This is a genomic window from Pseudomonas sp. RIT-PI-a, from assembly GCF_001187875.1.
GTDB classification, from domain to species: Bacteria; Pseudomonadota; Gammaproteobacteria; order Pseudomonadales; family Pseudomonadaceae; genus Aquipseudomonas; species Aquipseudomonas coleopterorum.
In genome coordinates, this window is the sequence record NZ_LGIR01000023.1 from 1 (window position 1) to 57,671 (window position 57,671).

General features: G+C 63.4%; 45 protein-coding genes. 25 read left to right on the forward strand and 20 right to left on the reverse strand.

Features of this window, described 5'->3' with window-relative positions; translation table 11 throughout:
* Nucleotides 1–251 precede the first annotated feature (251 nt).
* From hemE to AC788_RS14935, 3 genes are all read right to left on the reverse strand, one after another.
* Nucleotides 252–1,316: a uroporphyrinogen decarboxylase gene (gene hemE, locus AC788_RS14925; RefSeq protein WP_049861374.1), complete on the reverse strand. Its 1,065-nt coding sequence runs from the start codon at nt 1,314–1,316 to the stop codon at nt 252–254.
* A gap of 112 nt (nt 1,317–1,428) precedes the next feature.
* Nucleotides 1,429–1,722 (reverse strand): cell division protein ZapA, encoded by a 294-nt coding sequence (locus AC788_RS14930; RefSeq protein WP_043192387.1) that lies wholly within the window; start codon nt 1,720–1,722, stop codon nt 1,429–1,431.
* Nucleotides 1,719–1,943 carry a hypothetical protein gene (locus tag AC788_RS14935; RefSeq protein WP_049861375.1) on the reverse strand — a complete coding sequence of 75 codons (225 nt, stop codon included), beginning with the start codon at nt 1,941–1,943 and terminating at the stop codon, nt 1,719–1,721. The genes AC788_RS14930 and AC788_RS14935 overlap by 4 nt, the downstream gene beginning before the upstream one ends.
* A 241-nt stretch (nt 1,944–2,184) precedes the next feature.
* On the opposite strand from AC788_RS14935, the gene AC788_RS14940 reads away from it, so the two are divergent.
* A complete protein-coding gene (locus AC788_RS14940) occupies nt 2,185–3,810 on the forward strand; it encodes a methyl-accepting chemotaxis protein (protein ID WP_049861376.1) in 1,626 nt (541 codons plus the stop codon).
* A gap of 119 nt (nt 3,811–3,929) precedes the next feature.
* On the opposite strand, the gene gbcB is transcribed toward AC788_RS14940, so the two are convergent.
* Nucleotides 3,930–5,030, reverse strand: coding sequence for a glycine-betaine demethylase subunit GbcB (gbcB, locus tag AC788_RS14945; protein ID WP_049861377.1), 1,101 nt, complete (start codon nt 5,028–5,030; stop codon nt 3,930–3,932).
* A gap of 286 nt (nt 5,031–5,316) precedes the next feature.
* Here gbcB and gbcA point away from each other — a divergent pair, with 286 nt between their 5' ends.
* From gbcA to AC788_RS14970, 4 genes are all read left to right on the forward strand, one after another.
* On the forward strand, nt 5,317–6,612 hold the full coding sequence (gene gbcA / locus AC788_RS14950; RefSeq protein ID WP_049861378.1) for a glycine-betaine demethylase subunit GbcA: 1,296 nt from the start codon (nt 5,317–5,319) through the stop codon (nt 6,610–6,612).
* A 213-nt stretch (nt 6,613–6,825) separates the two neighbouring features.
* Nucleotides 6,826–9,750, forward strand: a complete 2,925-nt coding sequence (locus AC788_RS14955; protein WP_082223685.1) for an RHS repeat domain-containing protein — start codon at nt 6,826–6,828, stop codon at nt 9,748–9,750.
* Between the two features lie 181 nt (nt 9,751–9,931).
* Entirely contained in the window at nt 9,932–12,946 is a 3,015-nt protein-coding gene (locus tag AC788_RS14965; protein WP_082223686.1) for an RHS repeat-associated core domain-containing protein, read from the forward strand.
* 119 nt (nt 12,947–13,065) lie between these two features.
* Nucleotides 13,066–15,084: an acyltransferase family protein gene (locus AC788_RS14970; RefSeq protein WP_049861382.1), complete on the forward strand. Its 2,019-nt coding sequence runs from the start codon at nt 13,066–13,068 to the stop codon at nt 15,082–15,084.
* A gap of 234 nt (nt 15,085–15,318) precedes the next feature.
* Here AC788_RS14970 and etfB read toward each other — a convergent pair whose 3' ends face one another.
* The 6 genes from etfB to AC788_RS15000 form a co-directional block, all read right to left on the reverse strand.
* Nucleotides 15,319–16,089, reverse strand: a complete 771-nt coding sequence (gene etfB, locus AC788_RS14975; protein ID WP_049861383.1) for an electron transfer flavoprotein subunit beta — start codon at nt 16,087–16,089, stop codon at nt 15,319–15,321.
* 28 nt (nt 16,090–16,117) lie between these two features.
* Nucleotides 16,118–17,338: an electron transfer flavoprotein subunit alpha gene (gene etfA / locus AC788_RS14980; protein ID WP_049861384.1), complete on the reverse strand. Its 1,221-nt coding sequence runs from the start codon at nt 17,336–17,338 to the stop codon at nt 16,118–16,120.
* Complete coding sequence (dgcB, locus tag AC788_RS14985) at nt 17,338–19,290, reverse strand: dimethylglycine demethylation protein DgcB (protein WP_049861385.1); 1,953 nt, start codon at nt 19,288–19,290, stop codon at nt 17,338–17,340. The genes etfA and dgcB overlap by 1 nt, the downstream gene beginning before the upstream one ends.
* A 165-nt stretch (nt 19,291–19,455) precedes the next feature.
* Nucleotides 19,456–21,516, reverse strand: a complete 2,061-nt coding sequence (dgcA, locus tag AC788_RS14990; protein WP_049861386.1) for a dimethylglycine demethylation protein DgcA — start codon at nt 21,514–21,516, stop codon at nt 19,456–19,458.
* Between the two features lie 18 nt (nt 21,517–21,534).
* Nucleotides 21,535–22,065: a DUF5943 domain-containing protein gene (locus AC788_RS14995; RefSeq protein WP_049861387.1), complete on the reverse strand. Its 531-nt coding sequence runs from the start codon at nt 22,063–22,065 to the stop codon at nt 21,535–21,537.
* Between the two features lie 127 nt (nt 22,066–22,192).
* Nucleotides 22,193–23,170: a dipeptidase gene (locus AC788_RS15000; RefSeq protein WP_049861388.1), complete on the reverse strand. Its 978-nt coding sequence runs from the start codon at nt 23,168–23,170 to the stop codon at nt 22,193–22,195.
* A gap of 262 nt (nt 23,171–23,432) precedes the next feature.
* On the opposite strand from AC788_RS15000, the gene AC788_RS15005 reads away from it, so the two are divergent.
* A complete protein-coding gene (locus AC788_RS15005) occupies nt 23,433–23,834 on the forward strand; it encodes a lysozyme inhibitor LprI family protein (protein WP_049861389.1) in 402 nt (133 codons plus the stop codon).
* 2 nt (nt 23,835–23,836) lie between these two features.
* Complete coding sequence (locus tag AC788_RS15010; protein WP_049861390.1) at nt 23,837–24,253, forward strand: DUF3010 family protein; 417 nt, start codon at nt 23,837–23,839, stop codon at nt 24,251–24,253.
* Between the two features lie 21 nt (nt 24,254–24,274).
* Here the strand turns inward: AC788_RS15010 and AC788_RS15015 are convergent, their stop codons facing one another.
* Both AC788_RS15015 and AC788_RS15020 read right to left on the reverse strand, forming a co-directional pair.
* The gene (locus AC788_RS15015) at nt 24,275–24,532 is read right to left on the reverse strand and encodes a hypothetical protein (protein ID WP_049861391.1); all 258 of its coding nucleotides are present in this window, start codon (nt 24,530–24,532) and stop codon (nt 24,275–24,277) included.
* Nucleotides 24,533–24,612: 80 nt separating this feature from the next.
* Nucleotides 24,613–25,548, reverse strand: coding sequence for a GlxA family transcriptional regulator (locus AC788_RS15020; RefSeq protein WP_049861392.1), 936 nt, complete (start codon nt 25,546–25,548; stop codon nt 24,613–24,615).
* Nucleotides 25,549–25,778: 230 nt separating this feature from the next.
* On the opposite strand from AC788_RS15020, the gene choX reads away from it, so the two are divergent.
* The 4 genes from choX (at nt 25,779) to AC788_RS15040 (ending at nt 29,418) form a co-directional block, all read left to right on the forward strand.
* Nucleotides 25,779–26,699: a choline ABC transporter substrate-binding protein gene (choX, locus tag AC788_RS15025; RefSeq protein ID WP_049861393.1), complete on the forward strand. Its 921-nt coding sequence runs from the start codon at nt 25,779–25,781 to the stop codon at nt 26,697–26,699.
* A gap of 302 nt (nt 26,700–27,001) precedes the next feature.
* Nucleotides 27,002–27,886 (forward strand): 3-keto-5-aminohexanoate cleavage protein, encoded by an 885-nt coding sequence (locus AC788_RS15030; protein WP_049861394.1) that lies wholly within the window; start codon nt 27,002–27,004, stop codon nt 27,884–27,886.
* 117 nt (nt 27,887–28,003) lie between these two features.
* A complete protein-coding gene (locus AC788_RS15035) occupies nt 28,004–28,969 on the forward strand; it encodes an L-carnitine dehydrogenase (RefSeq protein ID WP_049861395.1) in 966 nt (321 codons plus the stop codon).
* Nucleotides 28,966–29,418, forward strand: coding sequence for a thioesterase family protein (locus AC788_RS15040; RefSeq protein WP_049861396.1), 453 nt, complete (start codon nt 28,966–28,968; stop codon nt 29,416–29,418). Before AC788_RS15035 ends, AC788_RS15040 begins: the two co-directional genes overlap by 4 nt.
* 141 nt (nt 29,419–29,559) lie before the next feature.
* Here AC788_RS15040 and AC788_RS15045 read toward each other — a convergent pair whose 3' ends face one another.
* Nucleotides 29,560–30,132, reverse strand: coding sequence for a hypothetical protein (locus AC788_RS15045; protein ID WP_049861397.1), 573 nt, complete (start codon nt 30,130–30,132; stop codon nt 29,560–29,562).
* Nucleotides 30,129–31,361, reverse strand: coding sequence for an AAA family ATPase (locus AC788_RS15050; protein ID WP_049861398.1), 1,233 nt, complete (start codon nt 31,359–31,361; stop codon nt 30,129–30,131). Before AC788_RS15050 ends, AC788_RS15045 begins: the two co-directional genes overlap by 4 nt.
* A 223-nt stretch (nt 31,362–31,584) precedes the next feature.
* Here AC788_RS15050 and AC788_RS15055 point away from each other — a divergent pair, with 223 nt between their 5' ends.
* On the forward strand, nt 31,585–31,842 hold the full coding sequence (locus AC788_RS15055; protein WP_049861399.1) for a hypothetical protein: 258 nt from the start codon (nt 31,585–31,587) through the stop codon (nt 31,840–31,842).
* A 165-nt stretch (nt 31,843–32,007) separates the two neighbouring features.
* Here the strand turns inward: AC788_RS15055 and AC788_RS15060 are convergent, their stop codons facing one another.
* Complete coding sequence (locus AC788_RS15060; RefSeq protein ID WP_049861400.1) at nt 32,008–33,102, reverse strand: GlxA family transcriptional regulator; 1,095 nt, start codon at nt 33,100–33,102, stop codon at nt 32,008–32,010.
* A 651-nt stretch (nt 33,103–33,753) separates the two neighbouring features.
* On the opposite strand from AC788_RS15060, the gene AC788_RS15065 reads away from it, so the two are divergent.
* The 13 genes from AC788_RS15065 (at nt 33,754) to AC788_RS15125 (ending at nt 51,254) form a co-directional block, all read left to right on the forward strand.
* Nucleotides 33,754–34,701, forward strand: a complete 948-nt coding sequence (locus AC788_RS15065; RefSeq protein WP_049861401.1) for a choline ABC transporter substrate-binding protein — start codon at nt 33,754–33,756, stop codon at nt 34,699–34,701.
* A gap of 75 nt (nt 34,702–34,776) precedes the next feature.
* A complete protein-coding gene (gene choW / locus AC788_RS15070; protein ID WP_043192362.1) occupies nt 34,777–35,622 on the forward strand; it encodes a choline ABC transporter permease subunit in 846 nt (281 codons plus the stop codon).
* Entirely contained in the window at nt 35,619–36,800 is a 1,182-nt protein-coding gene (gene choV / locus AC788_RS15075; protein WP_049861402.1) for a choline ABC transporter ATP-binding protein, read from the forward strand. The genes choW and choV overlap by 4 nt, the downstream gene beginning before the upstream one ends.
* Before the next feature lie 312 nt (nt 36,801–37,112).
* Complete coding sequence (gene betI / locus AC788_RS15080) at nt 37,113–37,706, forward strand: transcriptional regulator BetI (protein WP_049861403.1); 594 nt, start codon at nt 37,113–37,115, stop codon at nt 37,704–37,706.
* A 48-nt stretch (nt 37,707–37,754) separates the two neighbouring features.
* On the forward strand, nt 37,755–39,227 hold the full coding sequence (gene betB / locus AC788_RS15085; RefSeq protein WP_049861404.1) for a betaine-aldehyde dehydrogenase: 1,473 nt from the start codon (nt 37,755–37,757) through the stop codon (nt 39,225–39,227).
* A gap of 104 nt (nt 39,228–39,331) precedes the next feature.
* Nucleotides 39,332–41,035: a choline dehydrogenase gene (gene betA / locus AC788_RS15090; protein WP_049861405.1), complete on the forward strand. Its 1,704-nt coding sequence runs from the start codon at nt 39,332–39,334 to the stop codon at nt 41,033–41,035.
* A gap of 174 nt (nt 41,036–41,209) precedes the next feature.
* The gene (locus AC788_RS15095) at nt 41,210–42,652 is read left to right on the forward strand and encodes a TldD/PmbA family protein (RefSeq protein WP_049861406.1); all 1,443 of its coding nucleotides are present in this window, start codon (nt 41,210–41,212) and stop codon (nt 42,650–42,652) included.
* Nucleotides 42,649–43,977: a TldD/PmbA family protein gene (locus AC788_RS15100; protein ID WP_049861407.1), complete on the forward strand. Its 1,329-nt coding sequence runs from the start codon at nt 42,649–42,651 to the stop codon at nt 43,975–43,977. Before AC788_RS15095 ends, AC788_RS15100 begins: the two co-directional genes overlap by 4 nt.
* A 211-nt stretch (nt 43,978–44,188) precedes the next feature.
* The gene (gene mdtD, locus AC788_RS15105; protein WP_139211034.1) at nt 44,189–45,655 is read left to right on the forward strand and encodes a multidrug transporter subunit MdtD; all 1,467 of its coding nucleotides are present in this window, start codon (nt 44,189–44,191) and stop codon (nt 45,653–45,655) included.
* A 115-nt stretch (nt 45,656–45,770) separates the two neighbouring features.
* Nucleotides 45,771–47,108, forward strand: coding sequence for an ATP-dependent RNA helicase DbpA (dbpA, locus tag AC788_RS15110; RefSeq protein WP_236690533.1), 1,338 nt, complete (start codon nt 45,771–45,773; stop codon nt 47,106–47,108).
* Nucleotides 47,109–47,175: 67 nt separating this feature from the next.
* On the forward strand, nt 47,176–48,354 hold the full coding sequence (locus AC788_RS15115) for an NAD(P)/FAD-dependent oxidoreductase (protein ID WP_049861410.1): 1,179 nt from the start codon (nt 47,176–47,178) through the stop codon (nt 48,352–48,354).
* A gap of 195 nt (nt 48,355–48,549) precedes the next feature.
* Entirely contained in the window at nt 48,550–50,739 is a 2,190-nt protein-coding gene (gene yccS, locus AC788_RS15120; RefSeq protein ID WP_049861411.1) for a YccS family putative transporter, read from the forward strand.
* A gap of 44 nt (nt 50,740–50,783) precedes the next feature.
* Nucleotides 50,784–51,254 (forward strand): GNAT family N-acetyltransferase, encoded by a 471-nt coding sequence (locus tag AC788_RS15125; RefSeq protein ID WP_049861412.1) that lies wholly within the window; start codon nt 50,784–50,786, stop codon nt 51,252–51,254.
* Here AC788_RS15125 and AC788_RS15130 read toward each other — a convergent pair.
* The 5 genes from AC788_RS15130 to fba form a co-directional block, all read right to left on the reverse strand.
* Nucleotides 51,245–51,541 carry a winged helix-turn-helix domain-containing protein gene (locus tag AC788_RS15130; RefSeq protein WP_049861413.1) on the reverse strand — a complete coding sequence of 99 codons (297 nt, stop codon included), beginning with the start codon at nt 51,539–51,541 and terminating at the stop codon, nt 51,245–51,247. The genes AC788_RS15125 and AC788_RS15130 overlap by 10 nt on opposite strands.
* Nucleotides 51,542–51,552: 11 nt before the next feature.
* The gene (locus AC788_RS15135) at nt 51,553–52,053 is read right to left on the reverse strand and encodes a M48 family metallopeptidase (RefSeq protein ID WP_049861414.1); all 501 of its coding nucleotides are present in this window, start codon (nt 52,051–52,053) and stop codon (nt 51,553–51,555) included.
* 56 nt (nt 52,054–52,109) lie between these two features.
* Nucleotides 52,110–54,239 carry a putative bifunctional diguanylate cyclase/phosphodiesterase gene (locus tag AC788_RS15140; RefSeq protein WP_049861415.1) on the reverse strand — a complete coding sequence of 710 codons (2,130 nt, stop codon included), beginning with the start codon at nt 54,237–54,239 and terminating at the stop codon, nt 52,110–52,112.
* Between the two features lie 296 nt (nt 54,240–54,535).
* Nucleotides 54,536–56,293, reverse strand: coding sequence for a hypothetical protein (locus AC788_RS15145; RefSeq protein WP_152965755.1), 1,758 nt, complete (start codon nt 56,291–56,293; stop codon nt 54,536–54,538).
* Nucleotides 56,294–56,547: 254 nt separating this feature from the next.
* The gene (gene fba, locus AC788_RS15150) at nt 56,548–57,612 is read right to left on the reverse strand and encodes a class II fructose-bisphosphate aldolase (RefSeq protein ID WP_049861417.1); all 1,065 of its coding nucleotides are present in this window, start codon (nt 57,610–57,612) and stop codon (nt 56,548–56,550) included.
* Between the last annotated feature and the right edge of the window lie 59 nt (nt 57,613–57,671).

Genomic DNA, 57,671 nt, shown 5'->3' on the forward strand with positions numbered 1-57,671 from the left:
GGCAACCGGGGTGGGCGCTAGTCGCGGGGGCTCGGGGGTGTGTATAAGAGACAGGGGGGGGTTTCCCGGGGGGTTGTTGACGGTGGCGTTGGTGGTGGCAGCGAAGTTGGCGAAGTTGCAGCCGGTGGGGATGTCAACGCGCTAGAGCAAGGCGCCGCATGCAGCGCTGACGCGGCTTGCGCCGCTGCTACAGGGGCGGGTGTTTCTGTAGCAGCGGCGCAAGCCGCGTCAGGATTCGACACGGCAGGATGTCAGCCGTGGTATTGCGCCGAAAACTCATGCACGGCCCTGATGAAGGCACCGGCGTGCTCCGGATCCACTTCCGGCGTGATGCCGTGGCCGAGGTTGAACACATGGCCGGTGCCTTGGCCATAACTGGCGAGGATTCGCGCCACTTCGGCGCGGATCGCTTCGGGCTTGGCGTACAGCACGGTGGGGTCCATGTTGCCCTGCAGCGCAACCTTGTGACCCACACGGCGGCGGGCTTCACCGATGTCGCAGGTCCAGTCCAGACCCAACGCGTCGGCGCCGGCGTCGGCAATGCTTTCCAGCCACAGGCCGCCGTTCTTGGTGAACAGAATGACCGGCACCTTGCGCCCTTCGTGCTCGCGGATCAGGCCGCTGACGATCTTGCGCATGTAGGCCAGGGAGAATTCCTGGTAGGCCGCAGCGGACAGGTTGCCGCCCCAGGTATCGAAGATCTGCACCGCCTGGGCACCGGCCAGGATCTGGCCGTTGAGGTAGCTGGTGACCGACTGCGCGAGCTTGTCCAGCAACAGGTGCATGGCCTGGGGCTGGTCGTAGAGCATGGCCTTGGTCTTGCGGAAGTCCTTGGACGAGCCGCCTTCGACCATATAGGTGGCCAGGGTCCAGGGGCTGCCGGAGAAGCCGATCAGCGGCACCCGGCCGTTGAGTTCGCGGCGGATGGTGCTGACCGCGTCCATGACGTAGCCCAGATCCTGCTGCGCGTCGGGGATCGGCAGCGCTTCGATGTCGGCCAGGGTGCTGACGACTTTCTTGAAGCGCGGGCCTTCGCCGGTTTCGAAATACAGGCCCTGGCCCATGGCATCGGGGATGGTAAGGATGTCGGAGAACAGGATGGCGGCGTCGAGCGGGTAACGCTCCAATGGCTGCATCGTGACTTCGCAGGCGAACGACGGGTTCTTGCACAGGCTCATGAAGTCACCGGCCTTGGCACGGCTGGCGCGGTACTCGGGCAGGTAGCGACCGGCCTGGCGCATCATCCACACCGGGGTGACGTCGACGGGTTGCTTGAGCAGGGCACGCAGGAAGCGGTCGTTCTTGAGGGCAGTCATGTCAACATCCGGCAGAAAAGTGGAGGGATTTTCGCAGAGCGCAGGGCAACACGCCACCCGCCAGGGGTGGGCGGCGGACCTCTGTGGGTGACCGCCCTGCTGCCCGGTTGGATCAGTTTCCAGTGTCGCTGCAACGGCTGACCAAGGCGTCGATCCGGCTTTTGCACTGGTCCATGGCCTGAGCATGGCCCTGGCTAAGTTCGACCTGGCGCTGGCACAGGTTCAACGCGGCCAGTACCAGCAAGCGGTCGCCGACCAATGTCGGGTGACTGCGTTTGGTCTGTGCCAAGGTGCGTTCGAGCATGCCGAACGCCTGACGCAACGCCTGCTGTTCGCCGGGCGGCGCTTTCACTGAATATTCGTTGCCCAGAATCGAGAAGACCTCGACCCCGTCGTCAAGGTTCATACCGCTGCCGCGGCAGCGCGCTCGACCAGGGCCTGAATGCGCGCAGTGGTCGCGCCCTGCTTCTCTTCATGTTCCAGCAGGCTGAGTTGCAACGTGTCGTTGTCATCCTTGGCCTGAGCCAGCTCGCCGGCCAGTTGGGCATTGCGTTCAGCCAGTTCCCGGTTGTGTTGCACCAGCTCGTTTACCAGGTTTTCCAATTGATTCAGAGACGCTTCCAACATTAGCTATTTCCAACACTTTTTCAGGGGCGCGAACGATAAAGAAAAAATCTCGCTCGGGCCAGCTTTGATAGGACCTCGATGGACCTACCGATCGTCATTCGGTTCGCTCCGTTCATCGGTCTTCAGGGGTCTGGCCATTTGCAATGAGGCCAGCCCCTCAAGACTTTTCACGTTCGACCGATAAGCAGCGATGCTCCTTTCTGTGTCGCACGGACCGCGCCCTACCCTTCGGTGTCCCTACATGTCTCTACGCAACATGAACATTGCTCCGCGTGCTCTGCTCGGCTTCTCCCTCATTGGTCTGCTGATGATCGTGCTGGGGGTGTTTTCCCTGAACCAGATGAGTCATATCCGTGCCGCCGGCCAGAATATCGAGAACAATACCGTCCCCAGCATCAGCAGCCTCAATGACCTGACCCAGCTGACCCTGCGCCTGCGCGTGCTGTCGTACCGCCTGCTGTTGAATCGCGAAGCCGACACCCAGCAGAAGACCGTGCAGTTGTTCGAGCAGCGCAACCAACAGATCAACCAGGCCCAGGCCCGCTACGAAAAAATGATCTCCAGTGCAGAGGAACAGGCTGCGTACGACGACTACACTCGCCTGCTCGGCCAGTATCGTCAGCTCGAGACGCGCATGAAGGGCTTTTCTGCCAGCGGCCAGGTGGATGAACTGCGCGCGCTGCTCAACAGCGACATGTTGAGCAACTCGGAACAGGTCAATACCGCGCTTGATAAGCTGGTCAAGATCAACAACGCGCAGACTCGCGAGATCAACCTGCAAGCCGATGACGAATACCGCTCGGCGTTAAGCTGGGTGGTGGGCATGCTGATCGTGGCCACGCTGCTGACGTTCCTGTTCGCCTGGCTGCTGACCCGCAGCATCGTCAAGCCGATCGACCAGGCGCTGGTCGCGGCCGAGGCCATCGCCGAGGGCAATCTGACCCAGCCGATCCGCGCAGAGGGACGCGACGAAGCCGCGCGCCTGTTGCTGGCCATGCAGAAGATGCAGGGCAAGCTGCGTGACACCCTGCAGCGCATTTCCGGTTCGGCGACGCAACTGGCCTCTGCCGCCGAGGAGCTCAACAGCGTGACTGACGAAGGCGCGCGCGGTTTGACTCAGCAGAACAACGAGATCGAACAGGCCGCCACGGCGGTCAACGAGATGACCAGTGCGGTGGAAGAGGTGGCTCGCAATGCCGTGAGCACTTCCGAGGCTTCCCGGGACGCCACGACGTCGGCCAGCGATGGTCGCGATCTGGTCATGGAAACGGTCAGCGCCATCGAGCGCATGAGTGGCGACGTGCAGAGCACGGCCGATCTGATCGGCCATCTGGCCGCCGAATCGCGGGACATCGGCAAGGTGCTGGACGTGATTCGTGGCCTGGCTGACCAGACCAACCTGCTGGCGCTCAACGCCGCCATCGAGGCGGCCCGTGCTGGCGAGGCCGGCCGCGGCTTTGCCGTGGTGGCCGACGAGGTGCGTGCACTGGCGCATCGCACCCAGCAGTCGACCAGCGAGATCGAGCGCATGATCGGCAGCATCCAGGGCGGCACCGAGCAGGCGGTTGATTCGATGCGCAACAGCACCGAGCGCGCCGAGTCGACCCTCAACATCGCCAAGGGCGCCGGCATGGCGCTGGAGACGATCAATGGCGCCATCGTGCAGATCAACGAGCGCAACCTGGTGATCGCCAGCGCTGCGGAAGAGCAGGCGCAGGTGGCACGGGAAGTGGATCGCAATCTGGTGAACATCCGCGACCTGTCGGTGCAGACCGCCGCAGGTTCTGCGCAGACCACGGCTGCCAGCGGCGAGCTGGCGCGCCTGGCGGTGGACCTGAACGCGATGGTGGCACGCTTCAAGGTGTAACCCTCGGGCGCCTGGACGCGGCTCGCGCCGCTGCTACAGAAGCCCGCGATCCCCTGTAGCAGCGGCGCGAGCCGCGTCCGGCTTCGATGCGGTCCTCCAGGTGCACCGTAGAGCACGTCTCAGAACTCGATCCGCACATCCCCCTTCGGCACGCTGCAGCAGGACAGGATGTAGCCCTCGGCTTCGTCATCCTCGGTGATGCCGCCGTTGTGCTCCATCTCCACTTCGCCGCCCAGCTTCAATACCTTGCAGGTGCCGCAGATGCCCATGCCGCACGCCTTGGGGATCATCATGCCGAGCTTGGATGCCGCCGCGTGCACGGTTTCGCCCGGTGCCACACGGATGCTCTTGCCGCTGGCGGTGAACTCCACCAGGTGCAGTTCGGAAACATCCACCTCCGGCGCATCGGCTGCCTGCTCGGCCTGTTCCACGGCGTCGGCGCGCGCCTCCGGGGGCGTGGCGCCGAACGATTCCTCGTGGTAGCGGGTCATGTCGAAACCGGCGGCTTCCAGCAAGCGTTTGACCGCGTTCATGTACGGGGTCGGCCCGCAGCAATACACCTCGCGCTCCATGAAGTCGGGCGCGATCAGTTCCAGCAGCTTGTGGTTCAGGTAGCCACGATAGCCCGACCATGGTTCGCCCAGCCCGTGCTTCTCGCAGATGATGTGCAGGCTGAAATTGTCGACCCGCGAGGCCATGTGCTCCAGCTCGCGGTGGTAGATGATGTCCTTGGGCGAGCGCGCGCTGTGCACGAAGACCATGTCGACGTTGGCGTTGGTGTCGTAGAACCAGCGCGCCATCGACATCACCGGCGTGATACCCACCCCGCCGCTGAGGTAGAGGATCTTCGGCGCTGGAAAATCGATCGCGTTGAACAACCCAACCGGCCCGTGCACCGCCAGCTCCTGGCCTTCGTGCAGGGTGTCGTGCAACCAGTTCGACACCCGCCCGCCCGGCACCCGCTTGATGGTGATGGAAAAGCTGTACGGCACCGACGGCGCGCTGGAAATGGTATACGAGCGCATCACCGGCTCGCCTTCGATTTCCAGTTCCAGGGTCACGAACTGGCCCGGCTTGAAAAAGAACAGAATGGGTTGGTCGGCCATGAAGCAGAAGGTGCGCACGTCCCAGGTTTCCTGGATCACCTTGACGCAACGAACGATGTGGCGCCCATTGGCCCAGGTCTGGGTATTGACGGGCATCAGGAAGGGGTTGGACATGCTGTTCTCCAAGGTCGATTACCGACGGTGCGTGCAGCGATTCTGCGTGCGCGCTGCCCCTGCCACATTCCCATCCGCGACATCCACATGCTTATGGCGACCAGGCCCATGCTGCCTAGCCTGCAGCGTCGGGAATGGATTTGGCCATGTCGCCCATGGATAAGGTTGCCAACGCGCCGAGTCGCACACTCCACCGCATCTGAACGCCGTTTCAGCCGCCTTGCGTCGACAACCGTAACCGCCACTTTTTTCGCGGCCACACTGCATGGCCATGAGGATCAACACGATGGATGCCACCACTACCCTGAGCCTGGGCGATCCACTGGAACCCGCGCGCAAGGCCACCGCCCAGATGCTGCAGGAGCGCGAGCGCACCTTCTCGCTGCCACAGCCGTTCTACAACGACGAGCGCCTGTTCCAGATCGACATGCAGGAGATCTTCAACAAGGAGTGGCTGATCGCGGGCATGACGTGCGAGATCCCGGCCAAGGGCAACTATCTCACGCTGCAGATCGGCAGTAATCCGATCATCCTGGTGCGTGGCGCCGAAGGCGTCGTGCACGCCTTTCACAACGTCTGCCGCCATCGCGGTTCGCGGCTGTGCACCAAGGAAAAGGGCAAGGTGGCCAAACTCGTCTGCCATTACCACCAATGGACCTATGAACTGGATGGCCGCCTGCTGTTCGCCGGCACGGAAATGGGCGCCGATTTCGACATGAAGCAGTACGGCCTCAAGCCCGTGCACGTGAAGACGTCCGGCGGCTACATCTTCATCAGCCTGGCCGAGAACCCGCCCGCGATCGACAACTTCCTCAGTACGCTGAACCATTACATGGAACCGTACGACATGGAAAACACCAAGGTCGCGGTGCAAACCGATCTGCTGGAAAAGGCCAACTGGAAACTGGTGCTGGAGAACAACCGCGAGTGCTACCACTGCGGCGGCTCCCACCCCGAACTGCTCAAGACCCTGCTGGAATGGGACGACGTCACCGATCCACGCGCCGACCAGGCCTTCAAGGACCACGTGGCTGCTTCAGCCGCTGCCTGGGATGCCGAGAAGATCCCCTACGCCCACGCCAGCCATGGCCTGCGCAACCGCATCGTGCGAATGCCGCTGCTCAAGGGCACGCTGTCGATGACGATGGATGGCCAGGTCGGCTGCAAGAAACTGATGGGCCGCATCAAGAACCCTGACCTGGGCTCGATGCGCATCCTGCACCTGCCGCACTCCTGGAACCACTGCATGGGTGACCACATCATCGTCTTCACGGTGTGGCCGATCAGCGCCCAGGAAACCCTGGTGACCACCAAGTGGCTGGTGCACAAGGATGCCGTGGAAGGCGTGGACTACGACGTCGCTCGCATGCGCCAGGTGTGGGACGCCACCAACGACCAGGACCGGCGCCTGGCCGAGGAAAACCAACGCGGCATCAACTCCACCGCCTACCAGCCAGGCCCGTATTCGAAAACCTACGAGTTCGGCGTGGTGAACTTCATCGACTGGTACAGCGAGCGCCTGCTGAGCAACCTGGGGGCGGAGCCTGCGGCCTATCTCAAGGGTGTGGCTGTGCACGAGTGACCCATGGCTGCGGCAAAAGCTGCGTCAGTGCCCCGCTGTTCATCCGAGAACTGCGGTGAGGGCTGACGCAGTTGGCGCCGTTGCTGCAGGACGCTCGGGCAGCCTGCAGGAGGTGCTGGGTTTGTAGGCGGTGTTCGTACCAAAGGCGCTCATGGTGAGTGGCTTGCCGATCGGAGATAAACGAGAAGAATTCTCAGGCTTAGGTAGGATACCATGTCGCCCTCTCGAAACACCTCCGAACAACTCAGCTCTCAACAGCTCAGTTCTCAACAGCTCGATCCTCAACAACCCAGCCTCCAACAACGCGGTCTTCACAGCCGTACCCCCACCCTGGTGTTGTCAGACCCTCGCGGCCTTCCCGTACGTCGCATCGACTACTACCGATGCCAAGCCGATACCGCTGCTGAATCACGAATCAACGCTCAGTGGCATGACCACGCTGGACGTCCGACCGATCAGTGGGATGCACGCCAGTTCGCCCATTTCCAGGCCGGAACCAGCACGACGCCGAACCAGCACAGTGCATTCAGCCTGACGGGCAATGTTGTGGTAGAACACAATGTAGACAGCGGCGGCACAACCCACCTGTACGATGCGGCCGGTCGTTTGGCTGGAAGCTGGAACGCCAACGGCGCCAGCAAGCAATATCGATACGACCCCTGCGCAAGGCCGGTGGCCATTCTCCAGTCAGACGCCGATGGCAGCGTGCGGACCACTCAACGCCTCAGCTACGGCGCGGCGGACGCAACGTCCGCGGCACGCAACCAGTGCGGGCGGGTCTGCCGACACGATGACGACAGCGGCACTCTGTTGTTCGAGTGCTATACGTTGCGTGGCGAAACAAGCGCCCAGCGACAGCGTTTTCTCACTGATATCGCGGCGCCGGACTGGCCTGTCGAGACACCCGCGCGCGATGCCCTGCTCGAACCCGGCGACGGTTACCTGAGCCTGAATCAGTTCGATGCTGTCGGTGCACCGTTGACCATGACGGACGCCAAAGGCAACCGACAAACGCCCAGCTACGACATGACCGGGCAGGAATACGCCCGTACGCTGCACACTGCCGCTGGCGCACGGCATGAGCTGGCATCGGCCATCGAATTCGACGCCGCGGCGCGCATGATTCGGCAACGTCTGGGCAATGGCGTGACCTGCCATACTCAGTACTGCGAGCGGAGCGGGCGGCTGGTGCAGTTGCGCGCGGTGCGCACGCAAGGTGAGGTCGTGCAAGACCTGCGCTATGACTACGACCTCGTGGGCAATGTGCTCAGCGTCACCGATGCCACCCAGGCGACCCAGCATTTCGCCAATCAGCGCATCGAGCCCACGCAGCGCTACGCCTACGACACCCTTTACCAACTGACGAGCGCCAGCGGCCGCGAAGCGGCCAACGCCGAGGGCCATGGGCCAGGGCTGCCGGGCCTGCAACCGCTGAGCGACGACAGCCGGCTGCGCAACTACACCCAGCGCTACAGCTACGACGCTGCAGGCAACCTGGTGCAGTTGCGTCATGTCAATGGCCAGAGCAATTGGACCCGTACGCTGAGCGTGGCGCGCAACAGCAACCGAGCGCTTCCCGAGCGCAATGGCCAACTGCCCGATGAGGCCTCCATCGCTGCAAGCTTCGACCGCGCCGGTAACCTGCGCGAGTTGCAACCGGGGCAACGGCTCCTCTGGAACGGCAACAACCAGCTAGCGCAGGTGACGCCTGTGACCCGCGACGACGGCGATGACGATCATGAGCGTTACGTCTATGGCCACGACGGTCTGCGCACTCGGAAGGTGGCCAGTGCGCAAGGCCGAATGGGCGCACGGATCAGCGAAGTGCGTTACCTGCCGGGCCTGGAAATTCGTACCGACAGCGCTCGCGGCGAAGAGCTGCATGTCATCAAGACCCAAGCGGGGCGAAGCAGCATGCGCCTGTTGCACTGGCAATCCGAACCGCCCGAGTCGCTGCCCAATGATCAACTGCGCTACGGCCTGGATAACGCCTTGGGCTCGTGCACGATCGAACTCGATGGTACGGCGCAGCTGCTCAGCCGCGAGGAGTACTATCCATTCGGTGGCACGGCGTGCTGGGCCGCTCGCAACGCCGTGGAGGCCAGCTACAAGACCGTGCGCTACTCGGGCAAGGAGCGCGATGCCAGTGGCCTGTACTACTACGGCCTGCGTTACTACGCGCCTTGGCTGCAACGTTGGATCAATCCCGACCCCGGTGGCATCATCGACGGCCTGAACCTGTACCGCATGGTCAGCAACAACCCGATCACCCGGCGCGATGAGCAAGGTCTGGAGGGCGAGGATCTAAACGATCGGATCAACACGCGCATCCAGCGTTTCGAAGGCGTGCTGGAAGACAAGCATCGCGCCGCACGAAACGTCAATAAAGGCATCGAGAACGAGCGCGACAAATGGCTCAAACGGGCGCGCGCGGTGGGGCGTGGGGCCGTGGTTGGCGTGGGGGCCGCAGTGGGCTATGCCGGCGGTGGCCTGGCAGGTGCGGCAGCTGGCTCCGTGGCCAGTCCGGCTGGCGCAGTGGTGGGCGCAGTCGCAGGCACACTGGTAGCGGGTGAAATCTTCGCCCAGTCGGCAGGCAAGCTGGCCGATGAAATGGGCTTGGGCGCACCGCTCAATATCATGTCCCACGCATTCGACTGGGACTACGAGTCCCATGAGCAGCAGGACTTTGTCTCCACGGGCCGGCGGATCAAGGACCGCATCCGTTCACTCAAGCCGGAGACGGTGGAACAGTGGGCCGATAGCGCGAAAGACATCGCCGAGCGCGCAATGCCCTTTGCCGAAACCGTCAGCACACAGTATGTGTTCGCCGCGGTGGTGCCCTCGGCCATCACGCTAGCCGTGGAGTTGGCCAAAGGCCCAAAGAGCGATGAGAAGATCAACTACCTGATCAATCAGGGGGATGTGTTGGTGAACTACATCGAATGGGATTTTGCCGAGATCAAGGCATTGCTGGCCCAGGATGGAGCGCAGTACCCGAGCACCGAGACGCAGTTCAAGCCGCTGCCCAAGGACAAGAGCTTCGAGTCTCTGGAGCGCAGGAAAAACGGTGTGATCACCCAGATACGCACGACACAGACCAACTTGCGCCAGCACCTGGAAAACCGCAAGGCGGCATAGACTGCAGCACCGGCGCCCGGCGTATCAGCCACCCACCGAGGTTTTCAATGAGCCGCGACAGTGGCTAAAGCACCGGGCGCCACTGCAATTGTGTGAAAGGTCTATACCATCGGTGTTCATGGCTAGGGGCTGATCGATCGGAGATAAAGAGGGAAATCTATCCGATCAAGGCAGGCCCCCTATGTCGCCTCACCCTCGTTTATCCGAGCAACTGACCATCCACAGCCGCACGCCAGCACTGGCAGTTTGCGACCCTCGAGGTTTAGCCGTTCGCAGTATTGGCTACTATCGCCGACAAGCCGACACCCCGGCAGTGCCTCATATCAATGCCCAGTGGCATGACTGCGCCGGGCGTCCCATCGCTCAATGGGATCCGCGCCTGTTCGCGCAGTTCTGCGCTGGTAGTAGTGAAACACCCAACCAACGCACGACTTTCAGCCTCTCCGGCGCCACCTTGCGGCAGCACAATGTCGATTCGGGCTGGAAGATCATGCTGCATGAGCCCCATGGGATGCCTACCTCCACATGGGACAGTCGCGGGATTGTGACTCACTGCCACTACGATGATATTGCGCGCCTGGTGGCCACGGTCAAATCCACCGGCGACGGCCGGCCACGCACCGCGCAGCGGGTCAGCTACGCCGCAGCGAATGCCGAGCAGGCTTCACGCAATCTATGCGGCGCCATTTACCGCCACGATGACGATGCCGGCACCGTGTTCACCGAAGCGCTGGATATCCAGGGCCAGACCATCAGCACTACCCGCCATTATCTGGCCGGCGAGATCGCTGCCGATTGGCCGCAAGCCCATAGCGAACGCGACGCCTTGCTGGAATCTGGTCCTGGCTATCGAAGCACGTACCTACATGATGCAACCGGCCAACTGCTGAGCCATGCCGATGCCCTGGGTAATGTCCAGCAGTTCGGTCATGACGTCAGCGGAGCACAGAACGCCGCAGGGCTGGTCACTGCCCAAGGCACGGAGCACGAACTACTACGAGCCACGGTACGCGATGCAGCCGACCGGGTCGTGTCGCAGACGACGGGCAACGGGGTAACCAGCCGCAATGAATATGATCCCATCGACCTGAGATTGCGACGCTCGGTCTCCAGGCGAGCCGATAACTCGGTGCTGCAGGACCTGCATTACCTGTACGACCCCATTGGCAACGTCACTCAGATAAGCGATGAGGCCCAACCGGTCCGGTATTTCGCCAATCAGCGTACCGAGCCGACCAACCTTTACCGCTATGACTCCTTCTGCCAACTGATCGAAGCCCGCGGCCGCGAAGCGGCCAACACCGGCGGCGACGGGCCGCTGCTACCTCCTCTACTGGCCCTGCCCCAGGATGCTTCGCTGCTGCTCAACTACACGCAACACATGAGTTACGACGAAGCCGGCAACCTGGTCGAGCTTCGACACGTCAACGGCCAACGCAATCGGACCCAACGCATGGCTGTGGCACGCGCCAACAATCGGTCTTTGGCAGAGCGTAATGGGCAACTGCCCGACGAGACCCAATTGGCTGCCGCGTTCGACCGCAACGGCAATGCCCACGCATTGGAGGCAGGTCAGGCGTTGGCCTGGGACGAGTACAACCAGTTGCACGAGGTGGCAACCGTGCGCCGAGACGACGGCCAGAACGACTACGAGCGTTACTGCTATGACGCTTCCGGCGCTCGGGTGCGCAAGCAGTCCACAGCCCTGCAAAGCCGCGGCTCGCGCGTGTGCGAAGTGCGCTATCTACCTGGCCTGGAAATCCGTACCGATAGCCGCAGCGGCGAACAGCTGCACGTGATCATCGCCCAGGCCGGCAGTAGCGCCGTAAGGCTGCTGCATTGGGCAGAGGGCAAACCTGAGGCATTGCCCAACGACCAACTGCGCTACAACCTGAGCAACCATCTGGATTCGTGCACCCTGGAAGTCGACAAGGATGGGCATCTGCTCAGCCGTGAAGAGTATTACCCATTCGGCGGCACGGCCTGCTGGGCCGGGCGCAGCGCCCTGGAAGCCAAGTACAAGACCGTGCGTTACTCGGGCAAGGAGCGCGATGCCAGCGGCCTTTACTACTACGGCCTGCGCTACTACGCACCCTGGCTGATGCGCTGGATCAACCCCGACCCAGGCGGCGACATCGATGGTTTGAATCTGTATGCCATGGTGGGTAACAACCCGGTCTCCATGGTCGACAGCGACGGCCGAGCCAAGACCCGCTTCGACACGCTCGGTGACATGATCGCTGCAGGCCCGACTGCTGAGTATCTGAAGGGTCAGCCCAGTTGGGGGCGGGGCTCGGAGGAGGAGAAGGCGCGAAAATACAACAACTGGAAAGGTCACTGCAAAACGTGGTTCAACCGCGCCAGGGACTCACGAGCACGGGTACTGCTAGCGTCGTTCGAAATCACCCATACTCGCAGCGCTGCAGTCATCCAGGCATTGAAAAACATGGAAAGCAACAGTGAGCTGGCCAAGTCGGTCGCACTGCGCGGGGCAACGATTGTCGTCTCAAACGCCGCGTCCACAGGCGTGGGGGCGGCTACAGGTGCCGTAGTCGGCACTATGGTGATGCCCGGTCCTGGCACCATAGTCGGGACAGGCGTCGGAATAGTGCTCGGCAAGCTGGCGAGTGTTGCCGCCGAAAAAGGCATGGAGCACGCGGGGAACCATGCAACGCTGGACCTGCATACCGGAAGCCTGGGAGCCTCATCGATCATCCACGATGGCAAGATCCGCAAGAACGGCTTCATCGGCAAGGCGTACGGTAAATTCAACAGCCTGGTACCGAAAGACAAAAAGAGCGGCGTAAACCTCGCGACCGAAGCCTTCAAAACCGTCGGTTCCAAAGCTTTGGGCCCCCACGGCATCCTGCTCAAGTTAGGCGTGGACGGGGGTAAGGCGGCCCTTGAAATCGTCAAGACACAGCAAGAAAAGAAGCCGGACAAACTGGATCGTCTGGAAGCAGATCCAGACAAAACCTTTGCCGTGCTGTACGAACGCACACTTCGTGTAGCGAAAATGTACGGCGCCAGCGAAGCGGATGACCCGCTGCCCGGGCTGAATGAAACCTTATCAAGAACCATGACATTGGGTGATCTTGCTGCCAAGTTCGGTGCGGCGGTCGATAGCCTGCACGAGGCCGGCGCAGCGGTAGCAGCGTACCGCCAACGTCATCCAGGCAAGACGCAGGCAGCTTGATTCGGGCATGCTCGAAAAGCCCTGGATCGATAGAGGAAACATCCAGACACTGTAGAACATTTCACCCGCAGGTTCCGTGAACTAGTGTCGCCCCCCAACAATAAAAAAGGGGCGTCACCATGTCATGCACTTCTCATCTGCCAAGCGCAGGCAATCGATCCGCCGGGGGCTATTTACCCGGTATCGACGGCTTGCGCGCCATCGCGGTACTTGCCGTGATCATTTTCCACGTCGAGTTCCTCGGGTTCCTTGCGGGGGGCTTCACCGGCGTGGACATGTTCTTTGTCATTTCCGGTTACGTCATCAGCCAGTCCCTGGCCGAACGAGGTGACCGGCCTATGCGTGAGTACCTGCTGGAGTTCTATCGCCGCAGGGCCCTGCGTATCCTCCCGGCGCTGTTGGTAGTGCTGTTGGTCAGCGTGATGCTGTCCGCCCTGTTGGTGCCGCCGGTGTGGCTCAGCAACCAGAACGACGAAACCGGCCTGGCCGCGTTTCTGGGCGTCAGCAACTTCACCCTGGCTTGGCAGAGCGACACATATTTTTCCCCCCGTGCCGAGTTCAATTCCTACCTGCACACCTGGTCGCTGGGCGTGGAGGAGCAGTTCTACGTGATCTTTCCGGTGCTGTTTTTCTGCTGGCTGCGCTACCACGCCACCCACCTGCTGGCCCGGATCGCATTGCCACTGCTGACCGTGGCGTCGCTGCTGTGGTGCGCGGTGCAGACCCAGGCCGCACCGTTGTCGGCGTTCTACCTGTTGCCCAGCCGATTTTGGGAGCTGGCAGCCGGAGCGCTGTTGTTTCAGATGTTGAGCATCACCACCGGTGCTCGGCGCGAGGTAACGCGGCCGTTGATTCTACTGGGCGCCGGACTCGGGTTGCTGGTAGCTGGGTTCATGTGGACGCCTGCGCGCAGCTTTCCCTTTCCCTGGGCGCTGGTCACTGTGGCAGGAACTGCGTTGGCCATCGCGGGCATCGTGCTCGCGGGTGTCGAGCGTTCCAGCTTACTGCACCGAATCGTGAGTGCGCGGCCAGTGACCTACCTGGGGCGCTTGTCCTATTCGCTGTACTTGTGGCACTGGCCGGTGGCCGTGTTCCTGCGCTGGACCGTTGGCCTGGAGACAGTGCTCGTACAGGTGCTGTACCCGCTGGTCGTGCTGGGTCTGGCTGCCGCTTCCTACCACTGGATCGAACAACCCATACGCCGTGGCCGCAGTGTGTTTCAACGTCGTGCCAGCCTGACCCTTGGCGCGGCCCTGCTGGCCGTAGGTCTGTCCGCTTGGGCCGCCATGTGGACGGTGGACAATACCGAACGCCTGTCGTTGAGCACGGTCGCCGACAGCTACACCTGGCACGCCTACAAGCACTACCCCCGCGAACCCATCCAAACGGTCGAGGACCCTGCCCTGCAAGGGCGTCAGCTGTTCGTGCTGGGCGACTCGCACACCGCTGCCTACCGCACGATGTTGAATATCGTCTCGCTGCGCTTGGGCATCGAGGTGGTGGAATACGAACGCGGCGGCTGCGCGGTGGTGAGTCTGCTGGCGGCCGATCCGCCAGCCTGCGGCGCCTGGCGAGACGCCGCGCTGGCCGATATTCGAGCCCGTGCCGAGCCTGGGGATGTGGTGTTTCTGGCGTCCTTGCGCATGCCGGAACTGACGGGACGCGATTGGCAGGGCGATGAAGAGGCGGTCTTCGCCCAAGCGCTCGGCGAGCGCACCGCGCAACAGGCACAGGAGGCTCGCGCTGCCGCCGACGCCGTGCTCGCGCCTCTCCAGGCGGCTGCGCTGACGGTGCTGATCGACGCGCCGGCGCCGGTGTTCAAAGCACCGGCAAACCGTTGTTCCGATGTGTTCAACCGCATGAATCCTGTGTGCGCACCTGGATTGACGATGGAGCGTGATCGGGTATTGCAGCTACGCGCGCCGCAAATGCATTTGCTGACGGTGTTGGCCCGCGAATACCCGGCGTTGAAAATCTGGGACCCGTTGCCGATTCTTTGCCCAGGCGCGACCTGCTCGGCGTATGACACGGAGGCGCAGCCGTTGTTTGCCGATGCCGACCATCTGAGCGGCCATGGCAATCGCATCCTGGAGCCTTCGTTTACCCAGTTTTTGATACACCTTTACCAACCGCTGTAGACGCGGCGGCAGTACAGCCTTGGCATGTTTCTGTAGCAGCGGCGCGAGCCGCGTCGGCGGTGCATGCGGTGTACTTGGAAGCCCGCGTTGGGGCCGGACGCGGCTTGCGCCGCTGCTACAGGGATCGCAGTGTTTCTGTAGCAGCGGCGCGAGCCGCGTCGGCGGTGCATGCGGTGTACTTGGAGAGCCGCGTCCGGGGTCGGCGCGTTGGCACTGCAGCAACGCGCGATGATCTCAACGCACCACCCCTTCCTCGATCAACGCCTTGAGCACCGCCTGTGCGCCCTCCTCGGCGCTCAGGCCCTTGAGCACCTGCCCCCCGCCGCCGCTGGCCTTGGCCGTGGCGGCTTTCATGCGGTCGGCGCCGCTTTTGGCCTTGATCACCTTGAGCCGTTTGGGCCGGGGCTTGGCCGGTTGCAGTTCGGCGCTGTCGAACAACTCGTCGTTGATCACCTCCACCTCATCGACCGCCAGCCTACCCCGTTGAGCAGGCCCATAGGCGCTTTGCCGGGGTTTGGGCGCAGCGTTGTCGACCGTGGCCAGCAAGGGCAGGCGCACGCTCAACCGACGTCGCTGACCACGGGGCAAAGCTTGCAACACCTGCGCTACCCCATTGTCGATGGACTCCACCTCCGCCAAACCCACGATCATCGGCCAGCCGAGCTTTTCGGCCAACAGAAACGGCAACATGCCCGAACCTTCGCCGGTTTCGGCCTGGGTCCCGGTCAGCACCAACTGGGCGCCGGCGCCTTGCAGGTAGTCGCACAGTACCGGCAGCGCATCGGCGCCCTGCGGCTGCTCGAGCACGTGCAACTGTTGCAGGCCCATGCCCAGATAGGCGCGCAGGGCTGGCTCGGCGACGTCACCGGCATGCAGCACCTGCAAGTCGTCGCCCGCCAATTGCAGGCCCAGCTCCACGGCGCGCGAGTCCTGGTCGGCGCGCCGAGGCCGGCCGGAGGTCGGGTGGGCGCCGATGGAAACCAGACTGATGACCTTGGTGTTCATGGTTGAGCCTCTCTCATCGAGTCGTGCCTCAGGCAGCGTCGCGTTTGGCCGGGTTGCGGTAGGCCTGGATGGCGTCGATCAAGGCCAGCATGATCGCCTGGCTGTCACCGATCACCGACAGGTCCGCGCGCTTGATCATGTCGCAGCCGGGGTCCAGGTTGATGGCGATGACCTTGTCGCAGCCGCCGATGCCCTGCAAATGCTGGATCGCACCGGAAATACCCACGGCCACATAGACCCGCGCGGTGACCCAGGTACCACTGGCGCCCACCTGCCGATCGCGAAGCATGAAGCCGTCGTCCACCGCTACCCGCGAAGCCCCTTCGGTCGCCCCCAGCGCCTGGGCGGTGCGATGAAACAGTTCCCAATCCTTCACCCCGTTGCCGCCTGAAAAGATGAATTCCGATTCAGCCATGGGGATCGCCGCAGGGTCGACCGCCACGGCGCCCAGGTCCTCGATGCGCGGCAGGCTGCGCGCCACGGCGGTGGACAACGTCACCGGCAGCACTTCGTGACGGGTTTCATCCACAGGCTCGGCGCATTCGGCGGCCGCCAGCATCAAGCGCGGCAGCGGCCGGGCAATGTCCTGCTGGCCGGCACCGGCACGGCTGACACACTGGCCGTCCTTGACCTGCCATACCCGCGTCGCGGGGCGCTCACCCAGACGAGCGGCAAAACGCCGTCCCAGTTCGCCACCGCCAGTGCGGCTGTCCGGCAGCAGCCAGTGACGGGGGGAAAACTGATTATCCACCGCCTGCAGGCCCTGAATGCGCTGCTCGGGTGCATAGCCTTCAAATTCGTTGCCCTCGAGTACCAGCAAGCGATCCACGCCGGCTGTGTCGAAGGAAGTTTCCTTGTGCTCGCCGAAAACGATGGCCAGTACCGCACCGCCCTCTGCGGCGAGTCGATGGGCCAGGCCCAGCAGATCGCGATCGTGACTGCTCAGGCGACCGCCGACCATGTCCGGTACCACTGCAACATAGAACGCGGGCGCCGCTACTTGATGCAGCGGCAGTTGCACGGTCGTCGTCGCCGAGCGCTTGCTGCCACCGCCCTGTTGAGCACCGCTGCGATCGATTCGCTTGACGCCGTTGGGACCGAGGAAACCGATGCCATGGGGGTTCTTGCGCATCACCCCATTGGGTCCCATCCAGGCGCTGGCCTGTGGCTGCATCGCACTGTGCAACGGGTGCAGACGGTTGCGGGCGATCCACTCGGCCCGCGGGTCGCGGCGAATAATGTCGCTCATCAGCTCATCTCCTCAGCGACTTCACGCTTGGCCGGAACCGGCTTTACTGGCGCGACAGGCTCTTCCTGCAATGCGTCGGCCACCAGCTCGGCGATGTCCTTGATCAAGGGTCGGGGTTCGACCACGCCTTCGAGCATGGCCGTGCATTGCGGGCAGCCGACGGCGACCAGTTCGGCCTGAGTCTCGCGAATGTCTTCCATGCGCATATCGGGGATCCGCTGCTTGCCGGGAATGTCGGTGATCGGCGCGCCGCCGCCACCACCGCAGCAACGGGAACGGAAGCCCGAGCGCTGCATTTCCCTGACCTCGATGCCCAAGGCCTTGAGCACGTCGCGTGGCGCCTGGTACTCGCCGTTGTAGCGGCCCAGGTAGCACGGGTCGTGGTAGGTGACGCTACCCCCCTTGTGCTGGCCGAGCTTGAGCTTGCCAGCAGTGACCAGTTCAGCCATGAAGGTGCTGTGGTGCAGCACTTCGTAGTGACCGCCCAAGACGCCGTATTCGTTCTTCAAGACATGAAAGCTGTGCGGATCGCAGGTGACGATGCGCTTGAAGCTGTACTTGCCCAAGGTGCCGATATTGCGCTTGGCCAGCAGCTGGAAGGTCGCCTCGTCGCCCAGTCGCCGTGCCACATCGCCGCTGTCGCGCTCTTCGAGACCCAGTACGGCGAAATCGACCTTGGCGGCTTTCAGCACTTTGACGAAGGCGCGCAGGGTGCGCTGGTTGCGCATGTCGAAGGCACCGTCACCGACCCAGAACAGCACGTCGGCGTTTTTCTTGTCGCCGAACAGTTGCAGATTCAGGTCCGCGGCCCAGTTCATGCGGCCGCCGGGGTTGAAACCGCCGGGGTTGTCGGTGGCGATCAGGTTGTCCAGCACTTCGGCGCCCTTGTTGGGGGTGGCGCCTTTTTCCAGCGTCAGATGGCGGCGCATGTCGACGATGGCGTCGACGTGCTCGATCATCATCGGGCACTCTTCCACACAGGCGCGGCAGGTGGTGCACGACCACAGCGTGTCGGCATCGACCAGCCCGTTGACGATCGGCTGATGGGGATTGCCGCCGTGCTCGCCAATGGCCTTGCCAGGGTACGGGCTGCCCGCGAACCTGGCATCGGTGCCACCGGCCAGGCCCACGACCATGTCCTGAATGAGCTTCTTGGGGTTCAGCGGCTGGCCAGCGGCGAACGCCGGGCAGGCGGCCTCGCACTTACCGCACTGCACGCAGGCATCGAAGCCCAGCAACTGGTTCCAGGTGAAGTCCTTGGGCTTTTCCACACCCAGCGGTGCCGTGGGGTCGTTCAGGTCCAGCGGCTTCAGGCCGGTCGAGCGACCGCCGCCGAAGCGCTCGGCGCGGCGGTGCCAGGCCAGGTGCAGGGCGCCGGCGAAGGCGTGCTTCATCGGTCCGCCCCAGGTCAGCCCGAGAAACAACTCGGATACGCCCCAGGCCACGCCGATGCCCAGCACCACGGCCAGCAGCCAGCCGCCGAAGTTCATCGGCAGGATACCGGCCACCGGCAAGGTGGCGATGAAGAAGGTCGCCGAGAACATCAGCAGGCTTTTCGGCAGGCGCATCCACGGGCCCTTGGACAGGCGCGCGGGCGGGTTGAGACGGCGGGCGTAGACGAAGCAGGCCCCGACGAACATCAGCGCCGTGGCCAACAGCAGCGCGTAGCCAAGAATGCGGTTGTGCAGGCCGAAGCCGTGGACGAGCACCGCCAGCACCGCCGCCAGCACTGCGCCACCGGCCGTGGCCACGTGGGTGTTGGCGATGTACTTGTCGCGGGCGACCACATGGTGCAGGTCGACCATGTAGCGCTTGGGCATGGCCAGCAGGCCGCCCAGCAGATCGACCTGTGAAGGCCGGCCGCGGCGCCACATATTGATTCGCCGCACGGCGCCCAGAACGGCCAGGGCCAGGGCGGCGAACAGCAGGATGGGAAGTAGTGTATTCAGCATGGTGAAGCCCCTGCGGACCAAGATGTCCCAATAACGGGAAGCCGACGCGGACTGTGTGGGAGCGGGCTCTGTGGGAGCGGGCTCTGCCCGCGAAAGAGGCACCGCGGGGGTCCAATTCGCGGGCAAAGCCCGCTCCCACAGAGATCACAGTGCACCGGGACGGCGTCAAAAATCCTTGCACAGGCGCAGCGCGTCGTAGATCGCGGCGTGGGTGTTGCGCTGGGCCACGCAGTCGCCGATGCGAAACAGCAGATAGTCGTCGCCCGTGGTACTCAACGACGGCTGCGGCTGGATCGCGAACAGGGCGTCGATATCCATCTGGCCCTTGTTGCGCGAACCCTGCTTGAGTTCGTAATAGAGCTTCTCGTCGGGCCGCACGCCGTTCTCCACCACCACCTGATCGACCACCCGTTCTTCCTTGGCGCCGGTGTATTCGTTCTCCAGCACCGCCACCAGCTTGTCGCCTTCGCGGTAGACCTTTTCCAGCATGAGGTCGCCGGTCATGATCACCTCCTTGGGGTACATGCTGCGGTAGTAGGTGGGGAACGACGTACCGCCGATCGCCACGCCCGGCTTGATGTCGTCGGTGACGATCTCGACCTGGCAGCCCTTGTCGGCCAGGAAGTCGGCCACCGACATGCCGGTGAACTCGCAGATGGTGTCGTACACCAGGACGTTCTTGCCCGGCGCGACCTTGCCGTCGAGCACGTCCCAGCTGCTGACCACCAGACCCTCGGCGGCGCCCCAGTGCTCGCCCTGCTCGAGAAACGGATGACCGCCCACGGCCAGCACGACGATGTCCGGGCGCAGGTCCATGATGGTGTCGGCATCGGCGGCAGTGCCCAGGCGCAGATCGACTTTCAAGCGTGCCAGCTCCAACTGGAACCAGCGGGTGATGCCAGCGATCTGGTCACGCTGCGGCGCCTTGGACGCCGTGGTGATCTGGCCGCCGATGAATTCCTTCTTCTCGAACAGGGTCACGTCGTGGCCGCGTTCGGCTGACACGCGTGCCGCTTCCATGCCGCCCGGACCGGCGCCGACCACCACCACCTTGCGCTTGACGCCGGTGGATTTTTCGATGATGTGCGGCACGCCCATGTATTCCCGCGACGTGGCGGCGTTCTGGATGCACAACACGTCCAGGCCCTGATACTGCCGGTCGATGCAGTAGTTGGCACCCACGCATTGCTTGATCTGATCGACCTGGCCCATCTTGATCTTGGCGATCAGGTGCGGGTCGGCGATGTGCGCGCGGGTCATGCCGACCATGTCCACGTAGCCGCCTTCCAGAATGCGCGTGGCCTGGTTCGGGTCCTTGATGTTCTGCGCGTGCAGCACCGGGATGTTCACCACTTCCTTGATACCGGCCGCCAGGTGCAGGAAGGGCTCCGGTGGATAGCTCATGTTGGGGATGACGTTGGCCAGGGTGTTGTGAGTGTCGCAACCCGAGCCCACCACGCCGAGAAAATCGAGCATGCCGGTGTCGCTGTAGTATTTGGCGATTTCCTTCATGTCCTCATGACTGAGGCCATCGGGATGGAACTCGTCGCCGCAGATGCGCAGGCCCACGCAGAAGTCGTCGCCGACTTCCTTGCGCACGGCCTTGATCACCTCGATGCCGAAGCGCATGCGGTTTTCGAAGCTGCCGCCCCACTCGTCGGTACGCTTGTTGACCCGCGGGCTCCAGAACTGGTCGATCATGTGCTGGTGCACCGCCGACAGTTCCACGCCGTCCAGGCCACCGGCCTTGGCCCGCGCCGCAGCGCTGGCGTAGTTGCCGATCACCCGCCAGATCTCTTCGGGCTCGATGGTCTTGCAGGTGGCGCGGTGCACCGGCTCGCGAATGCCCGAGGGCGACATCAGCGTCGGCCAGTGCTCGCCGTCCCAGCGCGAGCGACGGCCCATGTGGGTGATCTGGATCATGATCTTGGCGCCGTGCTTGTGCATGGCATCGGCCAGGTTCTGGAAGTGCGGAATGATCTTGTCGGTGGCCAGGTTCACCGATTTCCACCAGCCCTGAGGGCTGTCGATGGCCACGCTGGAGGAGCCGCCGCAAATGGCCAGGCCTATCCCGCCTTTTGCTTTCTCTTCGTAGTATTTGACGTAACGATCGGTGGTCATGCCGCCATCGGTGGCGTAGACCTCGGCGTGCGCAGTGCTGAGCACGCGGTTGCGGATCGTCAGCTTGCCGATCTGGATCGGCTGGAACATCGCTTCGAAAGCCATGGCGGCGTCTTCCTCGACTTACAACGGTTTCACGGTGAAGAGGCCATCTTCGTGGCCTTCTTCGGAGCCGCCGTAGACTTGCTCGGCGACGGTACGAATGCTGCTGCCGCGGGCGGCGAGAATCTGGTCCATGGCCCCGGCGAACCAGCCGGTGAACATGTAGTCGACCTTACGCCCGACCTTGCCGTACACGTAAACGAAGCAGGAGTGTTCCAGCTTGACGCTGCAGGTGCCTTTATCCAGATCGATGTCCTGGATCTTGAACAGCCCCCAGCCGCGCTGCGACAGACGCTTCATGTAGTGCTCGAACACCGCGACGCCTTCCAGGCCATGGCATTCGGCTTCTTTCTCGCACCAGTGCCAGGCGGATTTGTAGCCGGCCTTGTAGAGGATCTCGGCATAGGCGTCGGCGCCCAGCACTTCCTCGATGCCCATGTGGTTGTTGACGAAAAAGTGGCGTGGCACGTAGAGCATCGGCAGGGCGTCGGAAGTCCAGACGCCGGTTTCGCTGTCGACTTCGATGGGCAGTTGCGGGGCGATCTTGGCCATGTGCTTGAACTCCGGAATCAGTAGTTGGCTGCCACGCGCAAACACCGGGTTGCGGCGTTCGCGGGCAGAGCCCGCTCCCACAGGGGTGAGCGGCTGGAATAAGAAATGCGGCGTGTCAGGTCGGGCGTTATTCGCCCCAAACGTCCTTGAGGACGTTGACCCAGTTCTCGCCCATGATCTTGCGCACCACGCGTTCGCTGTGGCCGCGTTTGAGCAGGGTTTCGGTGAGGTTGGGGAATTCGCCCACGGTGCGGATGCCCAGCGGGTTGATGATCTTGCCGAAGCTGGTCAGGCGGCGGGCGTAGCCCTTGTCGTGGGTCAGGTATTCGAAGAAGTCCTGGCCATGGCCCTGGGTGAAGTCGGTACCGATGCCGATGGCGTCTTCGCCGACGATGTTCATGGTGTATTCGATGGCTTCGGCGTAGTCGTCGATGGTCGAATCGATGCCCTTGGCCAGGAACGGCGCGAACATGGTCACGCCGACGAAACCGCCATGGTCGGCGATGAACTTCAGCTCTTCGTCGGACTTGTTGCGCGGGTGTTCCTTGAGGCCCGAAGGCAGGCAGTGGGAGTAACACACCGGCTTCTTGGATTCGAGAATGACTTCTTCACTGGTTTTCGAGCCGACGTGGGACAGGTCGCACATCACACCCACGCGGTTCATCTCGGCGACGATTTCGCGGCCGAACCCGGACAGCCCGCCGTCGCGCTCGTAGCAGCCGGTCCCGACCAGGTTCTGGGTGTTGTAGCACATCTGCACGATGCCCACGCCCAGCTGCTTGAACACTTCCACGTAGCCGATCTGGTCCTCGTAGGCATGGGCGTTCTGGAAGCCGAAAAGAATGCCGGTCTTGCCGATTTCCTTGGCCTTGCGAATGTCGGCGGTAGTGCGCACGGGCATCACCAGGTCGCTGTTCTCGCGCATCAGCTTCTGGCTCTTGCAGATACTGTCGACGGTGGCCTGGAAGCCTTCCCACACCGACACCGTGCAGTTGGCCATGGTCAGACCGCCCTTGCGCATGTCCTCGAACAGCTCGCGGTTCCATTTGGCAATGATCAGCCCGTCGATAACGATGCTGTCGGCGTGCAATTCGGCTGGGCTCATCAGGCGGTCCCCATCAGGCAAGTCAGGCGCCGAATCGTATGCCGGCGCTTCATGGGGCCAGCATATGCCTGCGCGACACGGCGACCGGATGCAAAAACGACAGGGGAATTGCCGAAAGCGTCAACGCCCGACGCAAAACGGAACCGTGCCCGGCCACTCCATGAAAAATGCTGCCTGCCATCGCTCTGCCCCTATGCTTTACCCCGCCCCTGAGACAGAATCACCGGTAATCATCACTGTTCAACGGGTTAGGTAGATCCTCATGAGATTCACGCTGCTGATGCTTGCCCTGCTGTCCTTCGCCGCCCAGGCCGAAGAGTCCGATGGCCCCACCCCGTGCGACAACGTGGAAACCGATCAGCAGAGCTACGATTGCTCGGCCTACAACCGCAAGACATCGGAAACCGAAATGAGCGAGTCGTACACCGACCTGCTCGACCGCATCAATTCCCAGTTCCCCAAGGGCTCGCCGGAGCTCAAGGCGTTCACCGACAAGCTCAAGGCGGCCCAGGACCTGTGGACCAGGTCGCGCGATGCCGATTGCGACGTGTACACGGTCAATGCCGGCAAAGGCACCAAGGCCTATGAAATCGCCCAGAACGATTGCCGCGCGCAGAAGAGCGACGAGCGTTCCGAGTTCCTGCAATCGGTGGGCCTGGAGTGAGCGTGAAAATAGCCGGGGTCGAGATCAAGGGCAGCGAAGCGATCTTCGCCGTGGTGGAATACGTTGACGCCGATTTGGCGCATGTGCCCGCCACCGTCAAGAAGATTGCCCTGGAAGACGATGATATTGCCGCGAACGTGCGGCAGTTCCGCACGCAAGTCGCCGCGTTCATCAGCGATAACGGGTTGAAGATGATTGCCATCAAGAAGCGCGGCAAGAAAGGCGAGTTCGCCGGCGGGCCGACCACCTTCAAGATCGAAGGCGTGCTGCAACTGCTCGAAGGCTGCGAGGCGGTGCTGGTATCGCCGCAGACCATCAGCGCCCAGGCCAAGAAACTGGCCGAGCTGCCGGGCAGCTTGAACAAGTACCAGCACGAGGCCTACAAGGCTGCCTGCGCGGTATTGCTCAAGGCCCGGTGACACTGGGGGCTCAAGCGCCCGTCACTCCTCCTCGTTCACCCGGCAATCCAGGCTGATGTCCGTTGGGTTGTCGGCGTCCTGCGCAACGAAGGCGCGTGTCCTGCGTTCGGCATCTGCCAGGCTGTCGGCCTCTACAGGCAGATCCACCAGGGTGTTGTTCCAGGCGTCGGTTGCCTGATTGTCGATGACGCGACAGTCGTACCAGGCGGCCGATACAGGCCCGGCCAGGGTCAGCAATGCTGCGGTAACCAGGCTCGATGCAATGATTTGCTTGCCCATTTCGATGATTCCTTTATCGATGAATGAGCGCGCAGGTTAGCGGCCACCTGGCGTGCAGGAACGGTACATATGCATCGGCTTTACCGGCGCCGATCTTCCCGCGGGCAGCGGGCGAACCGCGCCCGATAGCTGCGGGTGAAATACGACGGTGAATCGAAACCGCAGGCGATGCTCACCTCCAGCACGCTCATCGGCGTCTGGCGCAGCAATTGCCGGGCTTTCTCCAGACGCAGGCGCAGGTAGAAATTGCTTGGCGTGTCATCCAGGTGCAGCCGAAACAGGCGCTCCAACTGGCGTCGCGTGACCTTGGCCAGCTCGGCCAGCTGCAGCGTGCTCAGTGGTGGCTCGGTGTGCTGCTCCATTTCGCCGATCACTTGCACCAGCTTCTTGTTGCCGATGCCGTAGCGCGAGGCGATCTGCATGCGCTGATGATCCTTGCGCGGCCGGATGCGGCCGACCACGAATTGCTCCGACACCTGGATCGCCAGCTCGCTGCCATGGGCCTGGCCGATCAGATCGAGCATCAGGTCGATGCAGGCGGTACCACCGGCGCAGGTGATGCGTGCGCTGTCGGTCTCGAACAGCTCCTGACTGGCGCTCAACGCCGGATAGGACTCGCGGAAGGCATCCAGAGCCTCCCAGTGCAGCGCCACCCGGTGGCGCTCGAGCAGGCCCGCTTCGGCCAGGACAAAGCTGCCGGTGTCGATGCCGCCCAGGGTCACCCCTTCGCGATCCAGCCGGCGCAGCCAGTCGCGCAGCGCCCCATCGAAGGTCGCCAATGGCTCGAAACCCGCCACCACCAGCAATGTCGCGCCTTTGGCCAGCGGCCCGAGCGCGCCGTCGGCATTCACCGACATGCCATTGCTGGCCAGCACCGCGCCGCCATCCAGGCTCACCACCTGCCAGCGATACAGCTCGCCGCGGAAGCGGTTCGCCACCCGCAGCGGCTCGATCGCCGAGATGAAGCCCAGTGCGGAGAAACCGGGCAGCAGCAGAAAGTGGAAGTCTTGGGCCATGGTGTGCTCGGTGATTTCTGCGGCGCGATCCTGTGGGCGCGGGGCGGGCGGCGAGCCCTCTGCCCGCGAAGAAGGCCTCTGTGAAACACCACTAATACCCAGCACGTCGCCACTGTGCAAGCGCCGGTCGCCGCAGTGCGATTTTTCCCGCAGCAGGCTGCGTACCTTATGCAAACGGTGCGTAGACACCGCCCCCATAACAATTCGAACTGCCGCTTGAGGGAGCCATCATGAACAGACTGATCAGCTGCTGCCTGCTGATGCTTACTGGTACCGCACTGTTGACCGGCACCGCCAGCGCCGCGGAACCGGCCAGTTGCAAGAACGTACGCCTGGGCGTGGTCAACTGGACCGATGTGATCGCCACCAGCGCCATGACCCAAGTGCTGCTTGAAGACCTGGGCTACAACGTCAAACAGACCAGCGCTTCCCAGCAGATCATCTTCGCCGGCATTCGCGACCAGCGCCTGGACATGTTCCTGGGCTACTGGAATCCGCTGATGACCCAGACCATCACGCCCTTCGTGGAGCAGAAGCAGGTGCGCGTGCTCGACCAACCGAGCCTCAAGGACGCCCGCGCCACCCTGGCCGTACCGACCTACCTGGCCGACAAGGGCCTGAAAAGCTTCGCCGACATCGCCAGATTCAAGAAGGAACTGGGCGGCAAGATCTACGGCATCGAGCCGGGGTCCGGCGCCAATACCCAGATCAAGGACATGATCGCCAGGAACCGCTTCGGCCTGGGTGACTTTCAACTGGTGGAGTCCAGCGAGGCCGGGATGCTGTCGGCGGTGACTCGCGCGGTGAAGCGCAACGAGGCCATCGTGTTCTTCGGCTGGGCGCCGCACCCGATGAACGTCAACCAGGACATGACCTACCTGACCGGCAGCGAAGACGCCCTGGGCCCGAACGAAGGCATGGCCACGGTGTGGACGGTGACCGCGCCGGACTACGCCAGCCGCTGCCCGAACGCGGACAAATTGCTGAGCAACCTGACCTTCACGGCTGCAGACGAGAGCCGAATGATGCAACCGCTGCTGGAGCACAAGGACGCCTTCGATTCGGCCCGACAATGGCTCAAGGACCACCCGCAAGACCGCCAGCGCTGGCTGCAGGGCGTGACCACCTTCGACGGCAAACCCGCCTCCTGAGCACCCTGTAGCAGCGGCGCCTGTGGGAGCGGGCTCTACCCGCGAACGGTTCACCGCGACAGATGGATAAGACCGCGCTGCATCAGCAACACCGCGAATACCGCCGACGCGGCTCGCGCCGCTGCTACACCGGCCGGCGGCGCCTGTGGGAGCGGGTTCTACCCGCGAACGGTTCACCACCGTAGACGGAGGACCGCGCCGTACCTGTGGGAGCGGGTTCTACCCGCGAAGGGTTCACCACCGTAGATGGACAAGACCGCGCTGCACCAGCCACACAGCACAGACCCATAAGGACCACTGCAATGAACCACGACGTCATCATCACCTGCGCCTTGACCGGTGCTGGCGATACCACCGCCAAAAGCCCCCACGTTCCCGTTACACCGAAGCAGATCGCTGCTGCGGCCGTGGAGGCCGCCAAGGCCGGGGCCACCGTGGTGCACTGCCACGTACGCGACCCACAGACCGGCCGCTTCAGCCGCGACGTGGCGCTGTACCGGGAAGTGATGGAGCGCATCCGCGAAGCCGACATCGACATCATCGTCAACCTCACCGCCGGCATGGGCGGCGACCTGGAAATCGGCCCCGGAGAAACGCCGATGGCCTTCGGTGCTGGCACCGACCTGATCGGTCCCCTGGCGCGCCTGGCCCATGTCGAAGCGCTGCTGCCGGAGATCTGCACCCTGGACTGCGGCACTCTGAATTTCGGCGACGGCAACAGCATCTACGTATCCACTCCCGAGCAACTACGTGCAGGCGCCCGGCGCATCACCGAGCTGGGGGTGAAGGCGGAGCTGGAAATCTTCGACACCGGCCACCTGTGGTTCGCCAAGCAGATGATCAAAGAAGGACTGCTGCACGATCCGCTGTTCCAGCTGTGCCTGGGCATCCCCTGGGGCGCGCCGGCCGATACCACCACCATGAAGGCCATGGTCGACAACCTGCCGGCAGAGGCGGTGTGGGCCGGCTTCGGTATCGGCCGCATGCAGATGCCCATGGCCGCGCAGGCCGTGCTGCTTGGCGGCAACGTGCGGGTCGGGCTGGAAGACAACATCTGGCTGGAGAAAGGCGTGCTGGCCACCAACGGTCAACTGGTGGAACGGGCCGGCGAGATTCTGACCCGGCTCGGGGCACGGGTGCTGACGCCGGCCGAGGGGCGGCAAAAGATGAACCTCGTTCGGCGGTGATTTTTTTGTGCCCTCAAAGGCCTCTTCGCGGGCAGAGACCCGCTCCCACACGGTTCGTGACCATCTTGTGGGAGCGCGAAGAGGCCCTCACCCCACACACTTCTCCAGGAACAACCCATGACCTACATCACCCACATCAACACCTTCGCCGCCCTGGGCAGCGGAGTCATCGGCAGTGGCTGGGTTGCCCGCGCCCTCGCCCATGGCCTGGACGTCGTCGCCTGGGACCCGGCGCCCGGTGCCGAAGCTGCCTTGCGCCAGCGCATCGCCAATGCCTGGCCCGCCCTGGTCAAGCAGGGCTTGGCGGCGGGTGCAGCGCAATCGCGGCTGCGCTTCGTAGCCACAGTGGAAGACTGCGTGCGCGACGCCGACTTCATCCAGGAAAGCGCTCCAGAGCGGCTGGAACTCAAGCTGGAACTGCACGCCCGCATCAGCGCCGCCGCCAAGCCCGACGCCTTGATCGGTTCCAGCACCTCTGGCCTGCTGCCCAGCGAATTCTACGAGGGCGCCACACACCCGGAACGCTGCGTGGTCGGGCATCCGTTCAACCCGGTCTACCTGCTGCCGTTGGTGGAGGTGGTCGGCGGCCGACACACTGCACCCGAGGCAATCCAGGCGGCCATCAGCGTTTATGAAAACCTGGGCATGCGCCCGCTGCACGTGCGCAAGGAAGTGCCCGGTTTCATCGCCGACCGCCTGCTCGAAGCGCTGTGGCGCGAAGCCTTGCACCTGGTCAACGACGGCGTGGCCACCACGGGTGAGATCGACGACGCCATTCGTTTCGGTGCCGGCTTGCGCTGGTCGTTCATGGGCACCTTTCTGACCTACACCCTGGCGGGCGGCGACGCCGGCATGCGGCATTTCATGAACCAATTCGGCCCGGCCCTGAAGCTGCCCTGGACCTACCTGCCCGCGCCGGAGCTGACCGACACGCTGATCGACGATGTCGTGGCCGGGACCTCGGCGCAACTGGGGGAACGCAGTATCGGCGCCCTGGAGCGTTACCGCGACGATTGCCTGCTGGCGGTGCTGGACGCGGTACGGGTGACCAAGGCCCGCCACGGCATGAGCTTCGAAGAATGATCACCTATCAAACGCCCGTGCTCGCGGAGTGGGTGGACTACAACGGCCATCTGCGCGATGCGTTCTACCTGTTGATCTTCAGCTACGCCACCGACGCATTCATGGCCCGCATCGGCGTCGATCCCCAGCGTGACCAGCACTCGCTGTTCACCCTGGAATGTCACCTCAACTATCTGCACGAGGTGAAACAGGGGGCCGAGGTGCAGGTGCGCACGCGGGTGCTGGCCCATGACCGCAAGCGAGTGCAGGTGTACCACACGCTGCACTTGCAAGGCGTGGACGAGGTACTGGCGGCCAGCGAGCAGATGCTGTTGCATGTGGATTTGCAGGGGCCCAAATCGGCGGTATTCGGGGAGTCTTCGCTGACAGTGCTGGGCGAGGCTTTCGAGGCGCAGCGGCATCAGCCTGCAGCCGAGTATGCCGGACGACGGATTGCGTTGCCTGGCTGAATACCGTGTTGCGCCCTTCGCGGGCAGAGTCCCGCTCCCACAGGAGGGTACTCGCCTTGGAAGGCAAGGTTTTCTTGTGGAAGCGGGGCGGGCGGCGAGCCCTCTGCCCGTGAAGAGGCCAACACTGCCCTCCCAGTTCAATCAACCACCCCGCCGCTCCACCGCCGCGGCAATCAGCGGCGCCATCTCGCGCAGCCCTTCGAGCCCGATCTTACCCTCCTCGAACAAGCGCAACCACTGTCGCCGCACGCGCATCACGCGCTCGTCGTCGCGCAATGGCAGGTGCTTGAGGGTGTACTCGGCCCGCGCCCGCACCGCTTCCGGCACTTTGTCGGTCAGCACCAGTTGCAGCGACGGCAGCAACACCTCGAACCAGCCCTCGCGCACCTCGAACGGATCGAGAAAGTCCTCAGCTTTCTTGCTGCCCTTGGCACTGTTCATCCAGGCATCGACATAGCGATAATTGCTCCACTCGTAGGCCATGCCGCGGTCCTCATCACAGCTGATGAAATGCTCCACGGTGCCGCTGGGAATGTACATGGCACCGAAGGCACAGCGGTTGGCGAAGCCCTCGCCCAGTTGCGGACGGAACGGCGACCAGTAGTCCCGCGGCCTGCCAACGTCAGGATTGTCCTGCAACCAGGCGTTGCCGCGCTGGCGGCAGCGCTCGTCGAAGCCGTGGGGCTCGGGCAGTGGATGAACGAGCTCGATCATGCCTGCACGCCTCCTTTGGCAACGACCCAGACCGGCCAGAAATGATCCCCGGCAGGCAAGGCTCGCAGCAACTGCGACTCGATCGATGCCTCACTGTCCAGCCCCTCGGGCAGGCCGGATCGCTCGCCGCGCATCCAGGCTTCGGCGGCGCCGATGGCCGCTTCCGCTTCCACCGAGCGGGCCTGGCGCAGACCGAAACTCTGGGACACCAGCCAGTTCACCGCATCGCCCTGCGCCGCCCAGGCTTGCCGGTGCAACTGCACCTGGCCGTCCTGTACGCTCAGGGTGAAGAGCGCATCGCGCGCATCGACGAACTGGGTCTCCATGGAGGCCAGCACCAGCGGCGAATGGGTGGCCACGATCATCTGCACCGCAAGGCGCTGGCGAGTCAGCGCGCCGACCACATCCATCAGCGCAGGGACGATGCGACGCTGCCACTGCGCATGCAGATGGCACTCGACCTCATCCACCAGAAACACCAGCTCATCGCTCGGCCGTACTCCGGCCAGGCGACAGGCCCGGCGGTGCCCTTCCCAGGTCCAGACCAGCATGTAGGCCAGGGCCACGACGCGGCGGATCGCACTGGAGGTTTCGGGCAGGGGCACTTGTCCCTGGGGCCGCTGCAGAGTCGGGTATTCGGTTTCATCGAGCAGGCCGATATGGCACGGCCGGCCGGGCAGCAGCAACTCCTCGCGCGACGGCGACAATGCGCGCAGGACCTGCTTCAAGGCAGCGAACGCCTTGCAGCCGTGGGTTCGCTGCCAGCGTACCCAGTCGTTGATCAAGCCGTTGCACAGGCGCCCCTGCCCCGCCATCGACGTACCGTGCCACAGCTGGTTTTCATCGAAGTGATAGGCCGCCAGCTCACCCGCGTTGCGCACCGGGTCCCAGGCGCTGAAGGTGCCATTGGCATGGGCATACACCACCAGCGAACGGTTCGGCGTGGCGTCGCCTACCGGTGTCCAGCGGTCTCGCTGCCAGGCCCATTGCCCGGCGCTGCGGTCCACGCCGGTGAAACGATAATCGATGACCGGCAGCGCCGATGACTCGCGCGCCTTGATCGGCTTGCCTGCGGCCCAGGTGCGCGTCAGCACCCACCATGCCGTATCGAGCACGAAGCTCTTGCCCAGGCCGTTGTCGCCGGTGATGAAGTTGAGGCGTGGCGCCAGCCCGATCGGGCCCAGGGCTGGAGAAGGGCCGACGCCTTGGAAGGAGAGAAAGTCGAGCATGTCCGTTGCCGTCCATTGAAAGTGAACGGCAAGGGTATTCAGGCCCGCCCCGCCAAGTGCCATACCCGGTTGCTACATGGCTGGCTTACAGCCGTTGCGAACACAGCGAAAAACGACCTGTTCGTGTGCAATCCGGCCATGCTGACCACCGCCTCTTGCCCAGCGCGTGCGCGGCTACCAGAATCCGGACAACGTCACGCCACCCATAAAAAGGATCAGCATCATGATGCATGCGGACTTGATTGATCAGGAGGACCTGCTGGGCCAGCTGCGCGCACTGGGTTTCGAGATGCCCACAGGCGCCACGGCCGAGCAGGCCTGTGAATGTGCAGTGCGCGGCCTGGACAGCGGCCGGGCCCAGGCCCTGCGCAAGATGGTGGAACAGATGCTGACCGGCAGCGCGACCATCCTGCCGGCGGTCCGCCAGGCGATCGACCGGACCTTGCTGCCGGCATTGGCCCAGCATTCAAAGCGGGCCTGAATTCAAGCGCAACCCCTGCTGATGGCGGGTAGTCTGACCTATCGCGGCGCGCTCTTCGCGGGCAGAGCCCGCTCCCACAGGTGTGATGCAAGCTCTGTGTGATGTAAACCCTGTGGGAGCGGGGCGGGCGGCGAGCCCTCTGCCCGCGAAGAGCGCGCCGCGGTATCAGATCCTCACACTGGCAAAGGTCGATTCGTTGCGCGCCTGGCTCAGTGCCGACAACGGTCCGGCCAGGACCATGGCCTGCGGGATCGGCAGCATCGCCACCTGCTGGGTGGTATTGGAGCCGACGCGTTCGTCACGCGGCGGAATGCCGAAATACTCGCGATAGCACTTGGAGAAATGCGGCGTGGACACGAAGCCGCACACCGACGCCACCTCGATGATCGACATGGGCGTCTGCTTGAGCAACTGCCGTGCGCGAATCAGGCGTAACTTGAGGTAGTAGCGCGACGGCGAACAATGCAGGTATTTCTGGAACAGCCGCTCCAGCTGGCGTCGCGACACCGCCACATACACCGCCAACTCGTCCAGGTCGATCGGCTCCTCCAGGTTGGCCTCCATCAACGCGACGATCTCCTGCAGCTTGGGCTGGTTGGTGCCCAGCATGTGCTTGAGCGGCACCCGCTGGTGATCCTGTTCGTTGCGGATGCGCTCGTAGACGAACATCTCGGAAATCGCCGCCGACAGCTCGCGGCCGTGATCGCGGCTGATCAGGTGCAGCATCATGTCCAGCGGCGCCGTGCCGCCCGAACTGGTGAAGCGATTGCGGTCCAGGGTAAACAGACGCGTGCTCATGGCCACGCGGGGAAAGGCCTCCTGCATCGAGGCCAGGCATTCCCAGTGCACGCTGCACTCGAAACCATCGAGCAGACCGGCGCAAGCCAGCGCCCAGCTGCCGGTACAGACCGCCCCCAGGCGCTTGGACTGCCGTGCCTGGCTCTGCAGCCAGCTGACGTGGTCGCGACCCACCGCACGCTGGATACCGACACCGCCACAGACGATCACCGTGTCCATCGGCGCGGCCTTGTGCATGGCCGAATCCGGAGTGATCTGCAGGCCATCGCTGGCCCATACCTGGCCACCGTCCGCGCTCAGGGTGGTCCATCGATACAGCTCGCGCCCGGACAACTGGTTGGCCATGCGCAGCGGTTCGACTGCCGAGGCCAGGGAGATGAGGGTGAAGTTGTCGAGCAACAGGAAGCCGATGGACTGAGGACTGCGAGTCTGCGGCTGAGCGCCGGTGGTGAAGGATGTCATTGCGGTATCTCCTTACGCGAAGCGGATGGTGGCCTCAGGCAGGCTCTTGTTATTGCCCTCTGTTTAACAGGGGCTTTGCTTTGCTACGCAAACCCCATGCCGACAATTGGTCGGGAACTCCACCGCGCCTGAAAACGACGTCGCGCAGGGCTATGCAGAGCGCTGCGAAAGACCTTCGCGGGCGACCGTCGATTCTCCTCAAAAGCATACCCGCCGTGGGGTCTGAGCAATTCGGTAGCAACCGCTGGGGTAGCGCACCGCCAAGTGTCACCACAAGCACGCTGTTCGCCGCAGCCCACTGCGGAGCGCGGTCGAAGGCACCGGTGATGAGCTGCGCGCGAAAAAGAGGCGTGCAGCTCGCCTCTGCACGTTCGTGTGGCAACTTCATATAAGTGGATGTACGCAGGTGTCGCGGGTAAGGTCGCTGCTGCAAGCCCATGAGCTGTAAGCGACGTCACCGACACTGGATGCGACTCTGCCCGCACTGGATACGACGCACCCGGTAGGCGGCTGATTTGCGCTGGTACATGATCACTCACGGCCCGATCGCCTGGCACCTTGGCGGCGCACCCGTCGCGGACGCGGCGATCGAGCATTCAAACAAGCGTGGCATGCCCTTGCGCCCCACGCCGAGAAAACCAGGAGCACACCATGAAAGGTCCAACATCGATTCTGCTGGCCACCCTGCTGGGCCTGCCTGTACTGGCTCAAGCAGCGGAACCGGCGCGATGCGCCACTGTGAATTTCTCCGATGTCGGCTGGACCGACATCACCGTCACCACCGCCGTCACCAGTGCGGTGCTGCAGTCACTGGGCTACAAGACCAAGACCACGATGATTTCCGTGCCGGTGACCTACAAGTCCCTGGCCGATGGCAAGAACATGGACGTTTTCCTGGGCAACTGGATGCCGACCATGGAAAACGACATCAAGCCCTACCGCGACGCCGGCACTGTGGAAACAGTGCGTGCCAACCTGGAAAACGCCAAGTACACCCTGGCCGTCCCCCAGGCGCTGTACGACAAGGGCCTGAAGGATTTCGCCGACATCGTCAAATTCAAGAAGGAGCTGGACGGCAAGATCTACGGCATCGAGCCGGGCAACGATGGCAATCGCCTGATCCAGAGCATGATCGACAAGAACGCCTTCGGCCTCAAGGACGCCGGTTTCAAAGTGGTCGAATCGAGCGAGGCCGGCATGCTGTCCCAGGTCGACCGCGCCCAGCGGCGCAACACCGACGTGGTGTTCCTGGGCTGGGAACCGCACCCGATGAACACCCGCTTCAAGCTGCAGTACCTGACCGGTGGCGATGACTTCTTCGGCCCCAACTTCGGCCAGGCCACCATCTATACCAACACACGCAAGGGCTACACCCAGGAGTGCAGCAACGTGGGTCAGTTGCTGAAGAACCTGCAGTTCAGCCTGGCCATGGAAAGCACGCTGATGGGCAACGTCCTGGACGACAAGCAGAAACCCGACGTCGCTGCTCGGGCCTGGCTGAAAAACAATCCACAGGTGCTCGACACCTGGCTCGCGGGCGTCACCACCGTCGATGGCAAGCCGGGTCTTGAAGCCGTCAAGGCCAAGCTCGCGCAATAACGCTGGCAGGCGGGCCGGCGGTTGCCGGCCTCACCGGCCGGCCCTTCGTTTCCTCGCATGCGGACACTCACTACCATGCTGACAGACCACAAGATCCCCCTGGGCGAGTACATCGCGGCTTTCGTCGACTGGCTCACCCAACACGGGGCTTCGACGTTCGATGCCATCGCGTCCACGCTCGAAGCGATCATTCATGGTTTCACCGCCGGTCTGACCTGGTTCAACCCCTACGTACTGACCGCCCTGATCGCTGCGCTGGCGCATTTCATCCAGCGCAAATGGGGCCTGACGCTGTTCGTCGCGCTGTCGTTCCTGCTGATCCTCAACCTGGGGTACTGGCAGGAAACCATGGAGACCCTGGCGCAGGTGCTGTTCGCCACCCTGGTCTGCGTGATCATCGGCGTACCGTTGGGCATCGTCGCTGCGCACAAGCCAATGTTCTACACCATGATGCGGCCGGTCCTCGACCTGATGCAGACGGTACCGACCTTCGTCTACCTGATCCCCACGCTCACCCTGTTCGGGCTGGGCGTCGTACCGGGCCTGATTTCCACGGTGGTGTTCGCCATCGCCGCGCCCATTCGCCTGACCTACCTGGGCATCCGCGACGTGCCGCAGGAACTGATGGACGCGGGCAAGGCCTTCGGCTGCTCGCGCCGCCAGCTGCTGTCGCGCATCGAATTGCCTCACGCCATGCCGAGCATCGCCGCCGGCATCACCCAGTGCATCATGCTGTCGCTGTCCATGGTGGTGATCGCCGCCCTGGTCGGTGCCGATGGCCTGGGCAAGCCGGTGGTCAACGCACTGAACACCGCCGATATCGCGCTGGGCTTCGAAGCCGGTCTGGCCATCGTGTTGCTGGCGATCATGCTCGACCGTATCTGCAAACAACCCGACGTCAAGATAGGGGGTGATGCATGAGCATTATTCGATTCGACAACGTCGATGTGATCTTCGCCAAGGACCCACGCGAAGCGCTGAAACTGCTCGACCAAGGGCTGACCCGCAACGAGATCCTGAAGAAGACCGGGCAGATCGTCGGCGTGGAAAAGGCCAGCCTGGACATCAACAAGGGCGAGATCTGCGTGCTGATGGGGTTGTCCGGTTCGGGCAAGTCGAGCCTGCTGCGCTGCATCAACGGGCTGAACACGGTGAGCCGCGGCAAGCTGTTCGTCGAGCATGAAGACCGCCAGATCGACATCGCCTCGTGCACACCGGCGGAACTGAAGATGATGCGCACAAAGCGCATCGCCATGGTGTTCCAGAAGTTCGCCCTGATGCCCTGGCTGACGGTGCGCGAGAACATCAGTTTCGGCCTGGAGATGCAGGGCCGTCCGGAAAAGGAACGGCGCAAGCTGGTCGACGAGAAGCTCGAACTGGTGGGCCTGACCCAGTGGCGCAACAAGAAGCCCGACGAGCTGTCCGGCGGCATGCAGCAGCGTGTGGGCCTGGCCCGGGCGCTGGCGATGGACGCCGACATCCTGCTGATGGACGAACCGTTTTCGGCGCTCGACCCGTTGATCCGCCAGGGTCTGCAGGACGAGTTGCTGGAGCTGCAACGCAAATTGAGCAAGACCATCGTCTTCGTCAGCCATGACCTGGACGAAGCGCTGAAGTTGGGCAGCCGCATCGCCATCATGAAAGACGGGCGGATCGTCCAGTACAGCGTACCCGAGGAAATCGTCCTCAACCCGGCCGACGATTACGTGCGGACCTTCGTCGCCCACACCAACCCACTCAACGTGCTGTGCGGGCGCAGCCTGATGCGCACCCTGGACAAGTGCACCCGCGTCAACGGTTCGGTGTGCCTGGATCCGGGCGTGGATTCATGGCTGAACCTGGGCGCCGGCAATTCGCTGACCAGCGCACGCCAGGGCGACACCGTGCTCGACGTGCAAGGCTGGGCGCCCGGGCAAGCGATGGAAGGTCTGGGCCGCCGGCCGACACTGGTCAATGCCGACATCGGCATGCGCGACGCCTTGCAGATCCGCTATCAGACGGGCCACAAACTGGTCCTGCAGGACAGCGACAAACAGGTGGTGGGCATTCTGGGGGACACCGAGCTGTACCATGCCCTGCTCGGCAAGAACCTGGGCTGATCCTCGCTGGAAGCAACCCTGCCGCGGCCGGCTTGACACACCGCGGCGTCTTCTTCGCGGGCAGAGACCCGCTCCCACAAGGTTGATGCAAGCCGTGTGGGAGCGGGTCTCTGCCCGCGAACGCCTCACCGCAATCTCCCTGACACCCCCTCCTCTAGAAGCCCATTGCCTTCCCCTCCCCGATCCTCTAAAAACCCTGCACACATTCACCCACCCTTTTTTATTGATTGATCGTTCAATAAAAATAAACTAGACTGGCTTCAGTCGGCTGTCACTCACTGCCCGTACTGCAGGCCCAAGGAGATTCGCGCAATGCCCAAGGTCGGTATGCAACCCATCCGCCGCCAACAGTTGATCGAAGCCACGCTCCAGGCTGTCGACCAGGTCGGCATGAGTGACGCCAGCATTGCTCTGATCGCCCGCCTGGCGGGTGTGTCGAACGGCATCATCAGTCACTACTTTCAGGACAAGAACGGCCTGATCGCAGCGACCATGCGCCACTTGATGAACGTGCTGATCGACAACGTCGCCACGCGCCGACAGGCCTTGACCGACGACAGCGCCAGGGCGCACCTGCAGGTGATCATCGAAGGCAACTTCGACGCCAGCCAGGTCAACGCTCCGGCCATGAAGACCTGGCTGGCCTTCTGGGCCGCCAGCATGCATCAGCCGTCCTTGCACAGGTTGCAGCGGATCAACGACCACCGCCTGTATTCCAACCTGTGTTGCCAGTTCCGCCGTGAATTGCCGGTGGAACAGGCACGCAGCGCCGCACGCGGCCTGGCTGCACTGATCGACGGTCTGTGGTTGCGCGGCGCCCTGTCGGGCGATGCTTTCGATACCGCGCAGGCACATCGCATCGCCTGCGAATACATGGACATGCAACTGGCAAAACAGCAGCGCTGAAGCTTCGCGCCTCGCCTGCTGCCACCTTAACTGCACCGCGAGGATCTTATGGCCCGTTTCCCAACGCAAAAACTCTACATCGATGGCGGCTACGTGGACGCCAGCGGCAGCGGCACTTTCGATGCCGTCAACCCGGCCACCGGTGAAGTGCTGGCGCAGGTTCAGCGCGCCACCGCCGAAGACGTCGAAAAAGCCGTCGCCAGCGCCGAAAAGGGCCAGAAGATCTGGGCCGCGATGACCGCCATGGAGCGCTCGCGCGTGCTGCGCAAAGCCGTCGACATCCTGCGTGAGCGCAACGACGAACTGGCCCTGCTGGAAACCCTGGACACCGGCAAGGCCTACTCGGAAACCCGCTACGTGGACATCGTCACCGGTGCCGACGTGCTCGAATACTACGCCGGCCTGGTGCCTGCCATCGAAGGCGAGCAGATCCCGCTGCGCGACACGTCCTTCGTCTACACCCGCCGCGAGCCCCTGGGCGTGACCGCCGGTATCGGCGCCTGGAACTACCCGATCCAGATCGCTCTGTGGAAGTCCGCTCCGGCGCTGGCCGCCGGCAACGCGATGATCTTCAAGCCCAGCGAAGTCACCTCGCTGACCACCCTCAAGCTGGCCGAAATCTACACCGAGGCCGGTCTGCCCGCTGGCGTGTTCAATGTGCTGACCGGGAGTGGCAGCGAAGTCGGCGCCTGGCTCACCGAGCATCCTGGTATCGAGAAAGTCTCGTTCACCGGCGGCGTCAGCACCGGCAAGAAAGTCATGGCCAGCGCCTCGAGCTCCTCGCTCAAGGAAGTGACCATGGAACTGGGCGGCAAGTCGCCGCTGATTATCTTCGACGATGCCGACCTCGACAAGGCCGCCGACATCGCCATGATGGCCAACTTCTACAGCTCCGGTCAGGTCTGCACCAACGGCACTCGGGTGTTCGTGCCCAATGCCCTCAAGGCGCAACTCGAAGCCAAGATCCTGGAGCGCGTACAGCGCATCCGCATCGGCGATCCTGAAGACGAAAACACCAATTTCGGTCCGCTGGTGAGCTTCGCCCACATGGAAAACGTGCTGGGCCATATCGCCAAGGGTAAGGCCGAAGGCGCGCGCCTGCTGTGCGGCGGCGAGCGGCTGACCGACGGTGAGCTGGGTCAGGGCGCGTTCGTCGCACCCACCGTGTTCACCGATTGCAGCGACGAGATGACCATCGTGCGCGAAGAAATCTTCGGCCCGGTGATGAGCATCCTCGGCTACGACAGCGAAGAGGAAGTGATCCGCCGCGCCAATGCCACCGAGATGGGCCTGGCCGCCGGTGTGGTCACCCGCGACCTGAACCGTGCGCACCGCGTGATCCATCAGCTCGAAGCAGGCATCTGCTGGATCAACGCCTGGGGCGAATCCGACGCGAAGATGCCAGTGGGTGGCTACAAGCAGTCTGGCGTGGGCCGCGAAAACGGCATCAGCTCGCTGGCGCAATACACCCGGATCAAATCGGTACAGGTGGAACTGGGCGATTACGTTTCGGTGTTCTGATCCGAGACCCTTGTGGGAGCGGGGCGGGCGGCGAGCTCTCTGCCCGCGAATAGGCCAGACCTGACACCCTGCCCACCTTGCCATATTTCAAAGAGGGAACCTCCATGTCCCAGGAATTCGACTACATCATCATTGGCGCCGGTTCGGCCGGTAACACCCTGGCCACGCGCCTGACCGAAGATCCAGGCGTCACCGTCCTGCTGCTCGAAGCCGGCGGCCCGGACTATCGCCTGGACTTCCGTACCCAGATGCCCGCCGCCCTTGCCTTCCCCCTGCAGGGCCGCCGCTACAACTGGGCCTACGAGACCGAGCCCGAGCCGCACATGAACAACCGCCGCATGGAGTGCGGCCGTGGCAAGGGCCTGGGTGGCTCTTCGCTGATCAACGGCATGTGCTATATCCGCGGCAACGCCATGGACTACGACGGCTGGGCCAAGCTGCCGGGCCTTGAAGACTGGAGCTACCTGGACTGCCTGCCGTATTTCCGCAAGGCCGAAACCCGTGACATCGGCCCCAACGACTACCACGGTGGCGAAGGTCCGGTCAGCGTCACCACGCCCAAGCCCGGCAACAACCCGTTGTTCGCCGCCATGGTCGAAGCCGGCGTGCAGGCAGGCTTTCCGCGCACCGACGACCTCAACGGCTACCAGCAGGAAGGCTTCGGTCCCATGGACCGCACCGTGACGCCCAAGGGCCGCCGCGCCAGCACCGCACGCGGCTACCTGGACCAGGCCAAGCAGCGCGATACCCTGACCATCGTCACCCACGCCTTGACTGACAAGATCGTCTTCGAAGGCAAGCGTGCGGTCGGCGTCAGCTACCTGGTCGGTGACAGCGACGAGCGCATCCAGGCCCGTGCCCGCAAGGAAGTCCTGCTGTGCGGCGGCGCGATCGCCTCGCCACAGATTCTCCAGCGCTCCGGTGTGGGCCCTGCCGAGGTGCTGCAGCCGCTGGGCATCGACGTCGTGCACGACCTGCCAGGCGTCGGCCAGAACCTGCAGGACCACCTGGAAATGTACCTGCAATACAGCTGCACCCAGCCGGTCTCGCTGTACCCGTCGCTGAAGTGGTGGAACCAGCCGCAGATCGGCGCCGAATGGATGTTCCTGGGCACCGGTATCGGCGCCAGCAACCAGTTCGAGGCCGGTGGTTTCATCCGTTCGCGCCCTGAGTTCGAATGGCCGAACATCCAGTACCACTTCCTGCCGGTGGCGATCAATTACAACGGCACCAAGGGTGTTCAGGAGCACGGTTTCCAGGCCCACGTCGGCTCCATGCGCTCGCCGAGCCGTGGCCGGGTCAACGTCAAGTCGAAGAACCCGCGCGACTACCCGAGCATCCTGTTCAACTACATGGCCAGCGAGCAGGATTGGCAGGAATTCCGCGACGGCATCCGCCTGACCCGCGAAATCATGCAGCAACCCGCGCTGGACCAGTACCGCGGCCGCGAGATCAGCCCCGGCATCGAGGTGCAGACGGACGAGCAGTTGGATCAGTTCATCCGCGAGCATGCCGAAACCGCCTATCACCCGTCGTGCTCGTGCAAGATGGGCACCGATGAGATGGCCGTGGTCGATGGTCAGGGTCGCGTGCATGGCCTGCAAGGCCTGCGCGTGGTCGACGCCTCGATCATGCCGATCATCACCACCGGCAACCTGAACGCGCCGACCATCATGATCGCCGAGAAGATCGCCGACCGCATTCGTGGCCGCAAGCCCGAAGCACGCTCGACCGCGGCCTACTACGTGGCAGGCGATGCGCCGGTGCGTGGCAAGCCGATGCGCGAAGTGGGTGCGCCTCACAGCTGATATGGATTTGCCCCATGGCGGCGGTGGGGCCTAAGCTGTGGGCCTGCTCAACTCGGCTCGGCATGCCGGCCCCTTCGCGGCTGCTAGCCGCTCCTACATGGGATCGCGTTTCCTCTGTAGGAGCGGCTAGCAGCCGCGAAGGGGCCGAAACTGCCCCACCACAGAGGCCCCTGAATGTTCGATTCCACCGCCCTGTTGCAACAACGCTTCGCCGCCCTGCGCACTCGCGCCGAATTCTTCTCCCTGCGTCATGTGCGCCAATCCAGCCAGCACCTGGCCGTGCGCAAGAACATCGCCGAACCGCCGAGCCTGAGCCTCGACGAAGGCGTGATGATCACCGTACGAGTGAAAGGCGTGGAAGCCTACGCTGCCACCGGCGATCTGTCCGTACGCGGTCTGCAGCAGGCGCTGGAGCGGGCCGAGCAGCAGGCAGGCGCCATCGCCGCCCATGCCCTGCTCGACCTGCAGCAACACCCGGTCAGCAGCGCCCGCAGCGATTATCTCTCGCCCGACAGGCAGGCCGCCTTCCCGTCTCTGGCCCAGTGCTACCAGATGCTTGGCGAGGAGTCCGCCCGCGTGCCGGACGATCCGCGGCTGGTCAGCTGGTATGCCGGCCTGGGCATCACCGATGTCGAACAGATCTACCTCAACAGCGCCGGCGCGCAGATTCGCCAGGCCCAGCGCTTCGTCTTCCCCGGCCTGAGCGTGACGGCCTTCGATGGCAGCGACAGCCAGACCCGCAGCCTGGGCCGCGACAACTTCGGCCAGCAAGGCGGTGTCGACGTGATCGAGCGCTGTGGCATTGTCGGCGCCGGTCACCAGGTCGCCGACCAGGCCCTGCAGTTGCTGTTGGCGCCCAATGCCCCGCAAGGCCCGCGTGACCTGCTGCTGACACCCGACCAGATGATGCTGCAGATCCACGAATCCATCGGCCACCCCTTGGAGCTGGACCGGATTCTGGGCGACGAGCGCAACTATGCGGGCACCAGCTTCGTCAAGGTCGAGGACTTCGGCCACCTGCGCTATGGCTCGCCGTTGCTCAACGTGACCTTCGACCCCGATATCCCGCACGAACTGGCCAGCTACGCGCACGACGACGACGGCACTCCAGCCAGCAAGCAGTGGCTGATTCGCGATGGCGTGCTGGTGCGCCCATTGGGCGGCGCCCTGTCGCAATACCGCAGCGGCATGGACGGCGTCGCCAACAGCCGTGCCAGCAGCTGGAACCGGGCCCCGATCGATCGCATGGCCAATCTGAACATCGAGCCGGGCGAGCACAGCCAGGCGCAGCTGATCGCCGGCATCGAGCACGGCATCCTGATGTCCACCAACCGTTCCTGGTCTATCGATGATGCACGCAACAAATTCCAGTTCGGCTGCGAGTGGGGCCAACTGATCGAGAACGGCGAACTCAAGGGCGTGGTCAAGAACCCCAACTATCGGGGTATCTCCGCCAGCTTCTGGAAAAACCTGCGGGCGGTAGGCGACGCCAGCACCCTGCAGGTGCTGGGTACGCCCAACTGCGGCAAGGGTGAACCCAACCAGGTGATCCGTGTGGGGCATGCATCACCCAGCTGCGTGTTCAGCCAGATCGACGTTTTCGGAGGTGACGCATGAGCCATCACGCCTCGCATTTCCAGGCACTGGTGCACGGGTTGCAAAACACCGTCGCCCCGAGCCAGCGCTTCACCCTGAGTTACAACGCCGAAGCCTCGGATTTCATCCGCTTCAACCATGCCAAGGTGCGCCAGGCGGGACAGGTGGCCCAGGCCACGGTGTCGCTGAAGCTGATCGAAAACGGCCGCCAGGCCGAGTTGCAGCTGACCCTGTCCGAGGATCTGGAGGTGGACCAGCAGCGTCTGACCCAGGCCGTGCACCAGCTGAGCCAGACCCTGCCGCTGCTGCAACCGGACCCCTACCTGCAACTCAACACCTCGCAGTGGCAGACGCACCATGTCGACGACACGCCGTTGCCCGATGCGGCTGAAGTCGTCGAGCAGATCGGCACGGCGGCCCGTGGTCTGGACCTGGTCGGCATCTATGCCGCGGGCACGATCTGCCGGGGTTTTGCCAACAGCGACGGGGCCACTGGCTGGCATCAAGCCAACAGCTTCAATTTCGATTTCAGCCTGTTCCATGCCAATGGCGAAGCGGTCAAGGCCAACTACGCCGGCCAGCAGTGGCAGGCACCGGCCTTCGCCGACCGCCTGGCCCAGGCCCGCGTGCAACTGGAGCACCTGAGCCGTCCGCTCAAGGTGCTGCCGCCGGGCGCCTATCGCGCCTACCTGGCACCGGCTGCGCTGGATGAAATCATCGGTATGCTGGGCTGGGGCGGCTTCTCGGCGCAGGCCATCGCCAGCAAGAACAGCCCGTTGCAACGACTGTATGCAGGCGAAGCCCGGTTGAGCGCGCAGGTGAGCTTCGAGGAGCGCGTCAGCGGTTCGTTGACCCCGGCGTTTTCCCAGGAAGGCTATCCGCGCAAGGACCTTTCGCTGGTCAGCCACGGGCTCGCCGCCGAGCGCCTGGTGGACTCGCGCAGTGCGGCCGAATACGGCTTGCAGGGCAACGGCGCGGACAACTCGGAGATGCCGGGCGCGCTGCAGATGGCAGTGGGCGACCTGCCCGTGGCCGACGTGCTGCAACGCCTCGGAACCGGGTTGTACATCAGCAACCTGTGGTACCTGAACTACTCCGACATGCCAGCGGCGCGCATGACCGGGCTGACCCGCTTTGCCACTTTCTGGGTGGAGGACGGTCACATCGTTGCACCGGTCAACACCATGCGTTTCGACGACAGCGTCTACAGTGTCCTAGGTGACCAGCTGGAAGCCTTGACGGCCGAGCGCGAGCTGATTCTCTCGACCAGTACCTACGGCGAGCGCCAGACCCATTCCAGTTTGCTGCCCGGTGCATTGGTGAAGCGATTGCTGTTGACGCTGTAGGAGCGGTCCGTGGCCGCGAAAAGTGCACCGCGCAGTGTCAGTTACACCGCAGTGCATGTTTCGCGGCCGATGACCGCTCCTACGGAGGTTGTAATCACCGGAGCAGCAGCGCCCTGTAGGAGCGGTGCGTGGCCGCGAAAAGTGCACCGCGCAGTGTCAGTTACACCACAGTGCATGTTTCGCGGCCGATGCCCCCTCCTACCGGCTGGCCATGAACATTCATCATCAACCTCAAACAACAAGAGGCCCCATGTCCACGCGCCCAACACTGGATCCCGTTACCGCTCGCTGGCTGCCCTGGGTCATCGCCATTGCCTTCTTCATGCAGGCCCTGGACGGCACCATCCTCAACACCGCGCTGCCGGCCATGGCCAGCGACCTGGCGGAAAACCCGTTGCGCATGCAATCGGTGATCATCGCCTACATGTTGACGGTCGCGCTGCTGATTCCGGCATCCGGGTGGATTTCCGACCGCTTCGGCACGCGCAAGGTGTTCTTCAGCGCCATCATGCTGTTCAGCATCGGCTCGCTGCTGTGCGCGCTGTCCCAAAGCCTGGCGATGCTGGTGGTGGCCCGGGTGATCCAAGGCCTGGGCGGTGCCCTGATGCTGCCGGTGGGGCGGCTAGTGGTGCTGCGCGCCTACCCGCGTTCGGAGCTGGTGCGCATCCTCAGCTTCATCACCGTGCCAGCGCTGCTCGGCCCCCTACTCGGGCCGACCCTGGGCGGCTGGATGGTGGAATGGTTGAGCTGGCACTGGATCTTCCTCATCAACCTGCCGGTGGGCGCACTGGGCTGCTGGGCGGTCTGGAACCTGGTGCCCGACCTGCGCGGCGCCGAACGCACGCGCTTCGACGGTATCGGCTTCCTGCTGTTCGGTGCCGCCATGGTGCTCATCACCATCGCCATGGAAGGCCTGGGTGAGCTGCACCTGCCGCACCTGCGGGTGATGCTGCTGCTGTTCGTCGGCATGGCCTGCCTGGCCGCCTACTGGCTGCGTGCGGGCAAGATCGACAACCCGCTGTTCTCGCCGAAACTGTTCCACACGCGCACTTTCGCCATCGGCATTCTGGGCAACCTGTTCGCGCGCCTGGGCAGCGGCGCCCTGCCCTTCATGGTGCCCCTGCTGCTGCAAGTGGCGCTGGGGCACTCGCCGTCGGAAGCCGGCATGAGCATGATTCCGCTGGCGGCGGCGGCCATGGTGGCGAAGTCGTTTTCCCGGCCGATCATCGAGCGCTTCGGCTATCGCATCGTGCTCACCGGCAACACCCTGCTGCTGGGGCTGTTGCTGGCCAGCCTCGGCCTGGTCTCGGAAACTACCCCCTACTGGCTGCTGCTGACCCAGCTGGGCCTGCTCGGCGCGGTGAACTCGTTGCAGTTCGCGGCGATGAACACCGTGACCCTGATCGACCTGGACGACGAAAGCGCCAGCAGCGGCAACGGTCTGCTGTCGGTGGTGGCGCAGCTTTCCCTGGGTTTGGGCGTGGCCTGCGCCGGTGCTCTGCTGGGCGGTTTCACCGCGTCCTTGGGCAACGAGGGCGTGGACACGGTGCTGGGTGCTTTCCAGGCGACCTTCCTGACTATTGGCCTGATGGCAATGCTGGCCGCCGGGATCTTCGTGCAGCTGTCCGACAGCGATGGACGGCGCGCACCTCGTCAGGAACCTCCGGTTGAACACTAAGCAGGCTTAGGGCGAAAGGTCACGGGGCTGATACACTGCGCGACATTTTGTTTTGCAGGCCCGTCCCGTGACCACCATTGCCACTGCTTTCAACACGCTGCCCCTGTCCGCCGCCATGCTGGCCAACCTGGAATCCCTCGGGTATGCCCAGATGACGCCGATCCAGGCGCAGAGCCTGCCGGTGATTCTCAAGGGCATGGACCTGATCGCCCAGGCCAAGACCGGCAGCGGCAAGACGGCCGCGTTCGGCATCGGCCTGCTGAACCCGATCAATCCGCGCTATTTCGGCTGCCAGGCGCTGATCATGTGCCCCACCCGCGAGCTGGCGGATCAGGTGGCCAAGGAAATCCGCCGCCTGGCGCGCGCCGAAGACAACATCAAGGTGCTGACCCTGTGCGGCGGCGTGTCGTTCGGCCCGCAGATCGCTTCGCTGGAGCACGGCGCGCACATCATCGTCGGCACACCGGGACGCATCCAGCAGCACCTGCGCAAGGGCTCGCTGGTGCTCGACGGGCTCAACACCCTGGTGCTCGACGAAGCCGATCGCATGCTCGACATGGGCTTCTACGACGCCATCGCCGACATCATCGAGCAGACCCCGGAACGCCGGCAGACTTTGCTGTTCTCGGCCACCTACCCGGTCGGGATCAAGCAGCTGTCGTCCAAGTTCATGCGCGATCCGCAGCAGGTGAAAGCCGAGGCCCTGCACGCCGACAGCCAGATCGAGCAGCGTTTCTACGAGATTTCGCCGGATGACCGCATGGCCGCCGTGGTGCGTGCCCTGGGTCACTTCCGCCCGCAGTCGTGCGTGGCGTTCTGCTACACCAAGCAGCAGTGCCAGGAAGTGGTCGATCACCTGACCAGCAAAGGCATCAGCGCCGTGGCGCTGCATGGCGACCTGGAGCAGCGCGACCGTGATCAGGTCCTGGCGATGTTCGCCAACCGCAGTACGTCGGTGCTGGTGGCGACCGACGTGGCCGCCCGCGGCCTGGACATCGATGCCCTGGACATGGTCATCAACGTCGAACTGGCGCGCGATTCGGAAATTCACATCCACCGTGTGGGCCGTACCGGTCGCGCCGGTGAGAAAGGCCTGGCGATCAGCTTCGTCGCCCCGGCCGAGGCGCATCGGGCGCAGGCCATCGAGCAGTTGCAGAAATCGCCACTGGCCTGGGCCGAACTCGACAGCCTGACCTCCAAGGGCGGCGAGCCACTGCTGCCACCGATGAGCACCCTGTGCATCGGTGCCGGACGCAAGGACAAGGTGCGTCCGGGCGATATCCTCGGCGCACTCACCGGCGATGCGGGCATTCCCGGCACTCAGGTCGGCAAGATCGCCATTTTCGATTTCCAGGCCTACGTGGCCGTGGAACGCGGGATCGCCAAGCAGGCGCTGCAGCGTCTGAACAGCGGTAAGATCAAGGGCCGTTCGCTGCGCGTGCGGATTTTGTAAGCGGCAGGTTTGGCCTCTGCCCGCGAAGAGGCCTCCCCTGACACCCCCGATTCGAGAGGACCCAGCAGTGCGCTCTATCCCCGTCATCATCATCGGCGCCGGCGCCGCCGGTCTCATGTGTGCCCTGAGCGCCGCACAGCGAGGCCGTGAAGTGCTGCTGATCGACCACGCCAACAAGCCAGGCAAGAAGATCCTCATGTCTGGCGGCGGTCGCTGCAACTTCACCAACATGTACACCGAACCTGCCAACTTCCTCTCGCAGAACCCGCATTTCTGCAAGTCGGCCCTGGCCCGCTACACCCAGTGGGATTTCATCGCCCTGGTGGCCAAGCACGGCGTGCCCTATCACGAGAAGAAACTGGGCCAACTGTTCTGCGACAACAAGTCCAGCGACATCCTTGGCCTGCTCCTGGCCGAGTGTGAAAGCGCAGGGGTCGAGCTGCGTATGGACACCTCGGTGCAGGCCATCGAGAAAACCGCCGAAGGCTATCGCTTGCAGACGTCAATGGGGCCGTTGGCGTGCCAGTCCTTGGTGGTGGCCACCGGTGGCCTGTCGATTCCGACCCTGGGCGCCACCGGCTTCGGCTACCAGATCGCTCGCCAGTTCGGCCACAGCGTCCTGCCCACCCGCGCCGGCCTGGTACCGTTCACCATCACCGACCAGCTCAAGGATATCTGCGCCGAGCTGTCCGGGACGTCGGTGGATTGCCTGGTGAGCTGCAACGATCAGGCGTTTCGCGAGAACCTGCTGTTCACCCATCGCGGCCTGAGCGGCCCGGCGATCTTGCAGATTTCCTCGTTCTGGCAGCCTGGCGACAGCGTCGAGATCAACCTGCTGCCCGATCACGATGCACTGGCCTGGTTGCAGCAACAGCAGGCCGAACGACCCAATTCGGAGCTCAAGACCCTGCTGGGTGAGGTCTTCACCAAGAAAATGGCCAACCTGCTGGCCGAGCACTGGTTCGTGTCCAAGCCGATGAAGCAGTACACCCCGGCCGAGCTGCAGGCGGTGGCGAACGCGTTGGGCGCCTGGCAACTGGTGCCCGCCGGCACCGAAGGCTATCGCACTGCCGAGGTGACCCTGGGCGGGGTCGACACCCGCGAGGTATCGTCCAAGACGATGGAATCGTTGAAGAACCCGGGTCTGTATTTCATCGGCGAAGTGCTCGACGTCAGCGGGCATCTGGGCGGGTTCAATTTCCAGTGGGCCTGGGCCTCGGGTTACGCGGCAGCGCAGTACGTGTAGTCCAGCACGAGGTGTCGGACGAATCGCGGTACAGGTGGGAGCGGGGCTCTGCCCGCGAAGAACACAGCGCGGTGTCTCAGGTAAATCGCAATGCAGTCAAAACCGCCCCACCTCCACGCAGTACCCGTCCACCGCCGACAATGATAAATTGGCGCCGTTCATCAGCTCCCTTGCCTACAGGTCGATCCCCTCTACATGGCATCCAGGTCGTTCCGCCAATCCATGCGCCGCTTGTGGGCGCTGGACAAGTTCAGCTACAGCGTACGGGTGTTCATCGCCCTGTCCGGCAGCATGGCGCTGTGCTGGTATGAAAACGAGATGCGCCTGCTGGTCCCGCTGTTCCTGGGCATCATCGCCTGCGCCCTGGCCGAGACCGACGACAACTGGCAAGGCCGCATCCGCGCCCTCGCGGCCACGCTGACCTGCTTCACCGTCGCCGCTTTCGCCGTCGAGCTGCTGTTCCCCTACCCCTATGTGTTCGTCACGGCCCTGGCCGTGGCCAGCTTCGCCCTGACCATGCTCGGCGCGCTGGGCGAACGCTACGGAGCGATCGCCTACGCCACGCTGATCCTCTCGGTCTACACCATGATCGGCGTCGACCAGCGCGGTGGCGAGGTCAGCAACCTGTGGCGCGAGCCGTTGCTGCTGGTCGCCGGTGCCGCCTGGTACGGCCTGTTGTCGGTGCTGTGGCAGGTGCTGTTTTCCAACCAGCCGGTGCAACAGGCCCTGGCGAGGCTGTTCAGCGAACTGGGGCAGTACCTCAAACTCAAGGCGAGCCTGTTCGAACCGATTCGCCAACTGGATGTGGAAGCCCGCCGCCTGGAGCTGGCCAAGCAGAACGGTCGAGTCGTGGCCGCGCTCAACGCCGCCAAGGAAATCATCCTGCACCGGGTCGGCAACGGCCGCCCCGGCTCCAAGGTCAGCCGCTACCTGAAGCTGTATTTCCTCGCCCAGGACATTCACGAACGCGCCAGCTCTTCGCACTACCCGTACAACGCCCTGGCCGAGGCTTTCTTCCACAGCGACGTCCTGTTCCGCTGCCAGCGCCTGCTGCGCCAGCAAGGTGTCGCCTGCCAGCGCTTGGGCGAGTCGATCCAGTTGCGTCAGCCGTTCATCTACGACGACAGCTTCGCCGAAGCACTGAGCGACCTGCACGCCTCGCTCGAACACCTGCGCATCCAGAGCAACCCCGCCTGGCGCGGTCTGCTGCGATCACTGCGCGCGCTGGCCGCCAACCTCGGCACCCTCGACCGACTGCTCAGCGACGCCGGCAACCCCGACCGTCTCGCCGACGCCCGCGACAGCAGCCTGCTGGATCGCTCGCCGCATACCCTCAAGGACTTCTGGGGCCGCATTCGGCAAAACCTCACGCCCACCTCGCTGCTGTTCCGCCACGCCCTGCGCCTGCCCCTGGCGCTGGTGATCTGCTATGCCATGGTCCATCTGATCCACCCCAGCCAGGGCTACTGGATCATGCTCACCACCCTGTTCGTGTGCCAGCCCAGCTACGGCGCCACCCGACGCAAGCTGGGCCAGCGCATCATCGGCACCGCCATCGGCCTGACCGTGGGCTGGGCGCTGTTCGATCTGTTCCCCAGCCCCATCGTGCAATCGCTGTTCGCCATCGGCGCCGGGCTGGTGTTTTTCGTCAACCGCACCACACGCTACACCCTGGCCACGGCAGCCATCACGCTGATGGTGCTGTTCTGCTTCAACCAGACCGGCGACGGCTACGGCCTCTTCCTGCCGCGCCTGTTCGACACCCTGCTCGGCAGCCTGATCGCCGGCCTTGCGGTGTTCCTGTTCCTGCCCGACTGGCAGGGCCGCAAACTGAACAAGGTGCTGGCCAATACCCTGACCTGCAACAGCATCTACCTGCGCCAGATCATGCAGCAATACGCCAACGGCAAGAGCGACGACCTCGCCTACCGCCTGGCCCGGCGCAACGCGCACAACGCCGACGCCGCGCTCTCCACTACCCTGGCCAACATGCTCATGGAGCCGGGGCACTTCCGCAAGGAAGCCGACGTCGGCTTCCGCTTCCTGGTGCTGTCGCACACCCTGCTCAGCTACCTGTCCGGACTGGGCGCGCACCGTGGCACCGAGTTGCCAGCCGAGGCGCGTGAGCAACTGATCGGCGAGGCCGGCGAAAGCCTGGCGCGCAGCATCGATGAAATAGCCACCGGCCTGGCCACGCGTGAACCGGTGCAGGTGCAAAGCGACAGCGAGGAAGCGCTGGCCGACACGCTGGAGCAGATGCCCGACGAGGTCGACGAAGGCCAGCGCCTGGTGCAGACCCAGCTGGCGCTGATCTGTCGTCAACTGGGGCCATTGCGCACCCTGGCCGCGCACTTGATCAAGGGCCCGACCGCAGTCGTCACCTGATGGCGCTGCGGCTTGCCGGAATCGAAACATCGAACGAGGTAAACATGGCCATCGAATGGATGTGCATGCACCACTGCGAGCTGGATATCCACCAGCTGTACGAAATCCTGCGCCTGCGCAGCGAGGTCTTCGTGGTCGAGCAGCAATGCCCCTATCAGGACGTCGACGGGCAGGATCTACATGCCGACACCTGCCATCTGCTGGGCCGGGACAACGGGCAACTGGTCGCCTACCTGCGCCTGCTGGATCCCTCGACTCAGGACGGCGACGTGGTGATCGGCCGGGTGATCACCGCCGCATCGGCTCGCGGCACCGGACTGGGCCATGCGCTGCTGACCCACGCACTGGAACAGGCCGCCCAACGCTGGCCGCGCGTGCCGATCCAGCTATCGGCCCAGGCCCACCTGCAGGGCTATTACGGCCGCTACGGTTTCATCGCCCAAGGCCAGGAATACCTGGAGGACAACATTCCGCACATCGCCATGCGGCGCGAGGTCGGGGCTGCTCAGGGGTAACCCAGCACCTGGCGGATCTGGCCCAGGTTCTGGCCGATCCATTCGCGATCGATCGCACCCCACTGCCTGATCACATAGCGACCGATGTGGTTGCGCTCGCCGTCCTGCTGCTCGAACTCGCAGGCAATGTCCAGATCGGCGAGGGCCGCAATGGTGTCCTGAGCGGTACGCCGAGGCATGCCGGTCGCCTCGATGAGGGCCGGCACGGTGGCCGCCTGGCCACTGTCGATCAGCCAGGCCACGTAGAGCCGGCGGTAGAAACTGCTGCGGGTCTTGCTGACTTGCATGGGAGTATCCTTCACGTCGCAGGGGGCAGATCACGGTAGGTCAGGTAGACGCGCAGGTCGAATTCCAACTGGTGATAACCGGGCAGCATGTGCTCGCACAGTTGATAGAACGCCTTGTTGTGGTCACTCTCGCGAAAGTGCGCCAGCTCGTGCACCACGATCATTTCGAGAAACTGCGGCGCCGCGTCCTTGAACAATGAAGCGATGCGGATTTCCTTCTTGGCCTTGAGCTTGCCGCCCTGCACCCGCGACACCGCAGTGTGCAAGCCCAGCGCGCGGTGCGTGAGGTCCAGGCGGTTGTCGAACAGCACCTTGTCGATGGCCGGTGCGTTGCGCAAGTGCGCCTGCTTCAAGGCCACGGCATAGCTGTACAGCGCCTTGTCGCTCTGCACGGCGTGACGATCGGGGTAGCGCTGGCCGAGATAGTCCGCCAGCTGGCCGCGCTCGATCAGTTGCCGTACCTGCTCCTGCAGTGCGTGTGGGTAGGCTTGCAGGTACTTCAGCGCGATCATGGTGCCCGTTTCGACTTGAGAAAGGCGCCCAGTGTAACGCCTGCCCGGTGCCGGCGTCACACCGCCGCCGGCTGCACGCCTGCGCTGACCAATGGAAAATCGCTGGCGGCCTGCGCGGTCAACGGCCGGGCAATGACAAAGCCCTGGATCCACTCGCAGCCAGCGGCGCGCAGCCACCGACACTGCTCGGCGGTCTCCACCCCTTCGGCGATCACCGTGATGTCGAAAGCGTTGCAGACCTGGATCACGCTGCGTGCGAACACACCATCAGGGTGAGAGTCGGGCAACTTGGCAATCAGGTGACGGTCCAGCTTGAGCGTGTCGATGGGCAGATCGCGCAGCAGCTTCAGCGAACACGGGCCGGTGCCGAAGTCGTCCAGGGCGATGCGCACGCCCAGGTTGCGCAGTTGGTGCAGCTGTGCGGTGGCCTGGGCCAGGTTGTGCATCAGGGAAGACTCCACCACTTCCACTTCGAGCTGCTGCGGGCGCAAGCCGTGCAAGACGATGGCGCGCTGCAGCTCGGAGACCAGATTGGGCATGGCGAACTGGGCATTGCTCAGGCTGATGCTGAGCACCAGCTCGTCGGGAAAGCGGCTGGACCAGGCCCGACGCTGGGCGGCGCCCTCGGTGTAGATCCAGCTCGACAGGCGGCTGATCAACCGCGCCTGTTCGAGCAGGGGAATGAACAGCCCCGGCTGCACGTCGCCAACACTGGGATGGCACCAGCGCAGCAGCGCTTCGAAACCACGCAGACGACCGTCGAGCAGTGACACCTGCGGCTGGTAGACCAGGCTGAAATCGCGGTTCTCGATGGCTTCGCCGACACTGGTTTCCAGCAGCAGACGCGATCGCGCCCGACCGTTCAAATCCTGGTCGTAGTAACGGTATTGCTGACGGCCCGCCTGCTTTGCGGCATACATGGCAATGTCGGCGGCGCGCAGCAGGCTGTCCAGGTTGGCGCCGCATTCGGGATAGGTGGCGATGCCGATGCTCACGCCCAGATTGATGTCCACCCCGTCCACGGTCTGTTCCATGGCGATGCGTTCCATGAGCTTTTCGGCCACCTTGGCGGCCTGCTCGGGGTAGTCGAGGTTATCCAGCAGCGCGGTGAATTCGTCACCGCCCAGGCGGGCCACCACGTCGAAGGGGCGCAGCACGGCCTTGATCTGTTCGGCCACCCAGCGCAAGGCTCGATCGCCAGCGTCATGGCCATGGCGATCGTTGATCCGCTTGAAACCGTCCATGTCCAGATACAGCAAGGCCTGGGCCTTTTCCGCGCGCTCGTTGCGCACCAGCGCGCTCTCCACCGCCTGATAGAAGCCACGGCGGTTGAGCAGCCCGGTCAACGGGTCTGTGACCGCCTGGTATTCGAGCTGCTGGTGCAGGCTGCGCACCACCGACATGTCCAGAATCGTCACCACCATCGCACGCTGCTCGCCGGGCAACGGCGCGCACGACAAGGCCACCGGCAGTTGCTGGCCATTGGCCGTGCGCATCAGCCCGTCGTGTACTCGGTAGGTCGTACGCGTGTTGTAGGCGCGGTAGAAGTCGGACTCGAACCACTCGGGGACCTGCGGCTTGTGCAGGTGATCGGCCAGCACGGTGCACTGCAGTTGCTCGACACTGGCACCCAGCAGGCGCGAGATGGCCGGGTTGGCGAAGGTGATCAATCCTTGATCATTGACCACCAGAATGCCTTCCCCGGCGTTTTCGAGGACCGAGGCGTTGAAGGCGCGAGCCGTTTCCAGATCTCGACTCAAGCGCTGCAAGTCGCGTCGGTTGCGCTGCTGCTCGAGCAGTGCCTGGACCTTGGGCCGCAGAATCTGCGGATCGAACGGCTTGAACAGATAGTCCACGGCGCCCGTGGCGTAGCCCTTGAGCACGGCGGCCTGCGACTGCTCGTTGGCGGTCAGGAAGATGATCGGGGTCAGGCGCGTACGCTGGCTGCCGCGCATCAGGCGCGCCACTTCGAAACCGTCCATGCCGGGCATCTGCACGTCCAGCAGAACCAAGTCGACCTCATGCTCCAGCAGCTTGCCCAGCGCTTCCACACCGGAAGCTGCAGTGATCACCTGCCAGTCCTGGCGCTCGAGCAGAGCGCTCATGCTCAGCAGGTTTTCTGGATAGTCGTCGACGACCAGCAGTGTAGAGCCACCTTCAAGGGGCAAGTTGGGGGCGCATTCCATGCTTTTTTCTCGTTCTACATGGTTCGGTCCGGTTCTACCCAGACATTAAAGACCTCACTCTAGACAGGGTTCCAGGAAAGGCTGAAGCATGATTACCAAGTGACCGGTAAATGTGACACACCTCCGACAAACGGTAAAACTCCAGCCACGCAAAAAATCGCCAGAGGCCCGCCCGGCCTGTTGGCGATTTGGATGCGTTTGCTGGCTGGCAGCAGGAAATTGCAACCTGCTGCCAGGCGGCAAATGTCGGCGACTTGAACGGACCACCGACAGCTTGCATTTCGCTCAAGAACGGATCAATGGCGTTGGCCGATCAGTTTCCATTTGCCCGAGCCAATGAACTCCAACGCGCATTGCGCACCCGACGAGAGTGCTACCGGCTGATTGTCATTCATCTGCTCGCCCAGAACGGTCAGCGCCAGTGCTGAATTGCACATCACGATGATGACGGCTCCGGTGTGAGCGGTCGCTGGCAGCCTCAAGCGCGGTGCCCAAGCTGCATTGGCGGTCTGGAAGTAGGTGATCTTGTCACCGCGCACGGGCGTGGGGATCTGTGCGATCTCGACGTTGGGACACAGGTATAGCGGTGCGCGTATATCCCATGCCAGAGGGCTGTTTCTGTCACGCCACACGCTCAATCTGTCACCGGTTTCCATGCGCAGGCTGGTCAGCCCTCCATTATTATTGATATTGCTCATTGAAAAATCGACGCCCCACGTCGCTTCATTTATATAAACCACGTGGGGTTCGATGATATGACTGGTGTTCGTCACCGCCAAGCGCGCCTGATAATTACCGTCGTACGAGCGGAAAATACAATACGCCGCCAGCGGAATGATTTCAGGGTTTTGAGCTTGGTTAGGAGAGCTGATCAAGATGGAGTGGCGGGGGGTGTTGTGCCGCACCGAATTGCCGGCAATGCAGTTATCCACCATGCGGTGACGCAGCGCCCAGTCGGTGTTCAATATGTAGATACCTCGAAGCTTTTGCTCTGGATTGGAAAAAGCCGAACGGCTCATGACTCGATCCGAGATATCGTCAGGCACATACGACAGTTGTACATGCTTGTGATACTGCAATGCCCGCAATGCGTAGCGCGGTTTTTGCTCTGCCACCGCTCGATTGGCAAACCGTTCCAGCTCATTTGGATCGGTGACTGAATAACCGATCCACTGCTGCTCTACCCGCGGCCAGAAATCAGGCCCGACGCCGCCGTCCAAGGCAACTACCGTTTTCTTGCCCAACGCCATGAGTTGAGGGATGGCGAATCCACGCAGGTGATAGGGCACCAACTCCTCGCGTCCCCAGGTTTTGATCAACTCCATGAATTCGCGCTGGCCGGCATCCGTGAAGTTCTTGCGTTCGTGGACGTCGAGTACGAAGATTTCCCGACTGCCGCGGCCGCCGTTGGCAGCGCGAAACCGAGTGATTGCATCCAGTATATCGCCTTTGAACGTACGCCCTGACGAGAGGCCGTGGATAATCTGGAAACGGCGCGGATCGCCAGCCGCATAGCCGGAAAAGAACTGAACGCGCAGATCGAACGCGCGAATGCCTGCATGCATCTGCTCGTAAGGCGGCACATCCTGGCAGGTTTCATTGGAGGCTGTATAAGGCGCTTTCTTGTCGCAGCCAGCGTTGTGCGCGCCTGGCAGGATCATCTGCTCGATTGGCGACACACAGTACGAAAAGTAGCGAGCCATCCAATCGTCACGAGAGTTGTTGGGTGGATTGCATATGCCACCCGCCCAACTCCCACCCGGACACCAACCGGCACGTGGCTGTACATCTACGATGCTGTCCGGCTCAAAAACGGATACCTCTGGACATTCGTCTCCCGCAACGGCAGCACCGTCGAGCGGAAGTTTCGAAGTATAGGAAAGCAGGTCAGGCATTTCAAAGACAGGGGCTATATACGGCTTGAGACTCCCGTCCGCGTTCAAGTCGGCAGGATAGACATCCAGCAACGCCGCCATGTGAACAGGCGAATCATCCACCTCACACCCATCAACGAAAATGGGCGATTCAATATCTGAAGTGTCAATAGTTTTCATGGTTTACCTCGAATGGTGAATACGAGGTTTGAGCTTATCTTCGAAAATGGTCACGCCTAAGCTAGCACTTGTGCATATTGACAAATCACTCATGCACGGTTATGAACGCCCACTGTTATATTCCTGTCATCCACATCGATACAAGAAACTTGGGCCAGCGACGACGAGCATGTTCACCTTCAAGGGATAGAATCGGCTTTCAATCGAAGGGGCATAAAAAAACCCGCCGAAGCGGGTTTAAATGAAGTCAGTACTTAATTGACCTTCGCGTTCAACTCGCCGCTGGCGTAGCGTTGGAACATGCCTTCCAGGGAGATCGGCTTGATCTTGGAGGCATTACCCGCGGTGCCGAACGCTTCGTAGCGCGCGATGCACACGTCACGCATGGCTTTCACGGTTTCGGCGAAATACTTGCGTGGGTCGAACTCGGCCGGGTTCTGCGCCATGAAGCGGCGAATCGCACCGGTGGAGGCCAGACGCAGGTCGGTATCGATGTTGACCTTGCGCACGCCGTACTTGATGCCTTCGACGATTTCCTCGACCGGCACGCCGTAGGTTTCCTTGATGGCGCCACCGTACTCGTTGATGATCGCCAGCCATTCCTGCGGTACCGAGGAGGAGCCGTGCATCACCAGGTGAGTGTTGGGAATGCGCGCATGGATCGCCTTGATGCGGTCGATGGCCAGAATGTCGCCGGTAGGCGGCTTGGTGAACTTGTAGGCGCCGTGGCTGGTGCCGATGGCAATGGCCAAGGCGTCGACCTGGGTCTTGGCGACGAAGTCAGCCGCCTCTTCCGGGTCGGTCAGCATCTGGCTGTGATCCAGGATGCCCTCGGCACCCACGCCGTCTTCTTCACCGGCCTGGCCGGTTTCCAGCGAACCCAGGCAGCCCAGCTCGCCTTCTACCGACACGCCGCAGGCGTGGGCGAAGGAAACGGTCTGCGAGGTCACGCGCACGTTGTAGTCGTAGTCGGTCGGGGTCTTGCCGTCGGTGCCCAGCGAGCCGTCCATCATCACCGAGCTGAAGCCCAGCTGGATCGAACGCTGGCAGATGTCCGGGCTGGTGCCGTGGTCCTGGTGCATGCATACCGGGATGTGCGGGAATTCCTCGATCGCCGCCAGGATCAGGTGGCGCAGGAACGGGGCACCGGCGTATTTGCGGGCGCCGGCCGAAGCCTGGACGATGACGGGGGAGTCGGTCTTGTCGGCCGCTTCCATGATGGCGCGCATTTGCTCGAGGTTGTTGACGTTGAAAGCTGGTACGCCATAGCCGAATTCGGCGGCGTGATCCAGCATCTGCCGCATGCTGATAAGTGCCATTGTTATATGTCTCCCGGTTCAGGGTCGTTGATCGTTGCAGCTCACCGCAGGCGGCCGCT

Excerpts from the sequence above, each read along its gene's own strand:
- AC788_RS15015 (WP_049861391.1), bottom strand. The coding sequence starts at position 24,532 with ATGGGCAAGCAAATCATTGCATCGAGCCTGGTTACCGCAGCATTGCTG.
- AC788_RS15145 (WP_152965755.1), bottom strand. The coding sequence starts at position 56,293 with ATGAAAACTATTGACACTTCAGATATTGAATCGCCCATTTTCGTTGAT.
- AC788_RS15125 (WP_049861412.1), top strand. The coding sequence starts at position 50,784 with ATGGCCATCGAATGGATGTGCATGCACCACTGCGAGCTGGATATCCAC.
- AC788_RS14965 (WP_082223686.1), top strand. The coding sequence starts at position 9,932 with ATGTCGCCTCACCCTCGTTTATCCGAGCAACTGACCATCCACAGCCGC.
- AC788_RS15020 (WP_049861392.1), bottom strand. The coding sequence starts at position 25,548 with ATGGCCCAAGACTTCCACTTTCTGCTGCTGCCCGGTTTCTCCGCACTG.
- AC788_RS14970 (WP_049861382.1), top strand. The coding sequence starts at position 13,066 with ATGTCATGCACTTCTCATCTGCCAAGCGCAGGCAATCGATCCGCCGGG.
- choV (WP_049861402.1), top strand. The coding sequence starts at position 35,619 with ATGAGCATTATTCGATTCGACAACGTCGATGTGATCTTCGCCAAGGAC.
- AC788_RS15130 (WP_049861413.1), bottom strand. The coding sequence starts at position 51,541 with ATGCAAGTCAGCAAGACCCGCAGCAGTTTCTACCGCCGGCTCTACGTG.
- AC788_RS15135 (WP_049861414.1), bottom strand. The coding sequence starts at position 52,053 with ATGATCGCGCTGAAGTACCTGCAAGCCTACCCACACGCACTGCAGGAG.
- AC788_RS14940 (WP_049861376.1), top strand. The coding sequence starts at position 2,185 with ATGTCTCTACGCAACATGAACATTGCTCCGCGTGCTCTGCTCGGCTTC.
- dbpA (WP_236690533.1), top strand. The coding sequence starts at position 45,771 with ATGCTGGCCAACCTGGAATCCCTCGGGTATGCCCAGATGACGCCGATC.
- choX (WP_049861393.1), top strand. The coding sequence starts at position 25,779 with ATGAACAGACTGATCAGCTGCTGCCTGCTGATGCTTACTGGTACCGCA.
- etfB (WP_049861383.1), bottom strand. The coding sequence starts at position 16,089 with ATGAACACCAAGGTCATCAGTCTGGTTTCCATCGGCGCCCACCCGACC.
- gbcA (WP_049861378.1), top strand. The coding sequence starts at position 5,317 with ATGGATGCCACCACTACCCTGAGCCTGGGCGATCCACTGGAACCCGCG.
- AC788_RS14995 (WP_049861387.1), bottom strand. The coding sequence starts at position 22,065 with ATGGCCAAGATCGCCCCGCAACTGCCCATCGAAGTCGACAGCGAAACC.
- AC788_RS14955 (WP_082223685.1), top strand. The coding sequence starts at position 6,826 with ATGTCGCCCTCTCGAAACACCTCCGAACAACTCAGCTCTCAACAGCTC.
- AC788_RS15100 (WP_049861407.1), top strand. The coding sequence starts at position 42,649 with ATGAGCCATCACGCCTCGCATTTCCAGGCACTGGTGCACGGGTTGCAA.
- etfA (WP_049861384.1), bottom strand. The coding sequence starts at position 17,338 with ATGAGCGACATTATTCGCCGCGACCCGCGGGCCGAGTGGATCGCCCGC.
- AC788_RS15050 (WP_049861398.1), bottom strand. The coding sequence starts at position 31,361 with ATGCTCGACTTTCTCTCCTTCCAAGGCGTCGGCCCTTCTCCAGCCCTG.
- dgcB (WP_049861385.1), bottom strand. The coding sequence starts at position 19,290 with ATGCTGAATACACTACTTCCCATCCTGCTGTTCGCCGCCCTGGCCCTG.
- AC788_RS14930 (WP_043192387.1), bottom strand. The coding sequence starts at position 1,722 with ATGAACCTTGACGACGGGGTCGAGGTCTTCTCGATTCTGGGCAACGAA.
- betB (WP_049861404.1), top strand. The coding sequence starts at position 37,755 with ATGGCCCGTTTCCCAACGCAAAAACTCTACATCGATGGCGGCTACGTG.
- AC788_RS15005 (WP_049861389.1), top strand. The coding sequence starts at position 23,433 with ATGAGATTCACGCTGCTGATGCTTGCCCTGCTGTCCTTCGCCGCCCAG.
- betI (WP_049861403.1), top strand. The coding sequence starts at position 37,113 with ATGCCCAAGGTCGGTATGCAACCCATCCGCCGCCAACAGTTGATCGAA.
- AC788_RS15035 (WP_049861395.1), top strand. The coding sequence starts at position 28,004 with ATGACCTACATCACCCACATCAACACCTTCGCCGCCCTGGGCAGCGGA.
- yccS (WP_049861411.1), top strand. The coding sequence starts at position 48,550 with ATGGCATCCAGGTCGTTCCGCCAATCCATGCGCCGCTTGTGGGCGCTG.
- AC788_RS15030 (WP_049861394.1), top strand. The coding sequence starts at position 27,002 with ATGAACCACGACGTCATCATCACCTGCGCCTTGACCGGTGCTGGCGAT.
- AC788_RS15140 (WP_049861415.1), bottom strand. The coding sequence starts at position 54,239 with ATGGAATGCGCCCCCAACTTGCCCCTTGAAGGTGGCTCTACACTGCTG.
- choW (WP_043192362.1), top strand. The coding sequence starts at position 34,777 with ATGCTGACAGACCACAAGATCCCCCTGGGCGAGTACATCGCGGCTTTC.
- gbcB (WP_049861377.1), bottom strand. The coding sequence starts at position 5,030 with ATGTCCAACCCCTTCCTGATGCCCGTCAATACCCAGACCTGGGCCAAT.
- AC788_RS15060 (WP_049861400.1), bottom strand. The coding sequence starts at position 33,102 with ATGACATCCTTCACCACCGGCGCTCAGCCGCAGACTCGCAGTCCTCAG.
- AC788_RS15065 (WP_049861401.1), top strand. The coding sequence starts at position 33,754 with ATGAAAGGTCCAACATCGATTCTGCTGGCCACCCTGCTGGGCCTGCCT.
- fba (WP_049861417.1), bottom strand. The coding sequence starts at position 57,612 with ATGGCACTTATCAGCATGCGGCAGATGCTGGATCACGCCGCCGAATTC.
- betA (WP_049861405.1), top strand. The coding sequence starts at position 39,332 with ATGTCCCAGGAATTCGACTACATCATCATTGGCGCCGGTTCGGCCGGT.
- AC788_RS15040 (WP_049861396.1), top strand. The coding sequence starts at position 28,966 with ATGATCACCTATCAAACGCCCGTGCTCGCGGAGTGGGTGGACTACAAC.
- mdtD (WP_139211034.1), top strand. The coding sequence starts at position 44,189 with ATGAACATTCATCATCAACCTCAAACAACAAGAGGCCCCATGTCCACG.
- dgcA (WP_049861386.1), bottom strand. The coding sequence starts at position 21,516 with ATGGCTTTCGAAGCGATGTTCCAGCCGATCCAGATCGGCAAGCTGACG.
- AC788_RS15000 (WP_049861388.1), bottom strand. The coding sequence starts at position 23,170 with ATGAGCCCAGCCGAATTGCACGCCGACAGCATCGTTATCGACGGGCTG.
- AC788_RS15095 (WP_049861406.1), top strand. The coding sequence starts at position 41,210 with ATGTTCGATTCCACCGCCCTGTTGCAACAACGCTTCGCCGCCCTGCGC.
- AC788_RS15045 (WP_049861397.1), bottom strand. The coding sequence starts at position 30,132 with ATGATCGAGCTCGTTCATCCACTGCCCGAGCCCCACGGCTTCGACGAG.
- hemE (WP_049861374.1), bottom strand. The coding sequence starts at position 1,316 with ATGACTGCCCTCAAGAACGACCGCTTCCTGCGTGCCCTGCTCAAGCAA.
- AC788_RS14935 (WP_049861375.1), bottom strand. The coding sequence starts at position 1,943 with ATGTTGGAAGCGTCTCTGAATCAATTGGAAAACCTGGTAAACGAGCTG.
- AC788_RS15055 (WP_049861399.1), top strand. The coding sequence starts at position 31,585 with ATGATGCATGCGGACTTGATTGATCAGGAGGACCTGCTGGGCCAGCTG.